Annotated in this window: 57 protein-coding genes (1 of these 57 cut by a window edge); 34 read left to right on the forward strand and 23 right to left on the reverse strand. The window is 70.2% G+C overall.

What is annotated here, in order from left to right:
- Nucleotides 1-1,979 (reverse strand): alpha-1,4-glucan--maltose-1-phosphate maltosyltransferase (locus AQJ27_RS27520; protein WP_067374465.1); only part of this gene is annotated, 1,979 nt, incomplete at its 3' end.
- A gap of 77 nt (nucleotides 1,980-2,056) precedes the next feature.
- Nucleotides 2,057-2,368 carry a DUF5133 domain-containing protein gene (locus tag AQJ27_RS27525; RefSeq protein WP_067374468.1) on the reverse strand — a complete coding sequence of 104 codons (312 nt, stop codon included), beginning with the start codon at nucleotides 2,366-2,368 and terminating at the stop codon, nucleotides 2,057-2,059.
- Between the two features lie 305 nt (nucleotides 2,369-2,673).
- On the opposite strand from AQJ27_RS27525, the gene AQJ27_RS27530 reads away from it, so the two are divergent.
- On the forward strand, nucleotides 2,674-3,189 hold the full coding sequence (locus AQJ27_RS27530; protein ID WP_067374470.1) for a pep a2: 516 nt from the start codon (nucleotides 2,674-2,676) through the stop codon (nucleotides 3,187-3,189).
- Nucleotides 3,190-3,326: 137 nt separating this feature from the next.
- Entirely contained in the window at nucleotides 3,327-4,724 is a 1,398-nt protein-coding gene (locus AQJ27_RS27535) for an FAD-binding oxidoreductase (protein WP_067374472.1), read from the forward strand.
- Here the strand turns inward: AQJ27_RS27535 and AQJ27_RS27540 are convergent, their stop codons facing one another.
- From AQJ27_RS27540 to AQJ27_RS27555, 4 genes are all read right to left on the reverse strand, one after another.
- Nucleotides 4,725-5,534: an SAM-dependent methyltransferase gene (locus AQJ27_RS27540; protein WP_067374473.1), complete on the reverse strand. Its 810-nt coding sequence runs from the start codon at nucleotides 5,532-5,534 to the stop codon at nucleotides 4,725-4,727.
- Between the two features lie 30 nt (nucleotides 5,535-5,564).
- A complete protein-coding gene (locus AQJ27_RS27545; RefSeq protein WP_067374475.1) occupies nucleotides 5,565-6,065 on the reverse strand; it encodes a hypothetical protein in 501 nt (166 codons plus the stop codon).
- Between the two features lie 230 nt (nucleotides 6,066-6,295).
- Nucleotides 6,296-6,541, reverse strand: a complete 246-nt coding sequence (locus AQJ27_RS27550; RefSeq protein WP_054229261.1) for a DUF397 domain-containing protein — start codon at nucleotides 6,539-6,541, stop codon at nucleotides 6,296-6,298.
- A gap of 3 nt (nucleotides 6,542-6,544) precedes the next feature.
- On the reverse strand, nucleotides 6,545-7,366 hold the full coding sequence (locus tag AQJ27_RS27555) for a helix-turn-helix domain-containing protein (protein ID WP_067375054.1): 822 nt from the start codon (nucleotides 7,364-7,366) through the stop codon (nucleotides 6,545-6,547).
- Between the two features lie 295 nt (nucleotides 7,367-7,661).
- Here AQJ27_RS27555 and AQJ27_RS27560 point away from each other — a divergent pair, with 295 nt between their 5' ends.
- Entirely contained in the window at nucleotides 7,662-9,074 is a 1,413-nt protein-coding gene (locus AQJ27_RS27560) for an NsdA family TPR-like regulatory protein (protein ID WP_067374478.1), read from the forward strand.
- A 104-nt stretch (nucleotides 9,075-9,178) separates the two neighbouring features.
- Here the strand turns inward: AQJ27_RS27560 and AQJ27_RS27565 are convergent, their stop codons facing one another.
- Nucleotides 9,179-9,991, reverse strand: a complete 813-nt coding sequence (locus tag AQJ27_RS27565) for an SDR family NAD(P)-dependent oxidoreductase (protein ID WP_235614093.1) — start codon at nucleotides 9,989-9,991, stop codon at nucleotides 9,179-9,181.
- A 153-nt stretch (nucleotides 9,992-10,144) separates the two neighbouring features.
- Here AQJ27_RS27565 and AQJ27_RS27570 point away from each other — a divergent pair, with 153 nt between their 5' ends.
- The 3 genes from AQJ27_RS27570 to AQJ27_RS27580 all read left to right on the forward strand — a co-directional run bounded on the left by AQJ27_RS27570 (nucleotide 10,145) and on the right by AQJ27_RS27580 (nucleotide 11,971).
- Complete coding sequence (locus AQJ27_RS27570; RefSeq protein WP_079065296.1) at nucleotides 10,145-10,627, forward strand: ATP-binding protein; 483 nt, start codon at nucleotides 10,145-10,147, stop codon at nucleotides 10,625-10,627.
- On the forward strand, nucleotides 10,624-11,271 hold the full coding sequence (locus AQJ27_RS27575; protein WP_341866101.1) for a DUF6624 domain-containing protein: 648 nt from the start codon (nucleotides 10,624-10,626) through the stop codon (nucleotides 11,269-11,271). The genes AQJ27_RS27570 and AQJ27_RS27575 overlap by 4 nt, the downstream gene beginning before the upstream one ends.
- 181 nt (nucleotides 11,272-11,452) lie before the next feature.
- A complete protein-coding gene (locus AQJ27_RS27580) occupies nucleotides 11,453-11,971 on the forward strand; it encodes a hypothetical protein (RefSeq protein WP_067375058.1) in 519 nt (172 codons plus the stop codon).
- Between the two features lie 20 nt (nucleotides 11,972-11,991).
- Here the strand turns inward: AQJ27_RS27580 and AQJ27_RS27585 are convergent, their stop codons facing one another.
- From AQJ27_RS27585 to AQJ27_RS27605, 5 genes are all read right to left on the reverse strand, one after another.
- On the reverse strand, nucleotides 11,992-13,143 hold the full coding sequence (locus AQJ27_RS27585; protein ID WP_067375061.1) for an MFS transporter: 1,152 nt from the start codon (nucleotides 13,141-13,143) through the stop codon (nucleotides 11,992-11,994).
- Between the two features lie 247 nt (nucleotides 13,144-13,390).
- Entirely contained in the window at nucleotides 13,391-14,260 is an 870-nt protein-coding gene (locus AQJ27_RS27590; RefSeq protein ID WP_067374488.1) for a LysR family transcriptional regulator, read from the reverse strand.
- A gap of 97 nt (nucleotides 14,261-14,357) precedes the next feature.
- Nucleotides 14,358-15,038 (reverse strand): response regulator transcription factor, encoded by a 681-nt coding sequence (locus AQJ27_RS27595; RefSeq protein WP_067374491.1) that lies wholly within the window; start codon nucleotides 15,036-15,038, stop codon nucleotides 14,358-14,360.
- Nucleotides 15,035-16,249, reverse strand: a complete 1,215-nt coding sequence (locus tag AQJ27_RS27600; protein ID WP_067374494.1) for a sensor histidine kinase — start codon at nucleotides 16,247-16,249, stop codon at nucleotides 15,035-15,037. The genes AQJ27_RS27595 and AQJ27_RS27600 overlap by 4 nt, the downstream gene beginning before the upstream one ends.
- Nucleotides 16,250-16,498: 249 nt before the next feature.
- A complete protein-coding gene (locus tag AQJ27_RS27605; protein WP_067374497.1) occupies nucleotides 16,499-17,098 on the reverse strand; it encodes a TetR/AcrR family transcriptional regulator in 600 nt (199 codons plus the stop codon).
- Nucleotides 17,099-17,337: 239 nt separating this feature from the next.
- Here AQJ27_RS27605 and AQJ27_RS27610 point away from each other — a divergent pair, with 239 nt between their 5' ends.
- The 4 genes from AQJ27_RS27610 (at nucleotide 17,338) to AQJ27_RS27625 (ending at nucleotide 20,522) form a co-directional block, all read left to right on the forward strand.
- Nucleotides 17,338-17,916, forward strand: coding sequence for a MarR family winged helix-turn-helix transcriptional regulator (locus AQJ27_RS27610; protein ID WP_079065297.1), 579 nt, complete (start codon nucleotides 17,338-17,340; stop codon nucleotides 17,914-17,916).
- A gap of 207 nt (nucleotides 17,917-18,123) precedes the next feature.
- Nucleotides 18,124-18,813 (forward strand): response regulator transcription factor, encoded by a 690-nt coding sequence (locus AQJ27_RS27615; RefSeq protein WP_235613876.1) that lies wholly within the window; start codon nucleotides 18,124-18,126, stop codon nucleotides 18,811-18,813.
- 315 nt (nucleotides 18,814-19,128) lie between these two features.
- The gene (locus AQJ27_RS27620) at nucleotides 19,129-19,326 is read left to right on the forward strand and encodes a ferredoxin (protein WP_054235675.1); all 198 of its coding nucleotides are present in this window, start codon (nucleotides 19,129-19,131) and stop codon (nucleotides 19,324-19,326) included.
- Complete coding sequence (locus AQJ27_RS27625; protein WP_201264465.1) at nucleotides 19,323-20,522, forward strand: NAD(P)/FAD-dependent oxidoreductase; 1,200 nt, start codon at nucleotides 19,323-19,325, stop codon at nucleotides 20,520-20,522. The genes AQJ27_RS27620 and AQJ27_RS27625 overlap by 4 nt, the downstream gene beginning before the upstream one ends.
- Nucleotides 20,523-20,582: 60 nt before the next feature.
- Here AQJ27_RS27625 and AQJ27_RS27630 read toward each other — a convergent pair whose 3' ends face one another.
- Complete coding sequence (locus tag AQJ27_RS27630) at nucleotides 20,583-21,635, reverse strand: NAD(P)H-dependent amine dehydrogenase family protein (RefSeq protein ID WP_067375065.1); 1,053 nt, start codon at nucleotides 21,633-21,635, stop codon at nucleotides 20,583-20,585.
- Nucleotides 21,636-21,734: 99 nt separating this feature from the next.
- Nucleotides 21,735-22,415 (reverse strand): TetR/AcrR family transcriptional regulator, encoded by a 681-nt coding sequence (locus AQJ27_RS27635; RefSeq protein WP_067374501.1) that lies wholly within the window; start codon nucleotides 22,413-22,415, stop codon nucleotides 21,735-21,737.
- 113 nt (nucleotides 22,416-22,528) lie between these two features.
- On the opposite strand from AQJ27_RS27635, the gene AQJ27_RS27640 reads away from it, so the two are divergent.
- Genes AQJ27_RS27640 through AQJ27_RS27670 form a run of 7 tightly spaced genes read left to right on the forward strand, consistent with a single transcriptional unit; the run spans nucleotide 22,529 to nucleotide 29,676 of the window.
- On the forward strand, nucleotides 22,529-23,560 hold the full coding sequence (locus AQJ27_RS27640; RefSeq protein WP_067374503.1) for an AMP-binding protein: 1,032 nt from the start codon (nucleotides 22,529-22,531) through the stop codon (nucleotides 23,558-23,560).
- A 1-nt stretch (nucleotide 23,561) separates the two neighbouring features.
- Nucleotides 23,562-24,839 (forward strand): acyl-CoA dehydrogenase family protein, encoded by a 1,278-nt coding sequence (locus tag AQJ27_RS27645; RefSeq protein WP_067374505.1) that lies wholly within the window; start codon nucleotides 23,562-23,564, stop codon nucleotides 24,837-24,839.
- Nucleotides 24,836-25,852 carry a phosphotransferase family protein gene (locus AQJ27_RS27650; protein WP_079065298.1) on the forward strand — a complete coding sequence of 339 codons (1,017 nt, stop codon included), beginning with the start codon at nucleotides 24,836-24,838 and terminating at the stop codon, nucleotides 25,850-25,852. The genes AQJ27_RS27645 and AQJ27_RS27650 overlap by 4 nt, the downstream gene beginning before the upstream one ends.
- Nucleotides 25,849-26,790: an NADPH:quinone oxidoreductase family protein gene (locus tag AQJ27_RS27655; RefSeq protein WP_067374517.1), complete on the forward strand. Its 942-nt coding sequence runs from the start codon at nucleotides 25,849-25,851 to the stop codon at nucleotides 26,788-26,790. Before AQJ27_RS27650 ends, AQJ27_RS27655 begins: the two co-directional genes overlap by 4 nt.
- Nucleotides 26,780-27,724, forward strand: coding sequence for an acyl-CoA dehydrogenase family protein (locus AQJ27_RS27660; protein WP_079065299.1), 945 nt, complete (start codon nucleotides 26,780-26,782; stop codon nucleotides 27,722-27,724). The genes AQJ27_RS27655 and AQJ27_RS27660 overlap by 11 nt, the downstream gene beginning before the upstream one ends.
- A complete protein-coding gene (locus AQJ27_RS27665) occupies nucleotides 27,721-28,869 on the forward strand; it encodes an acyl-CoA dehydrogenase family protein (protein WP_067374519.1) in 1,149 nt (382 codons plus the stop codon). The genes AQJ27_RS27660 and AQJ27_RS27665 overlap by 4 nt, the downstream gene beginning before the upstream one ends.
- A gap of 15 nt (nucleotides 28,870-28,884) precedes the next feature.
- Nucleotides 28,885-29,676, forward strand: coding sequence for an enoyl-CoA hydratase (locus tag AQJ27_RS27670; RefSeq protein ID WP_067374526.1), 792 nt, complete (start codon nucleotides 28,885-28,887; stop codon nucleotides 29,674-29,676).
- An 86-nt stretch (nucleotides 29,677-29,762) separates the two neighbouring features.
- On the opposite strand, the gene AQJ27_RS27675 is transcribed toward AQJ27_RS27670, so the two are convergent.
- From AQJ27_RS27675 to AQJ27_RS27700, 6 genes are read right to left on the reverse strand one after another with little or no spacing between them, the layout of a single operon-like run.
- On the reverse strand, nucleotides 29,763-30,986 hold the full coding sequence (locus tag AQJ27_RS27675) for a metal-dependent hydrolase family protein (protein ID WP_067374529.1): 1,224 nt from the start codon (nucleotides 30,984-30,986) through the stop codon (nucleotides 29,763-29,765).
- Between the two features lies 1 nt (nucleotide 30,987).
- Complete coding sequence (locus AQJ27_RS27680; RefSeq protein WP_067374532.1) at nucleotides 30,988-31,308, reverse strand: hypothetical protein; 321 nt, start codon at nucleotides 31,306-31,308, stop codon at nucleotides 30,988-30,990.
- Complete coding sequence (locus tag AQJ27_RS27685) at nucleotides 31,295-32,557, reverse strand: aromatic ring-hydroxylating oxygenase subunit alpha (RefSeq protein ID WP_067374535.1); 1,263 nt, start codon at nucleotides 32,555-32,557, stop codon at nucleotides 31,295-31,297. Before AQJ27_RS27685 ends, AQJ27_RS27680 begins: the two co-directional genes overlap by 14 nt.
- A 34-nt stretch (nucleotides 32,558-32,591) precedes the next feature.
- A complete protein-coding gene (locus AQJ27_RS27690) occupies nucleotides 32,592-33,122 on the reverse strand; it encodes a carboxymuconolactone decarboxylase family protein (protein ID WP_067374536.1) in 531 nt (176 codons plus the stop codon).
- The gene (locus AQJ27_RS27695) at nucleotides 33,119-33,823 is read right to left on the reverse strand and encodes an SDR family NAD(P)-dependent oxidoreductase (protein WP_067374541.1); all 705 of its coding nucleotides are present in this window, start codon (nucleotides 33,821-33,823) and stop codon (nucleotides 33,119-33,121) included. Before AQJ27_RS27695 ends, AQJ27_RS27690 begins: the two co-directional genes overlap by 4 nt.
- Entirely contained in the window at nucleotides 33,820-34,626 is an 807-nt protein-coding gene (locus AQJ27_RS27700; protein WP_067374543.1) for a TauD/TfdA dioxygenase family protein, read from the reverse strand. Before AQJ27_RS27700 ends, AQJ27_RS27695 begins: the two co-directional genes overlap by 4 nt.
- Before the next feature lie 236 nt (nucleotides 34,627-34,862).
- On the opposite strand from AQJ27_RS27700, the gene AQJ27_RS27705 reads away from it, so the two are divergent.
- The 11 genes from AQJ27_RS27705 to AQJ27_RS27755 all read left to right on the forward strand — a co-directional run bounded on the left by AQJ27_RS27705 (nucleotide 34,863) and on the right by AQJ27_RS27755 (nucleotide 45,854).
- On the forward strand, nucleotides 34,863-35,597 hold the full coding sequence (locus tag AQJ27_RS27705) for an SDR family oxidoreductase (protein WP_067374546.1): 735 nt from the start codon (nucleotides 34,863-34,865) through the stop codon (nucleotides 35,595-35,597).
- Nucleotides 35,594-37,030 (forward strand): aldehyde dehydrogenase family protein, encoded by a 1,437-nt coding sequence (locus AQJ27_RS27710; protein ID WP_096240415.1) that lies wholly within the window; start codon nucleotides 35,594-35,596, stop codon nucleotides 37,028-37,030. Before AQJ27_RS27705 ends, AQJ27_RS27710 begins: the two co-directional genes overlap by 4 nt.
- Nucleotides 37,030-38,232, forward strand: coding sequence for a CaiB/BaiF CoA transferase family protein (locus tag AQJ27_RS27715; RefSeq protein ID WP_067374551.1), 1,203 nt, complete (start codon nucleotides 37,030-37,032; stop codon nucleotides 38,230-38,232). Before AQJ27_RS27710 ends, AQJ27_RS27715 begins: the two co-directional genes overlap by 1 nt.
- A 36-nt stretch (nucleotides 38,233-38,268) precedes the next feature.
- The gene (locus AQJ27_RS27720; protein WP_067374554.1) at nucleotides 38,269-39,630 is read left to right on the forward strand and encodes an ABC transporter substrate-binding protein; all 1,362 of its coding nucleotides are present in this window, start codon (nucleotides 38,269-38,271) and stop codon (nucleotides 39,628-39,630) included.
- A gap of 28 nt (nucleotides 39,631-39,658) precedes the next feature.
- Nucleotides 39,659-39,850: a ferredoxin gene (locus AQJ27_RS27725; protein WP_054235694.1), complete on the forward strand. Its 192-nt coding sequence runs from the start codon at nucleotides 39,659-39,661 to the stop codon at nucleotides 39,848-39,850.
- 15 nt (nucleotides 39,851-39,865) lie between these two features.
- Nucleotides 39,866-41,233, forward strand: coding sequence for a cytochrome P450 (locus AQJ27_RS27730; protein ID WP_067374557.1), 1,368 nt, complete (start codon nucleotides 39,866-39,868; stop codon nucleotides 41,231-41,233).
- A 61-nt stretch (nucleotides 41,234-41,294) separates the two neighbouring features.
- A complete protein-coding gene (locus tag AQJ27_RS27735; RefSeq protein ID WP_067374560.1) occupies nucleotides 41,295-42,956 on the forward strand; it encodes a thiolase C-terminal domain-containing protein in 1,662 nt (553 codons plus the stop codon).
- A complete protein-coding gene (locus tag AQJ27_RS27740) occupies nucleotides 42,953-43,849 on the forward strand; it encodes an alpha/beta hydrolase (protein WP_067374563.1) in 897 nt (298 codons plus the stop codon). The genes AQJ27_RS27735 and AQJ27_RS27740 overlap by 4 nt, the downstream gene beginning before the upstream one ends.
- Nucleotides 43,846-44,376 (forward strand): DoxX family protein, encoded by a 531-nt coding sequence (locus AQJ27_RS27745; protein ID WP_067374567.1) that lies wholly within the window; start codon nucleotides 43,846-43,848, stop codon nucleotides 44,374-44,376. The genes AQJ27_RS27740 and AQJ27_RS27745 overlap by 4 nt, the downstream gene beginning before the upstream one ends.
- Nucleotides 44,358-45,176: an NAD(P)-dependent oxidoreductase gene (locus AQJ27_RS27750; protein WP_067374570.1), complete on the forward strand. Its 819-nt coding sequence runs from the start codon at nucleotides 44,358-44,360 to the stop codon at nucleotides 45,174-45,176. The genes AQJ27_RS27745 and AQJ27_RS27750 overlap by 19 nt, the downstream gene beginning before the upstream one ends.
- Before the next feature lie 111 nt (nucleotides 45,177-45,287).
- A complete protein-coding gene (locus AQJ27_RS27755) occupies nucleotides 45,288-45,854 on the forward strand; it encodes a TetR/AcrR family transcriptional regulator (RefSeq protein WP_067374573.1) in 567 nt (188 codons plus the stop codon).
- On the opposite strand, the gene AQJ27_RS27760 is transcribed toward AQJ27_RS27755, so the two are convergent.
- The 3 genes from AQJ27_RS27760 to AQJ27_RS27770 form a co-directional block, all read right to left on the reverse strand.
- Nucleotides 45,808-46,536 carry an alpha/beta hydrolase fold domain-containing protein gene (locus tag AQJ27_RS27760; RefSeq protein WP_067374577.1) on the reverse strand — a complete coding sequence of 243 codons (729 nt, stop codon included), beginning with the start codon at nucleotides 46,534-46,536 and terminating at the stop codon, nucleotides 45,808-45,810. The genes AQJ27_RS27755 and AQJ27_RS27760 overlap by 47 nt on opposite strands.
- Nucleotides 46,526-47,245, reverse strand: a complete 720-nt coding sequence (locus AQJ27_RS27765; protein WP_067374580.1) for an enoyl-CoA hydratase/isomerase family protein — start codon at nucleotides 47,243-47,245, stop codon at nucleotides 46,526-46,528. The genes AQJ27_RS27760 and AQJ27_RS27765 overlap by 11 nt, the downstream gene beginning before the upstream one ends.
- 109 nt (nucleotides 47,246-47,354) lie before the next feature.
- On the reverse strand, nucleotides 47,355-48,362 hold the full coding sequence (locus tag AQJ27_RS27770; protein ID WP_067374583.1) for a ferredoxin--NADP reductase: 1,008 nt from the start codon (nucleotides 48,360-48,362) through the stop codon (nucleotides 47,355-47,357).
- A 64-nt stretch (nucleotides 48,363-48,426) separates the two neighbouring features.
- Here AQJ27_RS27770 and AQJ27_RS27775 point away from each other — a divergent pair, with 64 nt between their 5' ends.
- From AQJ27_RS27775 to AQJ27_RS27800, 6 genes are all read left to right on the forward strand, one after another.
- Entirely contained in the window at nucleotides 48,427-49,977 is a 1,551-nt protein-coding gene (locus AQJ27_RS27775) for an AMP-binding protein (protein ID WP_201264464.1), read from the forward strand.
- A 35-nt stretch (nucleotides 49,978-50,012) separates the two neighbouring features.
- Nucleotides 50,013-51,191: an amidohydrolase family protein gene (locus AQJ27_RS27780; protein ID WP_067374585.1), complete on the forward strand. Its 1,179-nt coding sequence runs from the start codon at nucleotides 50,013-50,015 to the stop codon at nucleotides 51,189-51,191.
- Nucleotides 51,188-52,615 carry a FadD3 family acyl-CoA ligase gene (locus AQJ27_RS27785; protein WP_067374588.1) on the forward strand — a complete coding sequence of 476 codons (1,428 nt, stop codon included), beginning with the start codon at nucleotides 51,188-51,190 and terminating at the stop codon, nucleotides 52,613-52,615. The genes AQJ27_RS27780 and AQJ27_RS27785 overlap by 4 nt, the downstream gene beginning before the upstream one ends.
- A complete protein-coding gene (locus AQJ27_RS27790; protein WP_235613875.1) occupies nucleotides 52,612-54,240 on the forward strand; it encodes a methylmalonyl-CoA mutase family protein in 1,629 nt (542 codons plus the stop codon). Before AQJ27_RS27785 ends, AQJ27_RS27790 begins: the two co-directional genes overlap by 4 nt.
- Nucleotides 54,240-54,653 (forward strand): cobalamin B12-binding domain-containing protein, encoded by a 414-nt coding sequence (locus tag AQJ27_RS27795; protein WP_067374594.1) that lies wholly within the window; start codon nucleotides 54,240-54,242, stop codon nucleotides 54,651-54,653. The genes AQJ27_RS27790 and AQJ27_RS27795 overlap by 1 nt, the downstream gene beginning before the upstream one ends.
- A gap of 126 nt (nucleotides 54,654-54,779) precedes the next feature.
- A protein-coding gene (locus tag AQJ27_RS27800) for a TIGR03564 family F420-dependent LLM class oxidoreductase (RefSeq protein ID WP_268814624.1) crosses the window boundary here: on the forward strand, nucleotides 54,780-54,979 show its beginning. Its footprint extends 742 nt past the window's final position; the window shows 200 of its 942 coding nt (coding positions 1-200); the start codon lies at nucleotides 54,780-54,782; the stop codon falls past the right edge of the window.

Here is a 54,979-nt window from a genome sequence, read left to right on the forward strand (position 1 = left end):
CGCGGTGAGGTGTCGACGGCGAGCACATGCGCACCGCCCGGCCCCAGTCGCACGAAGTTGGCCCTGCCCCAGCGGTAGGTCTCGCCGGTGAGCTCGTCGTGCACGGGCACGGACTCGTGCCAGTCCAGGCCGAGTCGCGGCATGTCCAACGAGACCGTCGCCTCCTGGGTGTGGTGCGGGTCGAGGTTGGCCACCACCACGACCGTGTCGTCGTCCGAGCGCTTGCTGTAGGCGATCAGGGCCTCGTTGTCGGTCTGGTGGAAGTGCAGGTTCCGTAGCGCGTGCAGAGCCTTGTGGCGCCGTCTGATCCGGTTCAGCTCCGTGATCAGCGGTGCGATCGTGCGGCCCTCGCGCGCGGCCGACTCCCAGTCACGTGGACGCAGTTCGTACTTCTCTGAGTTCCGGTACTCCTCGCTGGCGGGCCCGACCGGAGCGTTCTCGCACAGCTCGTACCCGGCGTAGACCCCCCACGAGGGCGAGAGGGTGGCGGCGAGCACGGCGCGTACTTCGAAGGCGGGCCGGCCGCCCCGCTGGAGATGGCCGGGCAGGATGTCGGGGGTGTTCACGAAGAAGTTGGGCCGCATGAAGGCGGCCGTCCCGCGCGACAGTTCGGTGAGGTAGTCGGTCAGCTCCTGCTTGGTGTTGCGCCAGGTGAAGTACGTGTACGACTGCTGGAAGCCGACCGCCGCGAGCGTGTGCATGATCGCGGGCCGGGTGAACGCCTCGGCCAGGAAGATCACGTCCGGGTCGGTGCGGTTGACGTCCGCGATGACCCGCTCCCAGAAGACGACCGGCTTGGTGTGCGGGTTGTCGACGCGGAAGATCCGCACGCCGTGGTCCATCCAGTGGCGCAGCACCCGCAGCGTCTCCTGGACCAGCCCCGGCATGTCCTGGTCGAAGGCGATCGGATAGATGTCCTGGTACTTCTTCGGCGGATTCTCCGCGTACGCGATCGACCCGTCCGCCCGGTGGTGGAACCACTCGGGATGCTTCTCCACCCACGGATGATCCGGCGAGCACTGGAGCGCGAAGTCGAGCGCGACCTCGAGCCGCAGTTCCGTGGCCCGGCGCACGAACGCGTCGAAGTCGTCGATCGTGCCGAGATCCGGGTGGATCGCGTCGTGGCCGCCCTCGGGAGAGCCGATCGCCCAGGGCACGCCGACATCCCGACGGCTCGCCGACAAGCTGTTGTTGGGGCCCTTGCGGAAGGTGGTGCCGATGGGGTGGACCGGCGGGAGGTACACGACGTCGAAGCCCATCCCGGCGATGGCGGGCAGGCGTTCGGCGGCGCTGCGGAACGTGCCGTGCACCGACGGGTCCAACCGTCCGCTCTCCGAACGCGGAAAGAACTCGTACCAGGCGCCGTACAACGCCCGCTTCCGTTCCACGAGCAGGGGCGTCGGCAGCGAGCGGGAGACCCGTTCGCGCAGGGGGTGTGCGGTGAGTACGGCGGTCGCTTCCGGGGCCAGGGCGGCGGCGAGACGGGCCGTCGGCCGCCAGGAGTCGTCGCGCAGGGCGTGCGCCGCGGCGCGTACGACCGCTTGGCCGGACGGGTCCGGTACCGCGTCCGCGGCCCGCTCGTACAGTGCGGCGCCCTCCTCCAGGACCAGACCGGTGTCGATCCCGGCCGGGACCTTGATCGCGGCGGTGTGGCGCCAGGCGGCCACGGGATCGCTCCAGGCCTCCACCAGATAGGTCCAGTGGCCCACGGATTCCGGCGTGACCTCGGCGCCCCAGCGGTCGCTGCCCGGGGTGAGTTCACGCATGGGGGCGCGTGGGCCGGGGCGGCCGCTCTGATCGCACAGGACGACTTCGGCGCCGAGCACATCCCGGCCCTCGCCGAAGACGGTGGCGGTGACCTCGAAGGTCTCCCCGACGACCGCCTTCGCGGGGCGCCGGCCGCACTCGACGACCGGCTGGACGTCCACGATCGGGATACGGCCGATCGGGTCACGGCCATGGGCCGGATGTGCCTCCATGTTTCGCCTCCGCCGTCCTCGCGCCCTGCCCCCTCGGTTCAGAGCTGCTCCGAATTTTTCCGACACCACGGTCCGTCTCAGGGACGCCTGCCGACCGCTCGACCCGCTCCCCGCCCTTGAGGCCCCTGGGAGAGCTGAGAGCCCCGCGCGCCGTGCGTCACCGTCATCGACGACAGCGCGGCAGCCGGTGTCTCGTCCCGCAGATAGTGCTCGGCGGCGTCCACCGCCTCCCGCGCGCAGCGCTTCCCCATCAGCACGCACAGGGTGTAGCCCGTGTTCTCGAAGTTGCCCCGCACCGTGTGGTCGGCGGGGGCCACGAGCAACAGGCGTTCCCAGGCCCGGTATCGCTCCAGATGCCTGGCGACCTCGGCTTTGGCAGGAAGCAGCATGCGCCGGTCACCTTTCCACTCTCGCCACTGCGCACGGGACACCCGGCTGATGCCGGACGGCTGTGCACGCAAGGGCACCGACCCACTACGGAGGGCGGTGCCCTCACTCATGGTGCCTGCATGGACACTCAGCGTCTTGTTGGCTCTTCAACCACACGGGGTCGGGCCTCTCGTGTTGCACGAACGGAGTAGCACTCGCACTCTGGGACTGACTCAAAAGCGATCAGTGCTCACGCTTCGTGATCGGGGCTCGGTCCGAGAAGGGCGAGGAGAGGCGAGAGCTTCGCCGTGAGGAGCCAACGAAGATGAAACCTGCAGTGCCCTGCTACTACCACCTCGACGTGGAGGTCAGCCCGGAGCGGGTTGGCCAGGTCAAGCGCATATTGGGGGCCCATCTCCGGTACTGGAACCTGGATACGCTCGTCGATTCCGTCTGCCACTGTGCGGAAGCGCTGTTGCATACGATCGACCGGCACGCGACGGACAAGAACACCACCATCGAGATGTGGTGGAACGGTTCCCACCTCATCACCGCGGTCTCCGACAACGACCAGGATCTCCGCCCGCACAACGAGCCCCAGGGCTGTCTGGCGCAGATCGCCGCCCTCAGTGACGGCTGGGGCTGCTGCGCCACCGGCGCCGGCGGCAAGATCATCTGGTTCTCCTGGCGGGCCCGTGCTGCCGAGCATGCTCCGCTGGTCCCGACCACGCCCATGCCCAGCCTGCGGGAGGCGCGCCGGACGCCGCGTCAGGTGGCGTTGCCGGAACCGGCGCTCGCGGTGTCCCGTCATGACGCGGAGGCCGTGATCGCCGTGACGTGATCACGACGACCGAGGGGCGGGGATCACCCGCCCCAGCGGTTGTACAGAACAGGCGCACCGGATCCAACGGAGAGAGACTGGAGCCGAGGCCCCGGATACGGGTGCCCTCGAACCGGCCCCCAGGCGGGGGGAGGCGTATGTCCATCACGACGGCAGAGGCAGCGCGCCAGGAACTGACGGAATTCAAGGGGCAGTTGATCGGACCCGGCGACTCCGGGTACGACGAGGCACGCACCGTCTACAACGCGATGATCGACCGGCGGCCCGCCCTGGTGGCGAGGTGCACCAGCGCCGAGGACGTCTCCCGCGTCATCGGCTTCGCCCGCGACCACGGCCTCCCGCTCGCCGTGCGGGGCGGCGGCCATCACGGCGCGGGCCTGGGGGTCTGCGACGACGGCGTGGTCCTCGACCTCTCACCGCTCAAGGACATCGAGGTCGATCCGGGGGCCCGCACGGTAGGAGTCGGGGGCGGCTGTGTGTGGGGCGAGGTCGACCGCGCCACCCACGAGTACGGCCTGGCCGTACCCGCCGGCATCATCTCCACGACGGGAGTCGCCGGCCTCACCCTGGGCGGCGGCATCGGGCATCTCAGCCGCAAGTACGGGCTGACCGTCGACAACCTCCTGGCGGCCGACCTCGTGCTGGCGAGCGGCGAGCGTGTGCGCGTGAGCGACACGGAGAACACCGACCTGTACTGGGCGATCCGCGGGGGTGGCGGCAACTTCGGAGTCGTCACCTCGTTCCTGTTCCGGCTGCGTGAGGTGAGCACCGTGGTCGCCGGCCCCACCTTCTGGCCCGCCGAACTCGGCGCCGAAGTCCTCACCGCCTACCGCGACTTCATCCCGGAGGCCCCTCGCGACCTGAACGGCTTCTTCCTGTTCGGCTCCGTGCCGCCCGGCCCGCCGTTCCCCGAGGAGATCCATCTGCGCAAGGTCTGCGGGGTCGTCTGGTGCCGCGTCGGGGACGACACCGAGGCGGCGGCCGCCGAGATGGCCCCCCTCCTCGACGCCGTGCCCGAGCCGCTGCTGCACGGAGCGGCGCCGATGCCGTTCCCCGCGCTCCAGTCCGCGTTCGACGGGATCTATCCGCCCGGCGACCAGTGGTACTGGCGCGCCGACTTCGTCGACGAGATCCCCGACGAGGCGGTCACGTCGCACCTCGGGTACGGCGCGAAGCCGCCGACCTGGAAATCGACGATGCACCTGTACCCGATCGACGGCGCCGTCCACGACATCGCACCGGCGGACACCGCCTGGAGCTACCGGAACGCACGCTGGGCGACCGTGTACGCGGGCGTGGACTCCGATCCGGCCGGTGCCGAGCGCGTCAAGCGGTGGAGCGTCGACTACTCCGACGCCCTGCACCCGTACTCCGCGGGCGGGGCCTACGTGAACATGATGATGGACGAGGGCCAGGAGCGCGTACGGGCCAGCTACCGCGACAACTACGCCCGCCTGGCCCGTATCAAGGCCGACCGCGACCCGGACAACCTGTTCCGCCTCAACCAGAACATCCAACCGGCGCCCCGCACCTGATCACGGCTTGAGGGCCACCCCGCCGTGCACGTCCGTGGGCTCCGGTGCGGTGCCGGCCCCGGGACGCCACAGGGGACAGGAGATGATGCCGGGTTCGATCAGCTCCAGGCCCTCGTAGTACGCGGTGATCTGCTCCGGGCTGCGCAGCACGTAGGGGACGGCGCCCGTGTCGTCGTAACCCTGCTGGGCCTGCTTGAGCGCGGCGTCGGTGTCGGTGCTGTCGTAGTGCACGAAGTAGCTTCCGGAGGGCAGGGCGGCCTGGAGGGTGCGGACGATCGACCTGGCCTCCTCGTAGTCCTGGATGTGACCGAGGATGCCCATGAGCATCAGGGCGACGGGCTGGTCGAAGTCCAGGATCCGGCTCGCCGCCTCGACGATCTTCTCGGGCTCGTGCAGATCCGCGTCGATGTAGTTGGTGACGCCCTCGGGGGTGCTCGTCAGCAGCGCCTGGGCGTGACGCAGCACCAGGGGGTCGTTGTCCACGTAGACGATGCGCGACTCGGGCGCCACGCGCTGGGCGACCTGGTGGGTGTTGTCGTACGAGGGCAGGCCGGTGCCGATGTCCAGGAACTGGCGGATGCCGAGCTCACCGGCGACGAAGGTCACGGTCCGGATCAGGTACTCGCGGGAGGCCCGGGCCATCGTCTCGATGTTCGGCGCGACCTCGCGGTAGGCGTCGCCCGCGATCCGGTCGACCTCGTAGTTGTCCTTCCCGCCCATCCAGTAGTTCCAGATGCGGGCCGAGTGCGGCACCGTGGTGTCGATCTTGGACAACGCCTCTTGGTCGGGGTTGGGCCGGCCGTCTGCCATGGATGTCTCCTGCCTCCGTCACGCGGTCTGTCAATAACCTATCGTCAACTGCCTTTCACACGGACCGAGTTGATGGTGTGTGCAGGCGGGGCCGCGGATGGGGTGGCCAAGGTCCTTGGCATCCAGGGTTACCACGGGGACATGCTGGGCGAGGGTGTGCAGCGCCCGCTCGTACGCGTCGACCGCCTCCGTGTCGTCCGTCTCGCCGGTCACGTGGACGAGGGCTCCGTCGCGTTCCGCCACCGCTTCGGCGAAGTCGAGGGCCTGGATCCAGGTCACCCGGGAGCGTCCGCGGCGCAGCGGTCCGTAGACCAGTTCGTGGACGAGACTGCCGTCGACGGCCAACCGGCCCGACGCGGCGAGAAGCTCGCGGTACGGCTGGGTGGGGTCCACGTGATGGAGGGGTCCGCGGCAGAGCCGGACCAGGAAACCGTTGCGGGCCAGCTCGGCGATCAGGGCGCCTCTGCCGATTCCGTCCGGACCGTCGACGACCAGGGTCCGGCACTGGGCGAGGGCCTGGCCGAGGATCATCCCCGCACCTCGCGACAAGGACCGGTGCGCATACCGCTCCCTCCGGGACGACCGATTCCCTCAGTGTGAACGGACGACCCGCACGGCGGGAGTGGGCGTGCGGGTTGTCCGGTTGTGCGGGCGTAGTGGTGGTGCGGGTGTGGTGATCGGTGCGGGCGTGGTGATGGTGCGGCTCCGGCGGTTGCCCGAGGGCGGACGGCTGTCCCCGCCTCAGGCGGTCTGCCGGCGTCTCAGGCGACGAGGAAGTCGGCCTGGCCGGACTTCGCGCCTTCGAGGAACGAGATCATCTCGTCCCGGGTGTACACCAGCGCGGGCCCGTCCGGGTCCGTGGACTGGCGGAAGGCCACACTGCCGTCGGGCAGCCGCTTGGCCTCGACGCAACTTCCGCCGTTCGTACCGCTCCAGGGCTTCTCCCAGCCCTCGGTGCCCAGGTCGACGGCCGGCATGCCACTGTAGATGGGGCCCTTTGATCCCATGGATCACAACTCCTTACGCAATTCAGCCAGGATGTCCCTGGTCCGAGCGACCGGTTCCGCCTGCACGGACATCCGGTCCAGTACTTCGAGATAGGTGACGACGTCGCCCGGCCGGTCGACATAGACCGCGCCGGCGAGGCTTTCCGTGTAGATGACGTCGGGCAGTTCGGAGAAGCCGAAGCGGAAGTGGTGGAACGGGCCGAAGGCGCCGGGGTGTGCCCCCACCCCGAAGCGCATGACCTGGATCCGGACCTTCGGCATGTCCAGGACCTCGTGCAGCCGGTCGATCTGGGCCCGCATCACCTCGGCCCCGCCCACCGGGCGGCGCAGCACCGTCTCGTCGAGGATGGCCCAGATGGCGGGCGCGTCCGGCTTGGCGAGCAGGTCCTGCCGCCTGGTCCGCAGGGCGACACGGCGGGCGACGTCCTCCTTCGACTCGTTGGGGAAGCCCACGCGCATGAGCGCGGTGGCGTAGTCGTTCGTCTGCAACAGGCCCGGAACGTAGTGGGGTTCGTAGAGACGGATGACGCTGGCTTCGCTCTCCAGGCTCACGTAGGCGCTGAACCACTCGGGCAGCACGTCGCGGTACTTGTACCACCAGCCCGGCTGGTTGGCCTCCCGGGCCAGCGCGAGGAAGTCGTCGATCTCCGTCGCCGGCACCCCGTAGGTGCGCAGCAACTCCTTCACATAGGGGATCCGGAGGCCGACCTCGGCCTTCTCGATCCGGCGGACCGTCAGTGGAGTGACCTCGATCGCCCGTGCCGCCTCCTCGAACGACACTCCCGCCTGTTCCCTCAGCTGCTTCAGCCGCTTGCCGAGAACCATCCGCAGGACCGTGGGTGCGCTGCCGCCCGAGCGGTTGTCACTCACGTCCTACCTCCCGGTACGGCTGTATCACAGCGTGCAGTGTGCCACGCGGTCGTTGACAGAGACAGGGTGATGCGGATCGTTCTGAAATTATCAGAACGCCGGTTGCGTGCTGAGCCTGTCGGCGACCATAGTGACCGAGTGACCTGTCGCACAGTCCCTGGCGACATACGTTCAACTGTGCTGTGCCGTAGTGGAATTGATGGGCCGGCAGATACGGGCGCAGCCGTACGGACCGTGATGCGAGACCTGGGTGGCCACCGTGACCGACGGACAATCAAGGAGCGCAGGCAAGGGCCCCGGCGGGGCCAACTCGGCGCTGGCGGCCGCCCTCAAGGAAGCCGGTTGCTCCTACGCCTCCCTCGCCCTCAGGGTCAACGAACTGGGCCGCCGCCAAGGCGTGGACTCCAACTACGACAAGGCGTCGGTCACCCGCTGGCTCCAGGGCCAGCAACCACGGGGCACCACACCGGAGTTGATCGCCGCCGTGCTCTCCGGACGGCTGGGCCGCGCCGTGTCGCCCGCGGACCTCGGCTTCCACTCCGATCAGGGGCGCCCGGTCTCGGGCCGGGCCCTGGTCTATGGCGAGGACGTGGCGGAAACCCTGCACACCCTGGCCGAACTGGGCTCCACCGACATCTCCCGCCGCAGCCTCCTCGGCTCGGTGCCCTTCGTCGCCGCCGCGCTGACGAACCCTCAACGCGAGTGGCTGCTGTTGCTGTTGGAGCAGCAGGAGGCCTTCCGCCCGACGGGGGTGGCGAGCGGCGGGCCCGTCGAGCAGGTGCACGCGATGATCGCCATGTTCGACCAGATGGACAACCACTACGGCGGTGGCGGGGTGCGCACCAGCATCGTGCACTACCTCTCCACCGAGGTCGTCCCCATGCTCCAGCGCCGCGGCACCCCGCCACAGCCGCAACGGCAGTTGTACGCCGCGGCCGCGCGCCTCGCCGCGATGGCCGGCTGGAGCTCGTACGACGCGGGGGAGTACGGGCTCGCGCAGCGGTACATGACCCAGGGGCTGCGCCTGTGCGCCGAAGGGCGCGACCGGGTGCTGGGCGGCCAGATCCTGGCCGGGCTCTCCCATCTGGCCACCAACCTCGGCCGCCCCGACGAGGGGGTGGCGCTGGCCCGGGCCGGAGTCGCCACCGCGAAGGGGGCGGGCAGCCCGCTCGGGCTGATGCGCCTGTACGCCATGGCGGCACGCGGACATGCCGCACAGGGGCACTCGCGCGAGGCCTCGGAGGCGCTGCGCCTGGCGGAAGGGCAACTGGACATGAGCCGCGGTCCCGACCAGGAATCCGTCTGGGTCCGCTATCTCGACCACCACTATCTCCAGGCCGAGGCCGCCCTGTGCTTCCGTGACCTGGGGCTCGCCGCCCAGGCCGAACGTACGGCGAGCGAGTCGCTGAGCGCGAACGCCGACCGGCGCAGACGCCAGGCCATCAGCCGCTCGGTGCTCGCGACCGCGCATCTCCAGCAGGACCGGCTCGACGAGGCCGTCGGCACGGCCACCGAAGCGCTGGACACCCTCGGTACCGTGCACAGTGAACGGTCGATCCAGGCCCTGCGCGACTTCCGTACCCGTCTGGAGCCACGCCGCCACGAGCCGATGGTTCAGGAGTTCGAGCGCAGGTCCCGTGCGGTGCTGGGGGCGGTCGCATGACGGGGAGCGCGGCGGTCGGCCCGGTGGGTGACTTAGCGGGAGCGGTACCTGAGACGGGAGCGGTCGCTGAGGTGGGAAGGGACCCTGGGACAGGAACGGTCGGCTCAGTAGCCTTCCGGCGAGGGGGCGTTCTGGGCGCGGTCGACGGGCAGGTGGGCCCCGGAGATACCGCTCGACCAGTCGGACAGCAGGAACGCCACCACCCGGGCGACCTCCTGCGGAGCGACCGGCGCTCCGCCCGGAAGTTCCGTCGCCACGAATCCCGCGTACGCCTCGGGGTCCTCCCGGCGCATCCGGTCCCAGCGCCTGCCCGGGATGAGCATCGACCCGGGGGAGACGGCGTTCACCCGGATTCCGTCCGGCCCCAGTTCACGGGCGAGCGACGCGGCCAACTGGATCTGGGCGGACTTGGCCACCCCGTACTGGACGGGCGGCCCGGGCTTCCAGCCGGAGATCGACGAGATCACCACGACCGATCCGCCCCCGGCAGCCCGCAGATGCGGCACCGCCGCCCGGACCAGGCGCGCGGCATGGCCGACGTTCACTTCCCAGGTCGCCGCCCAGTCCTCGGCGTCCGTCTCCTCGAAGCGGCCGCCGCGAGAACCGCCCGCACAGGCCACCACCCCGTCGAGCCCGCCGAAACGATTCGCCATGGCCGCGACAAACTCCTCCAGACGCTCCGGCTCGGTGACGTCGAGCGCCTGGGTGAACAGCGGGGAGTCCAGCGATGCCGCCAGTGCCGCCAGGTCGCCAGCGCCGCGCGCGCAGGTCGCCACCCGGGCCCCTTCGGCGGCGAGCAGCCGCACGATCTGCTCGCCGAGACCCCGCGTTCCACCGGTGACCAGGACGCGCTTGCCGCGCACCCCCGACCACCCGGTGGGATCGCCTGGGCGCACCGGCGTCCGGCTCCCGCTCACGTTCCTCACCTGATCGAACATACATCCCATGCCACTACGTGCCTGCAACCGGACAACCCCGATACCCCCTGGTCGGCGGGGGGTCGTGCCCTGTTGGCTGCACGGGCAGCCACCGAGCACATCCCCCACCCGCGCTGCAACGAAGGAGGACCGATGACGGCATCCAGGGCTCATCGCCGCGGGCCGTCGCCCTCACCGCAGCACGACGCCGCCGTGCTGCCCAGGACGCACCCCAGCCTGGTACGGACCACGGTCCCCGCCCAGCCCTCGCGCGCGGCCGGCGTGCGGGACATGGTCGCCGAGCACCTCACCCTTCTGCGCCTGCCCTCCGAGTGTCTCGACAACGCTGTCCTCGCCACGGACGAGTTGTTCGCCAACGCGGTCAGACACGGCAGTCCCGGCCCCCGCGACACGATCACCGTCACTCTCGAACACGTCGGGCACGAGCTGCGTGTGACGGTCGCCGACCGTTCGTCCGCACTGCCGCGAGCGCGCGACACGGGCGGCGCCGAGGAGTCGGGACGCGGACTGGCCATCGTGGCCGCACTGTCCGAGGGCTGGGGCATCGCACCGGCCGACCCCGGCACCACGGGCAAGAAGGTGTGGTTCACCCTGGCGCTCCGGGGCATGCCATGAAGCGATTACCGGGGCATCGCACGGACGGCACGCCGACGGAGCGGGACGGCGCGCGGCCGGAGCCGGACCGTGCGGGGCCGGACCGTGCGGGGCCGGAGCCGGACGGAGCACCGGTGCAGCCGGGGCCCGCGTCCGCGGGGCTCCTCCCGGCATTCGCCGCCGCGCTCGCCCGGGAGCTCTCGCGCCGGGCCGACGAGGAGCGGCACCTGATGCGGCGGGCGCGGACGAACCCCACCCCACAGGTCCGGCGCGGTCTCGTCGAATGCCGCAGGACCAATGCCGACGCCCTCGGGACGATCGTCCGCCGACACGGCTGGCCTGCCGCGGACCTGGTCGGCGCGCCCGCCTCGACCGCGGCTCTGATGATCCTGCTGCACGCTCCGGACCTCGACTTCCAGCTCCGCTGCCGCGACCTGATCGCCCAGGCCACCGCGGACGGCCGCTGCCCCGGCCCGCACCACGCCTACATCGCCGATCACTGCGCGGTCGAACTGGGCCAGCCCCAGTTCTACGGCACCCGGGTCGACCCCGCGACCTTCCGCCCGTATCCGATCCGGCGGCCCGAGACCCTCGAGGAGCGGCGCCGAGACGTCGGCCTCGGCCCCCTCGACGAGCAGATGCGGACGCTGCGCCGCGGCGCCTGAGAACGTGATGTGCAGCACGCACGGAAATGTCCCCGCAATGGCAGGTACACGGGTTCTGGCTGGGCACGGCTTGATCGCCGATCAAGGAGGGCAAAAACGCTGGCCACGGTGCGTTCCGCCCATTTGACACCCCGTTGAGGGCACAGATAGGAAACAGCTCTCTGAGGTGGAGAGGTGGACCGTGCACGAACCGAACGTGGTCGGGGACTGGCAGGAGTACGACGAGCACGCCGGCCTGCGCGTCCGCGTCCATGGGGTGGAGCGGGCGGAGCCGCCGCGCGGACGCGACGACGCCGCCGAAGGGCTCACCTACTTCCGCTGCCGGGTGACCGTCGAGAACCGTGGTGGCGAGCACTTCGGCATCCATCTCGAGGACGGCCAGATGGACATCCGGGTCGGCCCCGACGGCGAGAGCGCCTTCCTGGACTGGCGGAACTCCCAGTTCATCGAGGGCTACGACGTCTACCCCCTGCGCCGGGCCACCGCGGTCCTCTTCGCCGCGGGCCCCGACGCCTCCCTGCCCCGGGTGGACATCCAGATCCAGCTGAAGGTCGACGACGAGTGGACCGACCGGTACCTGTGGGTCGGCGGCATCGACCTCTACGAGGGTTCGGCCGACGCCGCCGCCCGCTCCGACTTGGCGAGGGACAGCCTCGCCTGTCAGGTGAGCAACTTCCTGCGGGGGGAAGCGGGATCGTGACCCGCTCCCCGGGGCACTGATCAGGCCGTACGGCGTTCCGTCGTCCAGTGGAGCAGGCCCAGCACCGGCAGGGCGGCGCCCAGGACGGTGACCGCGGTCCAGCCGGCCGCGTGGTAGGCGATCGAGCCGAGCTGGGAGCCGAGCGCGCCGCCGACGAAGAAGATCGCGATGAACGCGCTGTTGAGGCGGGCGCGGGCGTTCGGGTCGAGCTGGTAGATGGTGTGCTGACCGAGGATCAGGGTGGACTGCACGGCCGTGTCGATCAGGATCGCGGCCAGGGCGATCAGCGTGATGTGGGACTGACCGAAGCCCGCGAGCGCGAAGGCCAGGGCCGCGACGGCGAAGGCGATCCCGGTCATGGGACGGACGAGCCCGCGGTCGGCCCAGTGACCGGCGAACGGGGCGACGGCCGCACCGGCCGCGCCGACGAGCGCGAAGAGGCCGACACCGATGGGGGAGTAGTGGAAGTGGGGGCCGGTCAGTACGTACGACACGGTGGTCCAGAACGCGCTGAACGCACCGAACATCGCCGCCTGGTAGAGCCCCCGACGCAGCAACACCGGGTGGCGGCGCACCAGGTGGAGCGTGGAGCGCAGGACATGGACGTACGGCATGGTCGTGGTCGGCGCGTGCTGCGGCAGGGCCGCGCGCAGGGCCAGGGCCAGCAGGGCCATCAGGACGGCGGAGCCGAGATACACCACCCGCCAGCCCGCCACGTCGGAGACCAGGCTGCTGAGGGTGCGGGAGAGCAGGATGCCGGTGAGCAGGCCGCTCATCACCCGTCCGACGATCCGGCCACGGGCGTGGTCGGGGGCGAGGCTCGCCGCGAAGGGGATCAGTATCTGGGCGACGACCGAGGTGCCTCCGCTGATCAGGGAGGCGATCAGCAGCATGGGGAAGTTGGTGGCGAGACCCGCGGCGACCAGGGCGAGCGTGGTGACCGTCAGGAGCACGCTGATCAGTCCGCGCTTCTCCAGCCGGTCGCCGAGCGGGACGAGGAACAGCATGCCCAGGACATAGCCGATCTGGGTGAGGGTGATGAGTCCGCCGGCGGCCGCCGTGCCGACGTGGAACACGTCGCGCAGCGAGGACAGCAGGGGCTGGGCGTAGTACAGGTTGGCGACCGTCATGCCGGAGGCGACGGCGAAGAGGGCGACCAGCCAGCCCGGCACGCCGTGCGCCGCCTGCGCGGTGGCGGTCTGGCCCGGTGACTTGAGGACGGGGGACTTGGACACGGGCACCTTCTCGGGAAGGGAACCGGTGGAGCGGTTCGGGAAACGCTGGGTGGTGGTCGAACGGCCTCGTTGCCGCTCGCACGGTTTCCTCAGCGCCCGCGGAGCCTTGGTGCTTCCCCTGCCGTGGCGATGATTTCGAATGTCAGTCATCTCCGAACGAGATGAACTGAAGAGAGGGGGCCCGTCAGGCCATGTGCCGCAGCAGTGCCGCGACCGCCGGGGGCGCCTCCCCGCGCGGCTGGACCACCATGACCTTCCAGCTCGGCGCGTGCCGGTCGAACCGGTGCTTGTCCAGGTCGGGGAAGCGGTCGGCGATCGAGATGGGCATGACGCAGACCCCCAGGTCGGCGCGGACGAGTTCGGACGCCGCGACGATGTCGTTCACCTCGAAGGTCGACTCGCGCTCGACGGCGGCGGCACGGAACGCCCGGTCGACGGCGAGGCGGATCGCCCAGCCGGGCGTGAAGTCCACCAGCGGCAGCCGGGCCGCTTCGGCGAGCGTGACCCCTCCACCGGGCCCCGCCCCGGCCAGTACCCGGCCCGGCGCGGACACCAGCACCATCTCCTCCCGGGCGAGCAGCCGGGTCACAAGACCACGCTGCTGCTGACGGTCGAGGGCGACCACCGCCAGATCCACCGTGCCCTCGCGCAACGCCTGGCGGATGTCGGTCACGGCCGCCTGCCGCAGCCGCACCACCACTCCCGGATGCTCCGCGCGCAGCGCGGCCAGCGGGCGGTGCAGGTCGGCCCACACCCCCTGCATCGTGCCGACCGTCACCCGTCCGCGCAGCTGTCCCCGCGCGGCGTCGACCGCCGACCGCGCCTGTTCGGCGGCCCGCAACGTCGCCCGCGCGGCCGGTAGGAACGCCTCGCCCGCCGGGGTCAGCGACACCCGGTGCGTGGTGCGGTCGAACAGCGGGGTCCCGAGCTCCCGCTCCAGTGCGCGCACGGTGCTCGACACGGCTGACTGCACCACGTGCAGTCGCTGCGCCGCGGCGGTGAACCCGCCCTCCTCGGCCACCGCGACGACGACCTCCATCTGCCGCAGATCCATGTCCTCTCCCGATGCCCCGGTCCATCTCTCCCAGAGATGGTGGTCCTCCTGGGTTATCACAGAACGGGGCGGGGCGGCCTCCCGGCGTGGTGTGGGGTCAGGGGGTGGGGGGTGTGGGGGTGACGAGGCCTGTCTGGTAGGCGATGACGACGAGTTGGGCGCGGTCGCGGGCGCCGAGTTTGGTCATGGCGCGGTGGATGTGGGTGCGGACGGTGAGGGGGCTGACGGTGAGTTGGTCGGCGATTTCGTTGTTGGAGTGGCCTTCGGCGGCGAGGGCCATGACTTCGCGTTCGCGGGCGGTGAGGGTGGTGAGGGCTTCGGGGGGTGCGAGGGGGGCGTTGGGGGTGGGGGTGGTGAGGAAGCGGGTGATGAGGGTGCGGGTGGCTTGCGGGGAGAGGAGGGTGTCGCCCGCGGCGACGGTGCGGATGGCGTCGAGGAGTGCGTCGGCGCCGACGTCTTTGCCGAGGAAGCCGCTGGCTCCGGCGCGGAGGGCCTGGGCGACGTATTCGTCGATTTCGAAGGTGGTGAGGATGAGGACGCGGGTGGTGTCGAGGTGGGGGTCGGCGCAGATGGCGGCGGTGGCGGCGAGGCCGTCGGTGTGGGGCATGCGGATGTCCATGAGGACGACGTCGGGTTGGTGGATGCGGGCGAGGTCGACGGCTTCTTTGCCGTTGGTGGCTTCGTCGACGACTTCGAGGTCGGGGCAGGAGTCGATCAGGATCCGGAAGGTCGCCCGGAGCAGGGCCTGGTCGTCGGCGAGCAGCACGCTGATGGTCATGGGGTGCGGTCCTCTTCCGGGGCGGGGGTGTACAGCGGCAGATCCGTGGAGACCTCGAAGCCGCCCTCGGCCCGGTGATCGGCCCTGAGCCGGCCGCCCACGGACAGGGCGCGCTCACGCATGCCGATGAGACCGAAACCGTGGCCCGGGGCCGGAGCGGCGGTCACCGTGGTCGCTCCCTCGTCGGTGACCGTGATGGTCAGCCGGTTGTGGGCGTAGACGAGCCGTACGTGTGCGGTGTCCGAGGCGGCGTGTTTGGTGACGTTGGTGAGCGCCTCCTGAATGATGCGGAAGGCGGTCAGGTCCACTCCTGGTGACAGTGGGCGCGCCGCGCCCTCGGTGGTGACGTCGACCTTGAGCCCGGCGGTCGCGAAAGCGGCCGTGAGTTCCGAGAGCTGGTCCAGGCCCGGGGAGGGTTCCAGCGGCGCGTCGGGGTCGTTGGTCTGGCGCAGCAGTCCGACGGTGGCCTTGAGTTCGCGCAGCGCCGATGCGGTGGTGCCGGCGAGGTCGTCGAGGATGTTCTGCACCTGCTGGGGATGGGTGCGCTGGAGATGGGCGGCGGTCCCGGCCTGCGCGTTGGCCAGCGCGAGATGGTGGGCGACGACGTCGTGCAGTTCACGGGCGATGCGCATGCGCTCCTCGGCCACCCGGTGCCGCGCCTCCTCCTCACGGGTGCGCTCGGCGATCTCCGCGCGAGCGTGCACGGCTTCCAGGTAGTCGGCCCGCAGCCGGGTCGCCGTGCCCCAGGTGACGGGCACCAGCACCCAGAAGATGGGGCCGACCGTCGCGAGGACGAGGGATAGCGGATGGTGATGGGAGTCGACGAGCAGCGCGGTGGTGACCAGCAGCGCGGCGGTGCCGATCAGGCCGATGCGCGCGGTCCTGCGGTCGGTGTGGACGGCCAGCCAGTACAGCGCGGCCATGAGCGGTGCCAGCAGCAGGGGAGTGATCAGATAGCCCAGGGCGTTGGCGGCGTTGGCGGCGGCCGCGGTCACCGCTACCACCGTGAGCGGATACCTGCGGTGCCACATCAGGGCCAGGGCACCGATGCCGCCCAGGAGAATGCCGGGCCACGGGGCGAGGTGCGCGCCGGTGGGTCCCTCGCTGGTCCAGGTGCTGCCGAGCGCGGCGGCGGCGAACAGCAGCAGAACGACCGTCACCCGCAGGACGCGGGGATGGTCCTTGGCGAACCGCTGCCAGCTGGTGTTCATCGGGAGGGTTTCCTGTCGGGTGCTGTGACCATGGTGTACCTGTTCAGCCTCCCTGAGCAGGGGCGCCCCGTCGTCATGTGTCGGCCGACTCTCCCGGCTACTGAGAACGCAGTACTGGACGACCGGTATGTCCTACCTGAGCATGACGAGCGGCCAGGCGTGCACGTCTGGCCGCTCGCGGGGGACACCGGTGCCTAACGGGGACACCGGTGCCGAACGCGGGCGTCGGTGCCGAACGGGGGCGTCGGTCTAGTCGTCGGTCACCAGGATGAGGTCGAGGAAACGGTTCAGCGGTTCGATGATGTCGAGGTGCTGGTTGAGCAGCCACTGCGCCTGCAGGCCGTTGAGTACCGCCTGGAAAAGGGTCGCCGCACTGTCCGGACCGAGGCCCTCCCGCAGCTTCCCCTGCGCCTCCAGCTCCCTCAGGCGTCGCGTGACATGGGTGCGGCTGCGCTCGTACCGCTCGACGAAGTAGCCGTGCGCGGGGTGCTCCGGCCGCGAGGCGGCCGCCGCCAGCTCCAGCCACAGACGCATCAGCTCGGGGGTCTTCTGGTGGCGCGCCAGCAGAGTGCCGAGGTAGGGCGCGAGCGCTTCCAGGCTGTCGACCTCGGCCACGCCCTCCTCCCACTCCTCGGTGTCGCGCTGGGCGAGTACCTCGGCGAGCAGTTCGTCCTTGCTGCGGAAGTGGTGCAGGAGACCGGCGTGGGTGATGCCGGCCCGCTCGGCGATGTCGCGGAGCGAGGCCCTGGCGTATCCGCGCTCGGCGAAGCTGTCGCGCGCCGCGCGCACGATCTCCGCTCGCCGGGCCGGTGTCTTCGCGTACGGGCCACGTGACTTCCCCTGATCCACCCGCGCATCGTAGCGCTGTGTGAGCGCTTGCTATGCGGACGGCATCCGCCCGGTCCGCGCGGCAAGGCTTCGGTCACGAACGCCGGACGCGCGTCTTCGGCGCTCGCTTCGGCGCCTGCTTCGGCGTCGGTGTCGGCGCCGGCCGACATGTGGTCCATGATCCCGGCGTTGTTCACCGGGGCGGTGGGCAAGCGCATTGGAACTTACTTGAGTCAGGCAAGTAGTGGTACCTTGAGGATATGCCAGCACCGGTGCCGCAAGCGCGCGCCTCGTCCGATGTGATCGGGATCGAGCGAGCCCTCAATCGCGTCTCCTACCTGAACAGCCGGGTCCGGCAGCACGATCGCCTGATGGCCATGGCCGGACTGCGGATGGACCGTGCCGCGGTGGCGCTGCTGCGGCAGATGGCCGACTCCGATCCCCTGCGTCCCGGTGAGCTGGCGGCCCGGTTGGAGGTGGAGGCGTCCCACATCACCCGGCAGGTGCGGAAACTGCACAAGGCGGGCTATGTGAGCCGCTCGCCGGACCCCGACGACCGGCGGGCCCAGCGCATCGAGCTGACCCCGGCGGGCCGGGACGCGATCGACCGGATCCGTGCGACGAGCTCGCGGGGCATGCAGACGGCGTTGGCGGAGTGGACACCGGCGGAGCTGCAGCGCCTTGCGACGCTGTTCCACGGGATGGTCGACGACTTCCTCACGCATGCCACCGAGGACGAGGAGGGCGATGGCCGGGCCGGGGTGGTCGAGCCCTGGGGCCGTGTGGGCGAGGTTCGGGATGGGGTGGCCGGGGGTGGAGGGGCGACGTGGTCGGAGTGATGGTGCGGAGGTATCGCCTTTAGGGGCGCCTGGTCGTCCGTCCGCGCGCCCCGGCCGGTATGTCGGCGGCCGACATTCGGGCGTTCTGACGCCCCGACCGGCGAGGTCGACCGTGTGAGGTTGTGAGGTTGTGAGGTTGTGAGGTCGTGAAGTCGTGAAGTCGTGATGCTCCAGCTCTGCGCGAACGGTCGTTCCAGGGACGGAAACATGAGTGAGAAGCGGTCGCCGGCTCGCGGCGACGGACAACACGTCCTGGTCGTCGTCGAGGACGCCGAGACCACCGAACTGCTCGCGACGACCATGGAGTTGGCGGGCTATCGGGTCAGCGCGGTGAGCACCGGGGCCGAGGCCATGGTGCGACTCGTCGAGCACCGCTTCGACCTGGTCGTCCTCGACGTGACCCTGCCCGATCTGCAGGGCCTCTCCCGCGGGAGCCGCTTCACGCCCGCCGATCGCCCCCCGGTGCTCTTTCTGACGGCCTATCAGAACCTGGGTCGGCTCGTCCCCGAACTCGGCGCCGGCAGGGAGGACTACGTCACCAAGCCGTTCCGGATCGCCGAGGTCCTCGCGCGGGCCGAGGTGCTGCTGCGCGACCACGGTCCCGTACGGGAAGGACCGTCCTACGGAGACCTGATCCTCGACGACGACACCTGTCAGGCGTGGCGTGGCCAACGGGAGATCGACCTCACCCCCGCGGAATACCGACTGCTGCGGCATCTGCTGGTCAACGCAGAGCGGGTGCTGTCCAAGGAGCAGATCTGCCGTCATGTGTGGGGCGAGGGTCGTGCCGACAACGCGATCGAGAAGCTCGTCTCCCGTCTGCGGCACAAGGTGGACCGGGAAGGTCCCGCGCTGATCCACACCCGCAGGGGCTTCGGGTACTGGCTCGGCCACTGACCCCGTCCGAGGTGGTGATCTGCGTCACGTCAGCTTGTGGTCAGGAAACTGACCGGAGCGTGTCAGTCCGGTCCGATTGCCTATGCGTACTGGCCGTTCCGCCGTTCTTGGTTCTCCGTCCCGACGGAGCCCCCACCGAGGAGTGACATGGCTGCGCTCCCGGCAGGCGCCGTACGCGACGCCGGGAGCGGATTGCGGAGATCACTCCGACGCGAGTTCCTCCCTTGCGACTGCGACCGCGACCGCGACCGCGCACCGACCTGTACGGACCTATACGGACCTGTACCGACCTGCACCGACCGAAAGGAAAAGATCATGCGTGTGGAACTGGACGAACCGAAGTGCGTCGCGTCGGGGCAGTGCGTGATGGCCTCGCCCGAGGTGTTCGACCAGCGCGAGGACGACGGCGTCGCGATCCTGCTGGCGGAGGAGCCCGGCGCCGAGCTGCTCGACGGCGTGCGCGAGGCCGTCGCGATCTGCCCGGCCGCGGCGATCCGGCTGGTCGAGAAGTGAGGCGGATCCTGGTCGTCGGCGCCTCGGCCGCCGGGCTCGCGGCGGCCGAGACGCTGCGCCGGGAGGGGTACGACGGCACGCTCACCCTCGTCGGTGAGGAGGCCTACCTGCCCTACGACCGTCCGCCGCTGTCCAAGCAGATCCTCTCCGGCGAGTGGAACCCGGAGCGGTTGCCGCTGCGCGCCCGTGCCGATCTCGACGCCCTCGATCTCGACCTGCGTCTGGGGCACGCCGCGACCGGCCTCGACCTCGCCGGGCGCACGGTACTGCTGGCCGACGGGGCGCGATTGCCGTACGACGGCCTGATCGTGGCGACCGGCGTACGGCCGCGCAGGCTGCCCGGTGAGGGGGACGCGCATGTGCTGCGCACCCTGGACGACGCGCTGGCCCTCAGGGACCGGCTGGGGCCCGGCCGGCGACTCGTGGTCGTCGGTGCGGGGTTCCTCGGCGCGGAGGCCGCCGCGGTGGCGCGGGGACTGGGCACGGAGGTCACGCTCCTCGAGCCGGCGCCGGTTCCGCTGGCCCACGCGGTCGGTGAGCAGGTGGGACGGGTCCTGTCGAGGGCTCATCTGGACCACGGTGTGGACCTGCGCAGCGGGGTCGGTGTGGCCGAGGTGTCCGACACCGGCGTACGGCTCACGGACGGGGAACTGGTCGCGGCCGACGAGGTGTTGGTGGCGATCGGTTCGCTGCCGAACACCGAGTGGCTGGAGGGCAGCGGTCTGAAGGTGGCCGACGGGCTCGTGTGCGACGAGTACAGTGCTGCCGCGCCGGGTGTGTACGGGGCCGGGGACGTGGCCCGCTGGCACAATCCGCTGTTCGGCACGTCGATGCGGATCGAGCACCGGACCAACGCCGCCGAGCAGGGCGTGGCCGCCGCCCGCAATCTGCTCCGCCCGGACGCGCGCAAGCCGTTCGCGCCGGTGCCGTACTTCTGGTCGGACCAGTACGACATGAAGGTGCAGGCGTTCGGTCATCTGCGCGGACACGACGAAGTCGCCGTGGTGGAAGGCGAGTTGGCCGCACGGCGGTTCGTGGTCGCCTACCGTACCGGTGACCGTCTGGTGGGGGCCCTGGCGATCGGTATGCCGCCCAAGGCGATCCGCGGCTGGCGCCAGGCCGTGGCCACCGGCGCGTCATGGCACGAGGCCGTCGACGCGCCGCCGCCCTCCGGGGCCTCGCCCCGCCGGACGTAGGCCCGGGTGCCGAAGAACCCGTAACGGCCGGTGTCCGGTGTGTCGTTGTCGCTCAGCGGCTCACCCGAGCCGCGCCACGATGTGCGGCAGGTCGGCCGTCGAGCGGATCCCGGGGGACGCCTCGCACAGGACCGGTACGGCGTTGACCGCGCGGTTCGCCGTGTACGAGGGCGACATGGCCGCCATCCGGTCGAGGGGTACCGGGAAGCGCAGGTCGATGTCGAGCGGGGCGTCGCCGTCGACCGTGACGTGCCAGCCGGTGGCGCGGACGTCCCAGGCGCGGTCGAGGTCGGTGGTGCAGTACCAGGTGGCCCGGAAGCGCAGCAACGGCCGCCCGCCGCGCAGGCCCGAGACCGTGATCCGCTGGGCGGCCACGGTGCCAGGCCGCAGGGTGCCCGCCGCGATGTGGACCGGGCGGGGCGCGGTCGCCACCTCCCCCTCGGCCTCCACCGAGTCGAGCGGGATCGAGAGCGTGTCGGCGACCATGTGCAGCGACGGGCCGAAGCTGTCGCGCACCACGGACAGCCGGCGCTCGTCGTACTCGGCGGGGGGTTTGCCGAACCCCATCACGTCGAAGAGGAGTCCGGGCGAGTCGCGCTGGGAGAGATCGGCGAACTCCTCGATCGTCAGGCCGTCGAGCCGCCGTTGGATCGAGCTCAGGGCGAGGGGAAGCGCCTCCGTGATGAACCCCGGGCTGCTGCCGGTGCTGTGGATCGAGGACTTGCCGCTCTCGCACGCGGCCTCGACCCGCTCGCGCACCGCGGGGTCGAGGCTGGCCGCGCGGTGGAACTCGCCGCGCGTCGTCACGATGTTCGCACCCGAGGCCAGCAACCGGCACACCTCGTCCATGTCACAGGCGCGCGGCATGTAGAGGACGCAGTCGGCGCCGAGCGCCACGATCTCGTCGATGTCGTGGGTCGCGATCACACCCGTCGGGCCCAGGCCGCACAGCTCGCCCGCGTCACGTCCCGCCTTGTCCGGCGTGTGCGCGTACAGCCCGGCCAGCGTCAGGTCCGGATGTTCGAGGACCGCCCGCAGCGCGCGGGAGCCGATGTTGCCACTGGCCCATTGGACGACCCGGAGTTGAGGCCTGGTGTCCGTCCGTACGGTCATGGGAACCCCCTGATCCTCCGGCACGATGGTGAGAACCATACTCTCCGAATTAGAGAATGGAACTCCCGGTGCGGGTGAACCAGGGGATGGGGGCCCGTGTTACGCGGAGGCGGACCTGCCCGCCGTGGCCGGAACGCCCGAGATGCCGCCCAGGCAGAACTGCCAGACCTCCTCGGAGGTCACCGGGTGGGCGTGGCTGTCGGCGGGGACGCCGTGGGCCTGCGAGGCGAACATGACGGTCTGCATGACAAGGGCGGCCTGGCGGCGGGGCTTCCCGCCGGCGACGAGACCGGCCTCGGCGGCCTGCTCGATGATCTCGGTGAAGACCGTGAGCAGCGGGATGTGGGCCGTCGCCACCTGCTCGGGGTGCTTGACCAGCAGTTGCAGCGCGAAATCGTTGAACAGTGGGCGCTGGACGCCGGGGCTGGGGTGCGACTGCTCGTAGAGCGTCTCGACGGCGATCCGCAGGCGCTGCAGCGGGTCGCTCTCGGTGGCGGCCGCCTCGCGGACCTTGGCGGCGCCCATCGAGAGGGCGTCCTCGAACAGGGCGAGGAGCAGCTCGTGCTTGCCGTCGAAGTGCTGGTAGAAGCTGCGCAGGGACTGCTTCGAGCGGTCGACGACCTCCTGGACGGTGAAGTCGGTCGTGCCCTTCTCGACGATCAACTCCTGTGCCGAGTCCAGGAAGCGCTGCACGCGTTGCTCGGCGCGAAGCTTCGCGGCACGGGTCGATCGCTCTACGGCGCGCTGGCGCCACGCTGGTTCTTCGGGGACTGCGGTCACATTGCAGAACGATACTCCACTTCAACGGGAATAAGTTGCGGCGCCCTACCGAATCACGCAGCGCAGGTTACGAGACTCTTACTTGCATTCACTGAGAATGATATTCTCACCGCATGCATCTGGGATGGCAGGCGAAGCAGCGCCCCGACGCGATCGCGGTCATCGAGAGCGGCGGCAGGACCGTCACGTACCTCCCCGCCGAGGTCGAGGAGATGGCGGAGGGCAAGCAGCTCACCGCGGGCCCGATGGGCGCCCCCGCCGCCGAGTGCGTACAAGTGGCCCAGGGGCTGGCCCAGTACGGCTTCGGCCCCGAGGCCGTGTATCTCTCGACGGCACCGTTCCACCACGCCTCGCCGCTCGTCCACTGCATGTCGCTGCTGCGGATGGGCGCGACCCTCGTGGTCATGGACCGCTTCGACGCGGCCGGGTGTCTGGAGCTGATCGAGCGTCACCGGGTCACGCACGCACAGTTCGTCCCCACCATGTTCGTCCGCAGGCTGAAGCTGCCCGCCGCGCGGCGCGCCCGTGACCTCAGCAGCCTGCGCGTGGTCCTGCACGGCGCCGCGCCCTGCCCGGTGGAGGTCAAGCGGCGGATGCTCGACCGGTTCGGCCCGATCATCCACGAGTTCTACTCCGGGACCGAGGCGTACGGCTTCACGGTCATCGGTCCGCAGGAGTGGCTGGCCCGCCCGGGATCGGTGGGCCGGGCGGGCCACGACGTCCGCATCGTCGACGGCGTCGTCCACTTCGGCGAGAACACCCTGGGCGACATCGGATATCTCGACGAGGACGGCTATCTGTATCTGACCGACCGGGTCGCGCACACGATCGTGTCCGGTGGGGTCAACATTCACCCGCAGGAGGCCGAGGACGTCCTGGTCATGCACCCGGGGGTGGCCGACGTCGCGGTGATCGGGGTCCCGGACCCCGAGATGGGCGAACGGGTCCTCGCGGTGGTCCAGCCGGCCGCCGCGGACGTGACCGCCGACGAGCTGCTCGCGTACTGCCGGGAGCGTCTCGCCCCGTACAAGTGCCCGCGCGCCGTCGACTTCGTCCTCGGTCTGCCCAGGGACCCCAGCGGCAAGTTGCGCAAGGGCCTGCTCCGGGAGACGTACTGGCGGAACCACGAAACGAGGATCGTCTGACATGGCATGGGACTTTTCCACCGAGCCGGAGTTCGAGAAGAAACTGGAGTGGATCAGGTGGTTCCGCGCCGAGCGTGTGGACCCGCTGGACCTGGTCTACCCGGACCGGGCCTTCCACCCTCTCGACGAGGAGACCGGCCCGGTCGTCCGGGCCCTCAAGCAGCAGGTGCGCGACCAGGGCCTGTGGGCGCCCCATCTCGGCCCGGAGCTCGGCGGACGCGGCTTCGGACAGCTCAAGCTGGCCCTCATCAACGAGATCCTGGGCGAGTCCAGTTGGGCCCCCGTCATCTTCGGCACGGCCGCGCCGGACACCGGCAACGCAGAGATCATCGCCCGCTACGGCACCGAGGAGCAGAAGGAGCGCTATCTCAAGCCGCTGCTCGAAGGCGAGTGCTTCTCCTGTTTCTCCATGACCGAGCCGCAGGCCGGCGCCGACCCGAAGATGTTCACCACACGCGCCGTACGGGATGGCGACAACTGGGTCATCACGGGCCGCAAGTTCTTCTCCTCCAACGCGCGCACCTCCAAGTTCGTCATCGTGATGGCCGTGACCGACCCGGACGTCAGCGCGTACCGGGGCATGTCGATGTTCCTGGTGCCCAGCGACACCCCCGGCATCCGGATGGAGCGCCACCTCGGCCTGATGAGCGAGGCCCCGGACGAGGGCATGCACGCGCTCATCGAGTACGACGGCGTCCGCGTCCCCGGTGACGCACTGCTCGGCGGCGAGGGCCAGGCCTTCGCCATCGCGCAGACCCGGCTCGGCGGCGGACGGGTCCACCACGCGATGCGGGTCGTCGGACAGTGCCAGAAGGCGCTGGACATGATGGCCGAGCGCGCCCTGTCCCGGGAGACCCAGGGCAGCAGGCTGGCCGACAAGCAGCTCGTCCAGGCCGACCTGGCCGACTCCTACGCGCAGTTGCAGCAGTTCCGGCTGTTCGTGCTGCACACGGCCTGGCAGATCGACCGGTACCAGGACTACAAGCGGGTCCGCAAGGACATCTCCGCCATCAAGTTCCTGACGCCGAAGGTGCTGCACGACATCGTGTACCGCTCCATGCACCTGCACGGCGCCCTGGGCGTGTCCAACGAGATGCCCTTCGCCGACATGTGGACCGGCGCGGCCGTCATGGCGGTCGTCGACGGGCCCTCGGAGATCCACAAGGTCACGGTGGCCAAGGACCTCCTGCGCGGCTACGAGGCCGCGTCCGGGCCCTGGCCCTCACAGCATCTGCCCGCTCGCCGGGAGTGGGCCCGCAAGCAGCTGGAGAACATGTGAACATCGAGTCGCTCGCCCGCTGGCTGGACGGTCAGGACATCGCTCCGGGTGAACCGGTCGAGGTGTCCCTCATATCCGGGGGCACCTCCAACGACATCTTCGACATCCGGCGCGGCGAGCGGCGGATGGTGCTGCGCAAGCCCCCGGAGAAGGTGCCGCCGGGCCGCAACGAGACGATGCTGCGGGAGTTCCGGGTGCTGAACGCGCTGGGCGGGACGGAGGTGCCACATCCGGAGGCCATCGCGGTCTGCGACGACACCGACGTGATCGGCTCGTGCTTCTACCTCATGGGTCATGTGAACGGCTGGTCGCCGATGAACACCGACGGCTGGCCCGAGCCCTTCAAGAGCGATCTGTCCCTGCGCCCCGGTCTCGCCTACGAGCTGGTGGAGGGCATCGCCAAGCTCGGCAACGTCGACTGGCGGGCCCAGGGACTCGAGGGGTTCGGCCGGCCCGAAGGCTTCCACGACCGCCAGGTGGACCGCTGGCAGGCGCACCTGGCGAAGTTCAGGTTCCGCGAGATACCGGGGCTGGACGCGGCGGCCGCCTGGCTGCGCACCCACCGGCCCCGGCACTGGGAGCCAGGCATCATCCACGGCGACTACCAGTTCGCCAACGTGATGTTCAAGCACGGGGCGCCCGCCGAGCTCGCCGCCCTGGTCGACTTCGAGATGGCCACCGTGGGCGACCCGCTGCTCGACCTCGGATGGGTCGTCATGGGCTGGCCGAACGCCGACGAGGACCGGGACGCGGCGGGCAGGTACGCCGACTACACGGGCATGCCGGACCGGGCCGACATCATCGAGCACTACGCCAAGGTCAGCGGCCGGGACGTCGCCGACATCGACTATTACGTGATCCTCGCCCGGTTCAAGATGGCGATCGTGCTGGAGGGCGGCTACGCCCGCCATGTGAAGGGCGACGGCGGCAACCCGAAGATGGCCTACTACGGGGACGCGGTCCTGCAGATGGCGGCCCAGGCGGCCGAACTGGCCGCGACGACACGGCTATGAGGGCGGCCCGGTGTCATGCCGTCGGCGGCCCGGTGGTCGTGGAGGAGGTCCCCGACCCGGACGGTGAGGTACCCGTCGACGTGCACTACGCGGCGGTGAACTTCGCCGACGTCCTGGTGATCCGGGGTACCTACCAGGTGAAGGCGGACCTGCCGTTCACTCCGGGCAGTGAGTTCGCCGGGGTGGTCGCCGAGTCGGGGCACGGGTTCGAGAAGGGCCAGCGGGTCTTCGGGTCCGTCTTCGTCGGTGCCTTCGCCGAGCGGGTCGCCGTCCGGGCGGCCGGCCTGTACCGGATCCCCGACACGATCCCGACCCGGCGCGCGGCGGCCTTCGGGGTCTCGCACGCCACCGCGTACAACGCGCTGACGCTGATCGGCCGCCTCCAGGAGGGGGAGCGGGTGGCGGTGCTCGGCGCGGCCGGCGGGGTCGGTCTCGCGGCCGTCGAACTCGCCGCGCTGCTCGGCGCGGAGGTGGTCGCCGTGGCCTCCACCGAGGAGAAGCGGGCGGCCTGCCTCGAACAGGGCGCCCATGAAGCGCTCCCGTACGACGACCTCAAGCGGCGGCTGCGGGACTCGGGCGGCGCCGACCTCGTGATCGACCCGGTCGGCGGACCGCACTCCGAACAGGCGCTGCGGGCCATGCGCTGGGGCGGCCGGTTCGTGAACGTCGGCTTCGCCTACGGCGAGGTGCCCCGGCTCCCGCTGAATCTGGCGATGCTCAAGGGCGTCACGATCCACGGCTTCGACTTCGGCGGCTGGGCGCGGCACGGCCGGGAGCAGCTGGCCGTCACCCGCGGCGAGCTGAACCGCATGTTCGCCGAGGACCTGATCCACCCCCGGGTCCACGCCGTCCACCCGCTCGACGAGGTGGCGACGGCCCTGGACCTGGACCGCCGTGCCATCGGCAAGACCCTTCTGGAGGTGGGCCGTGGAGTTTGAGTTCGACGAGGACCAACGGCTGCTGCAACGGCTGGTACGGGAGACGGTCGCCAAGTCGCGCTCGCAGCCCGCGGACCAGCTGTGGGCGACCTATCTGGAACTGGGGTGGCTGGAGGCCCCTCCGGTGGAACTCGCCATCGTCCTGGAGGAGTTGGGGTACGCCGCCGATCCGACCCCCTTCCTGGCCACGGCCACCTGGTTCGCTCCGCTCGCCGGGCGGCTGCCGAGCGGCTCGGGGACCGGAGTGTTCGACGGCACCGGCCGGTTCGTCCTCGACGCGGACCGGGCGGACGAGATCGCCGTGCTCACCCGCGACGGCGTGCGGATCGTGACGGGCCCGGAGCTCGGCGCGGCGCGCGCCGACATCTTCGACCCGACCCTCCACGTGGCTCATGTGGAGGTGGGCGACCTGGTCCCCGGGATCCCGGACCTCGCCCTGATGGGCCTGGCGATCTCCACGGTCGGCAGCTGCCGGCGCATCCTGGATCTGGCCGTGGCCCATGTGAAGGAACGCGTCCAGTTCGACGTGCCCATCGGCTCCTTCCAGGCCGTCAAGCACAAGGCGGCGGACATGTACGTCGCCATCGAACGGGCCCGCGCCCTCGCCTACTTCTCCGCGCTGACCATCGCCGAGGACGACCCACGGCGCGGCCGGGCGGCCTCGATGGCCAAGGCCGCCGCCGGGGAGTGCCAGCGGATCGTCTTCCGTAACGGCTTCCAGCTCTTCGGAGCGATGGGCTTCACCTGGGAGAACGAACTGCAGATCCACCTCAAGCGGGCCAAGGCCGGCGATCTGCTGCTGGGGACGGCGGCCGTACACCGCAGGGCGTTGCTGGAGAAGACACGGCAGGAACGGGAGAGGTCCGGGCCGCAGGGGGAGAGGTCCGGGCCGTATCGGGAGACGAGCGGGCAGGAAGGGGTGGTGACGGGATGAAGCTGGACTCCGGCTCCGAAGTGGAGGAGTTCCGTGCCGAGTTCGCCGCCTTCCTCGACGCCCACCTGCCCACCCCGGACGAGGCCGGCCCCGCGTCGCGGTCGAGCGCCGACGTCCCCGCGTGGGCGCGCCGCTGGCAGCGCACACTGTTCGACGCGGGCTGGCTGCTGCCCGGCAAACCCCCCGAGTACGGCGGCCGGAACGCCACCCTGCCGCAGCAACTCGCCCACCTGGAGGAGCTGTCGAGGCGGCGGATCTACCACAGCTTCAACCCCCAGGGCATCGGCATCGTCGCGGCCTCGATCCTCACCTTCGGGACCGAGGAGCAGAAGAAGCGGTGGGCGGTTCCCCTCCTGCGCAGCGAGATCACGGCGGCGCTCGGCATGAGCGAGCCGGGCGCCGGATCCGACCTCGCCGGGCTGCGCACCCGCGCGGTCCTGGACGGCGACCAGTTCGTCGTCAACGGGCAGAAGGTGTGGACGTCGGGCGCGCACGACGCGGACGTCCTGCTGACGTTCGTCCGCTCCGACCCGGCCGCGCCCAAGCACAAGGGCATCAGCGTGCTGCTCATCCCCACCGACACCGAGGGCGTGGTGCGCAGACCGTTCGCGTCCATGGCCGCGCAGGACGACCTCGACTTCAACGAGGTGTTCTTCACCGACGTCCGGGTCCCGCGCGAGAACCTCGTCGGGCCTCTGAACAAGGGCTGGTCGGTGGCGCACGGCTCGCTCGGGCACGAGCGGACCATGCTGTGGCTGAGCTTCGCCGAGCGCCTCGACGACCTGATCCGGGACGCGCCCAGCGACGAGGAGTGGTACGCGACGCTCCTCATGGACGCCCAGGCGCTCAGGCTGCTCGGCTACCGCCAGCTGGGCGGCGACCGTGACCCGGCGGAGCTGTCGGTGCTCAAGCTGCTCGGCTCCGAGGCGATCCAGGTCGCGAGCCTCAACGCACTGGAGGACCGCGGGCCGGAGGGCCTGGTCCATCCCGAAGTGACCGGCCCGCCGAACCACATGAGCATCGACCACTTCATCTCCAGCTGGTTCGAGCGGTACGCGCGCAGCTTCGCCGGGACGATCGCGGGCGGCACCTCGGAGATCCAGCGCAACATCATCGCCGAGCGCGTCCTCGGCCTGCCGAGATAACCCAGGAGGACGTGGATGGACCAGATTCTGTACGAGGTCGAGGACCGGGTCGCGGTCATCAGCCTCAACCGGCCCGAGGTCGCCAACGCCCAGACCATGGGACTCCTCGACGACCTGGACGCGGCCTGGACCCGCGCCGCGGCCGACGAGGACGTACGGGTGATCGTGCTGCGGGGCAACGGACGGCACTTCTCGGCCGGCCACGACCTGAAGGACCGCTGGCCGAGCCCCGACAAGATCACCCTGGAGTGGATCTACACCGCCGAGGCGCGCAGGTACCTGGAGTACACCCTGCGCTGGCGCAACGTGCCCAAGCCGTCGATCGCCGCGGTCCAGGGCAAGTGCATCGCGGGCGGCCTGATGCTGTGCTGGCCCTGCGATCTGATCGTGGCCGCCGAGAACGCCGAGTTCTCCGATCCCGTGGTGCACATGGGCATCGGGGGAGTGGAGTACCACGGTCACACCTGGGAGCTCGGACCGCGCAAGGCGAAGGAGATCCTCTTCACCGGCCGGGCCGTCACCGCCGAGGAGGCGGAGAAGGTCGGCATGGTCAACCGTGTCGTCCCGCTCGGCGAACTCGACGCGGCCACCATGGAGTTGGCCGGGCAGATCGCGCGGATGCACCCTTTCGCGCTCCGCCAGGCCAAGCGGGCCGTCAACCAGACCCTGGACGTGCAGGGCTTCTACGCGGCCGTCCAGTCGGTGTTCGACATCCACGAGACCGGGCACGGGAACGCACTGAGCGTGGGCGGCTACCCGATCCTCACGCGGTTGGAGGAGATGAAGGACCACATCAAGGCGCAGTGAACGCGGTCGGCTTGAGGATGACGTTCTGAGGGGCGGGGCGCGAAACGCGCCCCGCCCCTCAGAACGACCCCGCGGGCAGGCCTTGTTCAGCCGCGCTCGTGACGGAAGACCTTCCCTCCCTTCATCACGAAGCGGACGTCGGCCGTCACCGAGATGTCCTCCAGCGGATTGCCGGGTACGGCGATCAGGTCCGCGAGGAGTCCCTCGGCGATCCGTCCGCGGTCCTCGGTGTCGATCAGCTCGGCCGCGTTGACCGTCGCCGCCCGGAGCACCTCCAGCGGAGTCATCCCGCGCTCGACGAGGGCGATGAGCTCCTGGGCGCCGCGGCCGTGCGGAATCGCCGGCGCGTCGGTGCCGACCGCGATCTTCACGCCCGCCTTGAGGGCCCGGGCGACGACCGTCCTGGCGTGCGGGAAGATCTCGCCGGCCTTGGCCTTCAGTTCGGGCGGGGCCTTGGAGATGTCCATGCCGTCGATCAGGGCGGTCGTGGCGACGAGGAAGGTGCCGCGCTCGGCCATCAGCTCGATGGTCTCGTCGTCCAGCAGGAAGCCGTGCTCGATGCAGTCGATGCCGGCCTCCACGGCCGACCGGACGGCGGCGGCGCCGTGGGTGTGCGCCGCCACCTTGAGTCCGCGCCGGTGGGCCTCGTCCACGATGGCCCGCAACTCCTCGTCGGAGTAGTGCTGGGCGCCCGCGGTGCCGGTGTGGGACATGACCCCGCCCGACGCACAGACCTTGATGAGCTGGGCGCCGTACTTGATCTGGTGGCGGACGGCCTTGCGTACCTCGTCGACGCCGTTGGCGATGCCCTCCTCCAGGGAGAGGGGCATGATGCCGGGGGCGTACGCGGCGAACATCGTGGGGTCCAGATGCCCTCCGGTCGGGGTGATCGCGTGCCCCGCGGGGACGATGCGGGGGCCGTCGATCCAGCCGGCGTCGATGGCCTTGGCCAGGGCGACGTCCAGCAGATAGCCGCCGGTCTTCACGAACAGGCCGAGGTTCCTGACGGTGGTGAACCCCGAGCGCAGTGTCCGGCGTGCGTTGGCGACCCCGCGGAGCATGCGCAGCGGCGGGTCGTCCTGGACGGGGGAGAGGCCCGGGACCTCGCCCCGGCCTCCCATGAGGAGGTTGACCTCCATGTCCATCAGGCCGGGCAGCACAGTGACGTCGCCCAGATCCAGGACGTCACCCTCGCCTCCTCCTGCGCGGCCGCCGCTCGTGATGCGGTCGCCGTCGACGGTGACCAGGCCCGGTTCCTCGATCTGCCCCGTCTCGACGTGCAGGACGCGGGCGGCCTTGAGCGTGACCATCTCAGACCTGCGGCTCGGCGATGACGTCGAGGTAGGCGGCGCCCGAGTCGGGGACGCGGGGCTGCTTCCAGACCTCGATGGGGAACGACACCATGACGAGGGAGAACATGAGCAGCATCAGGTTGCGTTCGGGCTCGGGCAGGTCGTCGAGCGGGAACGTGTCGAGATGTGTCGTCGCGCGGTCCAGCAGGGGGAACGCCGCGTCGTAGAACGCCTGCATGTCCGCCATGCCGCTGGCGAGGCGCTTGGCGTAGCGTTCGCGTTCGCTGCCGAGGATCCAGTCGCTGTAGGGCTCGAGTTCGGCGAAGTCACTCGGCAGCATCGGCGTGCTCCTTCACGTAGTCCCTCACGACCTTGTGGAGGTGGCGCAGGAGGATCTCCTGGTCGTTGAGGGGGAAGTCGGTGACATAGCGGCCCTTGAGCATCGTCTGGGTGGCCTCGAGGGTGTTGCCGTCCTGGAGGGCGTACTCCTTGAAGGTGACGGCGGTGAGTTCCTGGGCGAGGCGCTCGCGGGCCGTCTTCGCGGGGACGAAGTAGAGGTTCGCCTCGAACAGGTGCTTGTCCACGGCCGTCGGCCAGTAGTGGTACGTCAGATACCAGCCCGGCGCCCACAGGAGCAGCATGAAGTTCGGGAACAGCACGAAGGAGTCGGTGCCCCAGGAGCGGTGGCGGGCCGGGTTGACACCGGCCGGCAGGGGGTCGAGGCCCGCGATGTCGGGCCGGTCCCAGGGGCCGAACAGACCGCTGCGCAGCTCCCGTTCGATCGGCTTGACCATCGAGGGGTCCTTCGGCGGCGCCATACCGCCCCAGGACGAGATCATCGAGTGGGGGCTGTGCAGCTCGTAGTGGAGCGCCTCGAAGCCGTAGCCCAGGAGCTTCTCCGCCTCCTCCTTGGTGGCCTGCTTCTGGTGCAGGACGGGAGCGTGGTAGAACTCCGCGAAGGCGTCGATGAACAGCTTCCAGTTGCTGCCGACCTCGGCCTTGTAGGTGAAGACGTCGGTCATCTCGTGGAAGGGGTAACCCTCCAGGCCCTTGGCCATGTCCCCGAGGTACTCCCGCAGGCCCTGCTGGGGGTCGAGGTTGACGAAGACGAAGCCTTCCCAGATGTCGCAGGCGACTTCCTTGAGGCCGTAGTCGTCCTTGTCGAGGTCGAAGAACTCGCCCTCCTGCTGGACGAAGGTGAGCTTGCCGGTGAGGTCGTAGCGCCAGGCGTGGTACTTGCAGGTGAACTGGCGGCAGGTGCCCTTGACCTCCTCGCCAGGGAAGTCGTTCCACACGAGCTTGTTGCCGCGGTGGCGGCAGACGTTGTGGAAGGCGCGGACCTGCTGGTCGCGGCCGCGGACGATGATCAGTGAGGTGCCGGCCGCGGCGAGTTCCTTGGTGAAGTAGTGGCCGGGCTTGGGGACCTGCTCGACGCGGCCGACGTTGAGCCAGGTCCGCTTGAAGATGGCCTCCCGCTCGGCCTCGTAGTAGGCGGGATCGATCGAGTCCTCGTAGTTCACGGGACTCGTGCCCAGTTCGGGGTACTGCTCGGTCCAGCTCCCGGCCTCAGGCTTGCTGAAGTGTGGCATGGCTGCTCCCCTTTCCGGAGTGAGAATAGCATTCTCACTCAGTGATAGTGAAGTTCTCCGCAGGTAGGCCGGGATCGAGCTCCACCTCGAAGGTGTTGAGGACCATGGCCAGCAGGCCGTACGTGCCGATGGTGAAGACCAGATCCATGAGCTGCCGGTCGTTCAGGTCGGCGGCTAGCGCCTGGTAGGTGTCGTCGGACAGGCCCGAGTCCGTCTCCAGTTCGTCCACCGCCCGCGTGATCGGGGTCGGCTTGCCGACGCGGATCGCGTCGATCTCCTCGTCGGTGACGCCGGCCTTCCGGGCGATCAGTACGTGCTGGGACCACTCGTACTGGCAGCGCCTGCGCCAGGCCACCCGCAGGATGGCCAGTTCGCGGGTGCGCGGCGGCAGTGTCGAACGGCGGCTCAGTAGATATCGGCTGTAGCCCAGGAAGGCCGTGGCCAGTTCCGGGTGCTGCGCGAAGAGACCCAGGGCGTTGGACGGCAGCAGTTTGCGCCCCGGTGCGAAGGACGCCATCGCCTCGGTGTCCCACTCGTCGTAGGGGAGCGGCGGGATGCGGTTCATGTGTTGCGGCCCCCGTTCACGCCCAGGATCTGGCCCGTGATGTATCCGGCCTCCTCCGACACGAGGAACGCGCAGGCCGCGGCGATGTCCTCCGGGCGGCCAACCCGTCGTACCGGCGTGCGCTGGATGTGCTCCTCGACTGTCCCGCCGAGCAGTTCGCGCGCTTCCGCCTTGCGCAGCATCGGGGTGTCGATGAAACCGGGCGGTACCGCGTTGACGGTCACGCCGAACGGGCCCAGCTCCAGGGCCAGCGCCTTCGTCAGTCCGTTGACCGCCGACTTGGATGCCACGTAGTGCGTCATGAACGGCTGGCCCGACTGGGCGCTCGAGGAGGAGATGTTGACGATCCGTCCCCAGCCCGCCTCCATCATGTCCGGAAGCGCGGCCTGCACACAGTGGAAGACGCCGTTCAGATTGACGTTGATCACCCGGTGCCAGGCCTCGAAGGTGAGGTCGGAGAAGCGCTTGAAGCCGTCCGTTCCGGCCGCGTTGACCAGGATCGTGACCGGTCCCAGCCGTTCCCTGACCGCGGCAAGCGCCGCATCCACCTGGGCCCGGTCGGCGACGTCGGTGGCGGGGACGACACTCGTGTCCGAGGGATCGAGGTCGAGCGCGGCGACCTGGTAGCCGTCCTTGGCCAGCCGCTCCGCGATGGCCAGACCGATACCGGAAGCGCCGCCGGTGACGACCGCCGTCCTCATGACAGCTCCTCGTCGCCGACGATGGTGGTGCGCTGGAGCGTCCGCTGCGAGTCGGCGCTGTACGGCAGCGCCCGGTGCAGCATCCCGGTGTTGTCCCACACCACCAGGTCGCCGACCCGCCAGTCGTGGGTGTAGCGAAACCTCTCCTGGGTGGTCCACTCCAGCAACTGGTCCAGCAGGGCCCGGCTTTCGGCGGCCGCCATGCCGACGATGTGGTCCGCCGTCGCCCCGATCACCAGCGAGCGGCGGCCGTCCCGGCGCTTCCACACCAACGGCGTCTCACGGGTGGGGACCTTGCGCCAGCCCGCGAGCACCTCGGGACCTGGATCGGGCGTCACCAGCCGCTGGGCCGCCTCGAAGCTGTGCACCACGCGCAGGTCGTCGTACTGCTTGCGGTCCGCCTCCGGAAGGTTCTCGTACGCCGCGTAGGTACTGGCGAACTCGGTCCCGCCGCCGGTCATGGCCACATGCCGGGCGGTCAGTGTGGTCGTCCTGGTCGGTACGGGGTCGGTGGTGCCGTCGATGTGCCAGTGGAACGTCCCCTTGAGGTACTCGGCCGTCGGGTTCCTGGCCGGGTCGAGCGAGACGGTGAAGATCTCCTTGCCCCGCACCGCGAAGACCTTGCCCAGCCTGCGGCTGAAGGCCAGCTGGCCTTCGTCGTCGAGGTGCAGACCGCGGACGAGAAGGATGCCGCGCCACTGGAGCGCCTCCGCGCACCGGCTGATCAGTTGATCGTCGAGCGGATTGCCGACCCCGGTGACCTCTACGCCCAGGCTCGGGCTGAGGGCCTTCGTTGCGATCATGAAAATCTCCCTTCCAGATGCGAGAATAGTATTCTCGCCAGTTGGTCCACCGGAAGGCCTGGGACGGCGGGCCTCTCGCCTCCCGCTGTCCGTCGGGATGAGCCTCCGATCCTGAATGATGGTCAGGTTTGGCCGGTCCTCGCCTTCTCCCGCCTGCCATGACGTTCTCGTTTCCGGAATATTGATTTGCGTAGGCTGAGAATATAGTTTCCACCACATCCGAGCAAGGAGGCAGGATGCGGTTCCAGGACAAGGTTGCGATCGTCACCGGCGCGGGCCAGGGCATCGGCGAGGGCTACGCCCGGGCACTGGCGGCCGAAGGCGCACGCGTGGTGGTCGCCGAACTCAACGAGGAACAGGGCGAGCGGGTCGCCAAGGAGATCGGCGACGCGGCTCTGTTCGTCAAGGTGGACGTCGCCGACCCCGCGTCCGCGGAGGCGATGGCGGCCGCCGTGATGGCGGAGTTCGGACGCATCGACTACCTGGTCAACAACGCCGCCATCTTCCACAGCATGAGGCGCGACGGCCTCACCACGGTCCCCCTCGACTACCTCAACCGCTTCCTCCAGGTGAACCTGATGGGCGCGCTGCACTGCACCCGCGCCGTCGTCCCGCACATGCCCGAGGGCGGCGCCATCGTCAACCAGTCGTCCACCGCCGCCTGGCTCGGCGGGGGTTACTACGGACTGGCCAAGGCCGGGATCAACAGCCTGACCGCCTCGCTCGCCGCCGAACTCGGCGGCAAGAACATCCGGGTCAACGGGATCGCGCCCGGACCCACGGACACCGAAGCCACCCGGAGCGTCGTGCCCAGGGAGTTCCAGGAGCAGATGACGAACAACCTGGCCATCAAGCGGATGGGCACGCCCGAAGACCTGGCGCCCGCCGTCCTGTTCCTGCTGTCCGATGAGGCGCGCTGGCTGACCGGTCAGGTCGTCAGCGTCGACGGCGGACAGGTGGTCCGGCTGTGAAGCGCCTGCTCATCGACGGCCGGCTCGTCGAGACCGAGAAGACCTTCCCCTCGCTCAACCCCGCGACCGGCGAAGTGCTCGACCACGCCCCCGACGCCACGGCCGCCGACGCCGAAGCCGCCGTCGCCGCCGCCCGCCGCGCCTTCGACACCACGAGCTGGGCGACCGACACCGCCCGGCGCCTGCGCTGCCTCCGCCAGCTGCACCGGGCGCTGACCGACCATCAGGAAGAGCTGCGCGACCTGACGATCGCCGAGGTCGGCGCGCCCCGCATGCTCACCCACGGCCCCCAGCTGGACGAGCCGATCAAGCTGGTCCCGTACTACACCGACCTGCTGGAGAAGTACCCCCTGACCGAGGAGCTCGGCGAGAGCGAGATCCGCGGGCAGCGCCACCGCCGCTGGGTGGAGAAGGAGGCGGCCGGGGTCGTCGCCGCGATCATCCCGTACAACTACCCGAACCAGCTCGCGCTCGCCAAGCTGGTCCCCGCGCTCGCGGCCGGCTGCACGGTCGTCCTCAAAGGCGCCCCGGACACCCCGCTGACCACCCTGTACCTGGGCGAACTGATCGCGGAACACACGGACATCCCGCCCGGCGTGGTCAACGTCATCGTCTCCTCCGGGGTCGAGGCCGGCGAGGTGCTCACCAAGCACCCCGACGTCGACATGATCACCTTCACCGGCTCCACCGCGACCGGCCGCCGGATCATGGAGGCCGCGAGCGCCACCGTGAAGAAGGTCTTCCTGGAACTCGGCGGCAAGTCCGCCATGATCGTGCTCGACGACGCCGACTTCCGCGCCGCCTCCATGTTCGCGGCCTTCACCATCTGCTCCCACTCGGGACAGGGCTGTGCGCTCACCTCCCGGCTGCTCGTGCCGAGGGAGCACCACGACGAGATCGTCGCCATGGTCGCGGCCGGCCTCGAACGCGTGTCGTACGGCGATCCGACCGACCCCAAGACCTTCATGGGGCCGCTCATCAGCGAACGCCAGCGCGACAAGGTCGACGCCATGGTGCAACGGGCCGTCGCGGCCGGCGCCACGCTGGTCACCGGCGGCAAGCGCGTCGACCCGGGCTTCTTCTACACGCCCACCCTGCTCGCCGACGTCGACCCGGCCGGCGAGATCGCGCAGGACGAGGTCTTCGGACCGGTGCTCGCGGTCATTCCCTACGACGGCGAGGACGACGCCGTACGCATCGCCAACGACTCGATCTTCGGCCTGTCCGGCGCGGTGCACAGCGCCGACGCCCAGCGGGCCATCGCCGTGGCGCGCCGGATCCGTACCGGCACCTTCAGCATCAACGGCGGCAACTACTTCTCCCAGGAAGTCCCCTTCGGCGGCTACAAGCAGTCGGGCGTCGGCCGGGAGAGCGGGGTCGCCGGCCTGGAGGAGTTCCTGGAGATCAAGTCCTTCGCGGTGGTGGTCCCGTAATGCGTCCGCTCGAAGGCATCCGCGTCCTCGAAGTCGCCATGTACGGCTTCGTCCCCTCGGCCGGAGCCGTGCTCGCCGACTGGGGCGCCGACGTCATCAAGGTCGAACACGCCGTCACGGGCGATCCGCAGCGCGGTCTGCGGCAGACCGGCACGCTGCGCGTCGAGGGCGACCCGAACCCCAACATCGAGCACGCCAACCGGGGCAAGCGCAGCCTCGGCCTCGACATGACCCGGCCCGAGGGCAGGGAAGTCCTCCACGACCTGGCCCGCCGCTCCGACGTGTTCCTCACCAGCTTCCTGCCCGGACACCGGCGGCGGTTCGGCATCGACGTCGACGACATCCGCGCGGTCAACCCCCGCATCATCTACGCCCGTGGCAGCGCGCTCGGGCCGCGCGGACCGGAATCCGAGAAGGGCGGGTACGACATGACCGCCTTCTGGGCCCGGGGCGGCACCGCCGCCAGCATCACCCCGCCCGGCGTCGAGGGCATGATCAGCCCCACGCCCGCCTACGGGGACACCATCTCCGGCACGAACCTCGCCGGAGGCATCGCGGCGGCACTGCTGCGGCGCGAGCGCACCGGCGAGCCGTCGGTCGTGGACGTCTCCCTGCTCGGCAGTGGCGTATGGGCCAACGGCCAGGCCACCGCGGTCTCGCTGCACCTCGACAAGTCCTGGGTGGCACCGGTGCCCGGTGCCCACGGCTCGCCGATCAACCCGCTGTCCGGCATCTACGCCACGGCCGACGACCGCTATCTGGCCTTCGTCATGCTCCAGCCCGGAAAGTTCTGGGCCGACGTGTGCCACCACATCGACCACCCGGAGCTGGCCGACGACCCCCGCTTCGCCACGGCCGAGCTGCTCGCCGCGAACACCGAAGAGGCCGTCAAGATCCTGCGGACGGTGCTGGCCGGCCGCACCCTCGCCGAGTGGACCGAGCGTTTCGCCACCCTTGCCGGGCCGTGGGCCCCGGTGCAGGACACCCTGCAGGTGGGCGCCGACGCGCAGATCCGGGCGAACGAGTACCTGCTCCGGGTCGGTGAGATCGATCTGGCCGCCAGCCCCGTGCAGTTCGACACCACCGCTCCCTCACTCGGGCCGGCGCCCGAGTTCGCTGCCCAGACCGAGGAAATCCTCAGGGAACTGGGACTGGACTGGCCCCGCATCATCGAGCTGAAAGAAGCGGGCGCGGTCACCTGACCACCCTTTTTCGGGGAACGAAATCGAGGAGAACCGATGAGACGCTTGCTCATCGCTGTGGCCGCCGTCCTGGCCCTGGCCGGGTGTTCCGCCCGCTCCACCACGTCGCCGAGCGGCGACAAGCCCTCCGCGTCCGCGTCCGACTCCGCCGCGGCGGCCGACTTCGGCACGCTCAGACACGTCTGCCACTCCGGCACGGTCAAGGCCTCCACCGCCCAGGGAGTCACCAACTCCGAGATCAAGGTCGGTGTCTTCAGCGACGTCGGCTTCACCAAGAACCCGGAGTTCGTCGACGCGGCCAAGGTGTTCATCTCCTGGTGCAACGACGCGGGCGGCATCAACGGACGCAAGCTCGTTCCCGTCACCCACGACTCCAAGCTCGTCGAGGTCCGCCAGCGGATGATCGAGGCCTGTCGCTCGGACTTCGCGCTCGTCGGCGGCGGCGCCGCGCTCGACGGCATGGGCGTCAAGGACAGGCTGAACTGCCTGCTCCCCGACTTCCCCGCGCAGACCAGCCAGGCCATCGGAGCGGACCTCCAGGTGACCGTCCAGGGCGCCGCGACCGGTTACTCGCCCTACGGTGGCTACTTCTCCTGGCTGCTCAAGGAGGCGTACCCGGCGTCGGCGAGCAGCGTCGGGATCATCGCCGGTGACTCCCCGGTCGTCAAGCCCATCACCGCGCAGGACAAGGAGACGCTGATCGCGGCGGGCGGCAGGATCACCTACTCGGACCTGTATCCGGCCCAGGGTGTCTCCGACTGGACACCGTACGCGCAGTCCATCAAGAACAAGAAGGTCAAGGGACTGGTCTTCCTCGGCGACTTCGCCAGTCTGGCCAAGCTGGAGCAGGTACTCACCAACATCGGCTACGCGCCCGACTGGATCGACGCCAACAGCAACGCCTACGGCCCCGCCTTCATCCAGCTGGCCGGTACCGCGCTGGCGAAGCAGGCCAACTTCGCCGACCTCGGCGGCTTCGCCCCGCTGGAGGACTCCTCCAACCCGGCGACCAAGGCGGTCGAGGACCTCTACAAGAAGTACGCCCCCGACGCCCAGGTCACCCTGCCGGCGCTGAAGGCCTTCTCCAGCTGGCTGTTGTTCGCCACGGCCGCCGGCGACTGCGCCGAACTCACCCGCACGTGCGTGTACGACAACGCGCTCAAGCAGACCGCCTGGACCGGCGGTGGCCTGCAGGCCCCGATGGACCTGTCGTCCCCCACCGTGGCTCCCAAGTGCTTCGACCCGGTCAAGGCGACCGCCAAGGGCTGGGTGGCCGCCGACTTCAAGCCCGACACCGGCGCCTACCGCTGCAACGTGACCCCCTACAAGTTCAAGGGCACCTACGCCAAGCCCATGACCCTGGCCGATGTCGGCAAGTCCTTGGCCGACCTCAAGTAGCCACCCCGCGCGGCAGGAAGGAAGCGACGTGAAGGTACGGGTAGACCCGGAGCGCTGCCAGGGTCACACGCTCTGCGCCATGCGTGCTCCGGACATCTTCGAGCTCAGCGAGATCGACGGTCACTCATCGGTGATCAAGGAAGAGGTCTCGGACGACCAGCAGGACGAGGCCGTCGAGGCCGTCAGGTCCTGCCCCGAGCGAGCGATCTTCATCTCCTGAGGGGAGAGCAATCCGATGACCACGGACGACACCGTCAACGACGACCCCAAGAGGAACCCGGTGCACTTCGACCGGCACACTCCCGAGTACCGCCACGAATTCCAGGCGGTCACCCAGGAGTTGCAGTCCAAGTGCCCCATCGCCTGGTCGGAGACCTACGGCGGTCACTGGGTCGCCAGTGGCAACCGGGAGGTCTTCGAGCTGGCCCGGTCCGCCGAGTTCCTCTCCAACGACCATGACGTCAAGGGTGAGCGGCGCGGGTACCAGGGCATCACCATCCCGCCGCCGCCCCGGGCGAAGGCCGTCAGGGGCGGGTTCCTGGAGATGGATCCGCCCGAGCAGCGCTACTACCGCCAGACGCTCAACCCCTATCTGTCGCCCGCCGCCATCAGCCGCTGGATTCCGCTGATCGACGAGGTGGCGCGCGCCTGCATCGACGAGAACATCGAGTCGGGGCGGATCGACTTCGTCGACGACCTCGCCAACGTCGTACCGGCCGTGCTCACGCTCGCCATGATGGGCATCCCGGTCAGGAAGTGGACCATCTACAACGAGGCGGCCCACGCCTCGGTCTACACACCGCCGAACTCGCCCGACCAGGCCCGCGTCGTCGAGCTGCAGAAGGCGATGGGCGCGGACCTGGCCATGACCATCGCGGAGATCCGGCAGGCACCGCGCCCGGGCCTGGTCGACGCCCTGGTCCGCGCGGAGATCAACGGCCAGTCCCCGCCCGACGACGAACTCCTCGGCGTGCTCGCCCTGTTGATCGGCGGCGGCTTCGACACCACCACGGCGCTCACCGCGCACGCGCTGGAGTGGCTCTCGGAGCACCCGGCCGAACGGGACCGCCTCAGCCGGGACCGCAAGGCGCTGCTGGACTCCGCGACCGAGGAGTTCCTGCGCTTCTACGCCCCCGCGCCCGGTGACGGACGGACCTTCTCCGCGGACTGCGAGATCGCCGGCACCCGGTTCAAGGAGGGCGAACGGCTCTGGCTGTCCTGGGCGATGGCGAACCGGGACCCGCAGGTGTTCCCGGAGCCCGACTCCATCGACATGGAACGCAAGGGCAACCGGCACAGCAGCTTCGGCCTCGGCATCCACCGCTGCATCGGCTCCAACGTGGCACGCACGGTGTTCAAGCGGATGGTCACCCAGGTCCTCGACCGGATGCCCGACTTCCGCTGCGACCCCGAGGGCGCGGAGCACTACGAGACCATCGGCGTCATCCAGGGCATGCGGCACCTTCCGGGGACCTTCACGCCGGGCCCCCGGACCGGTGCCGGGCTCGACGAGACCCTGGAGACCCTCCAGAGGGTCGTCGACGAACAAAGGCTCGCCGAGCCGGTCACGGTACGCAAGGGGCCCGCGAGGATCGACCGCTGATCTTCGGCGGCCCGTCAGGAGTACGTGTGCCACCCGAGCGGTGGCACGGTGAGGAGACGATGTGGCCGGACCCACGGGACGTCCGCTGCCGGTGATCACAGAGGAGAACGAGTTCTTCTGGACCTCCGGAGCGGACGGCCGGTTGCGCCTGACGGAGTGTGAGTCGTGCTCGGCCCTGCTGCATCCGCCCCAGCCCGTCTGCCGCTACTGCCGGGGCCACGAGACCGGGGTGCGGGCCGTCTCCGGGTACGCGACGCTGATCGGCTTCACCGTCAACCACCGGTTCAGCGCGCCCGGCATGCCTGCGCCCTACGTGGTGGCGCAGGTCGCCGTCGAGGAGGACACCCGGGTCCGGCTCACCACCAACCTCGTCGAATGCGACCCGGACGAACTCGAACTGGGCATGCGGCTGGAGGTCGTCTTCGCACAGGTCGAGGACGTATGGCTGCCGCTCTTCCGCCCCGCGGCCGAGCAGGGCCCCCCGGCTCCGCCGCCCTCGGACGAGGTGGAACCCGAGCACATGCGGCGCCACGTACGCCCCATGGCCACGCCCGAGAAGTTCGAGGACAAGGTCGCGATCAGCGGCATCGGGATGTCGGAGATCGGGCGCCGGCTGATGGTCCCTCCGCTGTCGCTGACCGTGCGGGCCTGCGAACGCGCCGTCGCGGACGCGGGTCTGACCCTCGACGACATCGACGGCCTGGCCACCTACCCGGGCGCCGGCGCCTACGGCGGCTTCGCCGAGGGCGGCGTCACCGCGCTGGAGGACGCCCTCGGCATCAGGCCCACCTGGTACAACGGCGGCGCCGAGACCTTCGGTCCCGGCGGCTCGCTCATCGCCGCGATGCTGGCCGTCGCGGGGGGACTCGCCCGGCATGTGCTGTGCTTCCGTACGGTCTGGGAGGCCTCCTACGGCGAGCTGATCCGGCGCGGCCGGATCACCCAGGAGGCCGGTCGCAGGGTCACGGGCTGGCAGAAGCCCTTCGGGGCGGTCTCGGCGGCCCACACCCTGGCCCAGAACGCCCAGCGGCACTTCCACCGTTACGGCACCTCGCGCGAGACGCTCGGCTGGATCGCGCTCAACCAGCGCGCGAACGCCGCGCTCAACCCGACCGCGATCTACCGCGATCCGATGACCATGGACGACTACCTGTCGGCCAGGACGGTCACCACCCCCTTCGGGCTGTACGACTGCGACGTGCCCTGCGACGGATCGGTGGCCGTCATCGTGTCGGCCGTGGACGCCGCTCGCGACCTCGCCAGGCCACCCGTCCTGGTGGAGGCCGTCGGCACCCAGATCATGGAGCGGCTCGAATGGGACCAGAGTTCCCTCACCCATGAACCGCAGGTGCTCGGCCAGTCCGCCCACCTGTGGACGCGCACGTCACTGCGTCCCTCGGACGTCGACGTGGCCCAGCTCTACGACGGCTTCACCTTCAACTGCCTCTCCTGGATCGAGGGGCTCGGCTTCTGCGGCATCGGTGAGGCCAAGGACTTCCTCGACGGAGGCAAGAACATCGCCAGGGACGGACTGCTCCCGCTGAACACCCACGGCGGCCAGCTCTCGCACGGCCGCACCCACGGCCTGGGGCTCGTCCACGAGGCCGTCACACAGGTGCGCGGCGAGGCCGGAGCGCGCCAGGTGGACGGTGCGCGGGTCGCCGTGACGAGCACCGGCGGTCTCACCCCGAGCGGGGTCATCCTGCTGCGGGCGGACACATGACGGGCGTCTCCCGTGTCGTCGACGTCGACGGCATCCCCGTATCGGCGCTGCTGCAGGAGGCGCGCCGGCCCCGGGCCGTCGTCCTGGCGCTGCACGGCGGGGCGGCGCACTCGGGGTACTTCGACTACCCGGGCAGGCCGCACCTGTCGCTGCTGCGCACCGGTTCGGCGCTCGGGTTCACCGTCCTCGCGCTCGACCGGCCGGGATACGGCAGTTCCGCCCCGCACGGTGGGGAGCTGGCCCCGGTGGAGCGGCGGGTCGATCTCGCCTACACGGCGGTGGACCGGCTGCTCGCCTCGCGTCCGCGCGGGGCGGGCGTCTTCGTGCTGGCGCACTCGATCGGCTGCGAGCTGGCGCTGCGCATGGCGGCCGACGACCGGGGGAGCGACCTGCTGGGCGTGGAGATCGCCGGCACAGGGCGCCACCACCACGACGACGCGGTGGACATCCTGGGCGTACGGCACAACGAGTCGTGGCCGAGGCCGGCGGCCGGCAGCGTCCGGGACCTGCTGTGGAATCCCTCGCACCTCTACGAGGACGATGTCGTCGGCGGCGCCCGGTTCGCCTCGCCCTCGCCCTCCTACGAGGGGGTCGTGGCCAGGAGCTGGCCGCTGGTCCTTCCCGAACTCGCCCCCCTGGTGCGCGTCCCCGTGCACTACAGCCTCGGCGAGCACGAGCGGGTGTGGCGGTCCGGGCCCGCGGCGCTGGCCGACATCGCGTCCCTGTTCACCGCCTCGCCGCGCGTCGTCGTCGACGAACAGGCGGACGGCGGCCACAACCTGAGCATCGGGCTGACGGCGATGGCGTACCACCTCAAGATCCTTTCGTTCGTCGAGGAGTGTGTGCTGGCTCGCGCGAGCGCGGCACGAGAGCGGCCCGGGAGGGCGAGTTGAGCGACGCGGACGTGGCAGCGCTGCTGCTGGTACGGGTGGTCCTGGGGACCGTGATGATCGCGCACGGACTCAACCACTGGCGGGGCGGCGGCCGGATCGAGGGCACGGCCCGCTGGTTCTCCGGGCTCGGGCTACGGCGGGGCAAGCTTCAGGCGTGGATGAGCGTGGTCACCGAAGTCGGCGCGGGCGCCCTGCTGATCGCCGGGCTGCTCACCCCGCTGGCCTGCGCGGCGGTCATCTCCGTGATGCTGGTCGCGGGCGTCCTCGCGCACCGGCCCAACGGATTCTTCGTCTTCAAGGAGGGCTACGAGTACGTCCTCGTCCTCGCGGTGGTCTCGCTGGCCCTGGCGGTACTGGGACCCGGCAGGCTCTCCGTGGACCATGCCGGGGACATCGAGGTGACCGGCTGGGCCGGCGGCGGCATCGCCCTCGGGGTGGCCGTGGCGGCGACGGCCGGTCTGCTCGGCGTGTTCTGGCGCCCGGCACCCAGGACTCAGGAGGCCCGCCGATGCGCGTCGGATTCATAGGTCTGGGCAGTCAGGGCGCCCCCATGGCGCGCCGGATCGTCGACGCGGGCTTCGGGACGACCCTGTGGGCACGCCGTCCCGCCTCGCTCGCCCCCTTCGACGACACGCCCGCGAAGCGTGCCGTGTCCCCCGCCGAACTGGCCGCCGCCAGCGACCTCGTGTGCGTCTGTGTCGTCGACGACGCCGATGTGGAGGAGGTCGTCGCGGGGGATCGCGGGGTGCTGGCGGGGCTTCGGCAGGGAGGGGTGATCGCCGTGCACAGCACCGTCCACCCCGACACCTGTCACCGTCTCGCCGACCGGGCCCGCGCCCACGGGGTCACGCTGATCGACGCGCCGGTGAGCGGCGGTGGCCCGGCGGCGGCCGAGGGCCGTCTGCTGGTGATGGTCGGGGGCGAGTCCGGCACCGTCCGGTTCTGCCGCAAGGTGTTCGAGACGTACGGCGATCCCGTGGTCCACATGGGCCCGTTGGGCTCCGGGCAGCTCACCAAACTCCTCAACAACGTGCTGTTCACGGCGAATCTCGCCACCGCGGCGGGCACCCTCGCCCTCGGCCGGGAGTTCGACGTCGATCCCGCCGCACTCGCCGAGGTGATGGCCCACGGCAGTGGATCGAGCTTCGCACTGGGCCGGATCGCGGCGGCCGGCGGGACCCTCGACCGCATCGCGGCCCAGGCCGGACCGCTGCTGCGCAAGGACGTCCGGCTGGTGGCCGATCTGGCCGGCGCGGCCAAGGCCTCGACCGGCATCGTGCTGGACGCGGCTGACACCACCCTCGCCCTGATCGAGCACGAGCGCTGAGCCCCGGCCGTAAGGCGCCGGGCGCCAAACGGTGCGTGTTCGAGGGGTCCCCTGACTGCGACGGCAAACGTAGTGTTGCGTCGGCACGGTCCGTCGCGGGAGGGGTACCGGATGAAAGAGACCCGGCGCGAGGAGATCCTTGAGGCGGCCCTGCGGGTGTTCGCGGAGCGGGGCTACCGGGGGACCTCGATCGACGCGGTCGCCGAGCGGGCGGGACTGACCCGGCAGGGCGTGCTGCACTACTTCCCGAGCAAGAAGAAGCTCTTCATGGCGCTTTTGCGCTTCAGGGAGGACCTCAACCGCGAGCACCTCCTCGGCCATGACGACAAGGACGACTGGCCGGGGCTGTTCGCCGAAGTGGTCGCCTACGACCACACCCACCCCTGTCTGGCCCAGGTCCACAGCGTGATGCTGGCCGAGGGCGTCACGGGAGGAGACCCGGCGCAGCAGTACCTGCACGACCACTACGAGACCATGCAGGCGCTGATGATGGCCCGGCTCACCGAGCGGTACGGCGAGCGCCTGCCGAGCGGTCTGGCCCCGCGGGCCGCGGCCCGGGCCATGCTGGCGATGCTCGACGGCATGCAGCAGCAGTGGCTCCTGGACGGCGAGCAGGACGACTACCCCGAGATCATGCGGGATGTGCTGTCCGTGCTGCTGGGGTCCACGCCCGTATGAAGTCGCCCATGGCGGTGACGGTCTCCGGGTGCAGGCTGGGCGCGTCGGGCCGGATCCGCAGGTCCACCGTGACCCCGGAGCGCGCCGCGCGGGTGGCGAACCCCAGGGAGTCGTCCAGCAGGGGATCGGTGCCCGCCGCGAGCAGTTGGACGGGGGGCAGCCCGTGGAGGTTGGCGTGCAGCGGGCTCAGCAGCGGATCGGTCGGCGAGGTGCCCGCGGCGTAGTGCGCGCAGCGGCGCCGCAGTTCGGGGACGTCGAAGGTCGGATCGGCCGCCGCGTTGAGCAACAGGCTCGGGGAGTCCAGGGTCAGGTCGAGCAGCGCCGAGTTGAGCACCCCGCACAGGGGCGGCGGGGCTCCGAGGTCCCGCAGCCGCACCAGCAGGGCGGCCGCGAGCCCGGCCCCCAGCCGCTCGCCGGCCACCGCCACCGGTCCCCTGGACTCGCAGTGGTCGTACGCGGCGTGCACGTCGTCCAGCGCGTCGGGGAAGGTGCCCCCGTAGCGGGCGCAGACCACGACGGCGTCCGTCCACAGGGCGAGGCGGCTAGCCAGGTCGAGCGCGGCCTCCGGGGTGCACGAGAGGTGCCGGTCGCCGTGCAGATAGAGCACGACCAGTTCGGTGCCGCCGGGCGGCCGTACGACCGGACCGACGGGGCTCGTCTCCACCTGGACCTCACTTGCCACGGGACATCACCTTCTCCGCTGCTCGCCAGTGTTCGTCGGCCACCCACAGGCGGGCGAAGGCGCGCGCCGCCTCGGTCGCCGGTACGGCGCCGCTCATGACGTGCTTGATCTCCCGCGCCGGGACGGAGGCGAGGGAGCGGGCCAGGGCGCGCCAGCCCTCGTCGAAGTCGGCCCGCGGCAGCACCCGGTCGATCAGCCCGAGCCGCTGGGCCTCCTCGGCGCCGAGCACGGTTCCGGAGCCGGCGAGCATCAACGCCCGCCCCCTGCCGATCAGTTCCGCGAGCCGCTCGGCACCGCCCCACGCGGGCATGATCGCGAGGTTCACCTGGGTGAAGCCGATCCTGATGTCGTCGGCGGCCACCCGGATGTCGGCGGCCATGGCGAACTCGGCGCCGCCGCCCAGGGCATGGCCGTTCAGGGCGGCGATCACCGGGCCGGGGAAGCGCGCGAGCCGGTCGCAGATCCCGCGCATCCGCAGGGCCATGGCCGTCGCCTCGTCCTCGGTGCGGATCGCGGCCAGTTCCTTCAGGTCGCCGCCCGAGACGAAGGCCCGGTCGCCCGCGCCCCTGACCACCAGGGCCAGGGCGTCCGCGGCCGCGTCGAGGGCCTTGTCCAACTGGTCCATGGTGGTCGGCGCGATGGCGTTGCGGGCGTGCGGACGGTCGATGGTGATGACCGCGAGCCCTTGGTCCAACTCAAGATCAACCATGCAGGCTTCTCCATGGGTGAGAGTGTTATTCTCGTTAAGTGAATATCGTATTCTTGCGAGAGATGGCGGTCCAGACCGACGCTGCCCCCTTCTGGCCGCGCGGCGCGCGTCAGTCCTCGTAGACGACGGTGATGTCCGGGGTCACCGGCTCGCCCTGACAGGTCAGCACCCAGCCCTCGGTGACCTCGTCGTCGTCGAGCGCGTTGTTGACCCGCATCTTGGCCTCGCCCTCGGTGACCTGGGCGATGCAGGTGCCGCAGTTGCCCGACTCGCAGGAGAAGGGCGGCATGAGACCGGCCCGGCGCGCGCTCTCCAGCAGGGTCTCGCCGGAGTGCCGCGGCACCGAGCGCCGCTTGCCGGCGAGGACGATGCTGACCGTGCCCTCCTTCTCCGCCGGGGCCGCGCTCCCGCTTCCCGGGTTGCCGGGAGTCTCCTCGGCCGCCGGGGTGAAGCGTTCGGCGAAGATCTGATCGGCCTCGACGCCGTGCACGAGCAGGGCGCGCTCCGCCAGGTCCATGAAGGGCGCGGGGCCGCAGAGATAGAAGTCCGCGTCCACATCGACGCCGGCGAACTCGCGCACCAGGAGATCGGTGATGAAACCCCCCTGGTCGTCCAGGTGGTGGCGGATCTCGAACCGGTCCGGGTGCCGCTCGGCCAGTTCGGCCAGCGCGGACCCGAAGATGATCGAGTCGGCGTCCCGGTTGGCCGACAGGACGCGGACGTGCCGGTTCGTCGTCGCCAGCGCGGTCTTGACGAGCGACAGGACCGGCGTGATGCCGCTGCCCCCGCAGTAGGCCACCAGGGGCTCGTCGGTCTCCCGCAGACAGAACACCCCGGCGGGTGCCGTGGTCTCTATGACGTCGCCGGGTGCGAGATGTTCGTGCATCCAGTTCGACACCAGGCCTCCCGGCACGCGCTTCACCGTCGTCATCAACTCGTCGTCGGTCTCCGGGGAACTCGACATCGAGTAACTGCGCAGGGCGCCACAGGCCCTGACCGTCAGGAACTGTCCGGCCCGGTAGGGGAACGGGGCGTCGAGCACGTATGTGCGCGTGTCGGCTGTCTCCTGGACGATCCGCTTGATCCGGACCGGGTGGAAGCCGTGGTCTCGTACCATGTGTGGAATTTAGCTTCTCCCTCTGCGAGAGTGCAATTCTCGCGCCGAGGAGGGAGCTCTCGCCATGCGGACCGCCATGCGAACGATGCCCGCCGAGCTGATCGAACGGTATGAAGCGGAGGGCTGGTGGACTCGGGAGACGATCGGGGACCTGCTGGCGTACGGCCTCGACGCCGCCCCCGATGTCGAGTTCCGCGTGCACTCGGCCGTCCGGCCCTGGGAAGGGACCTTCGCCGACGTCGAACGGACGGCCCGCAGGCTCGCCGCGGGGCTGCGCGCCCGGGGGGTCGGCCCCGGTGACGTCATCGCCTTCCAACTGCCCAACTGGATGGAAGCCGCCGCGGTGTTCTGGGCCTCGGCCTTCCTCGGGGCGGTCGTGGTGCCCATCGTCCACTTCTACGGGCGCAAGGAGGTCGGCTACATCCTCGACGCCGTCGCGCCGCGCGTCTTCGTCACGGCCGAGCGCTTCGGCCGGATGGAACACCAGCCGGACCTGAGCGCCGCGGTGCCCGTGGTCGGCGTCGTGGGGCGGGACTTCGACGACCTGCTCGCCGACGAGCCGCTGCCCGGTGTCCTCGCGACGGACCCGGCCGCGCCCGCGCTGGTCGCGTTCACCTCCGGGACCACCCGTGATCCCAAGGGTGTCGTCCACTCCCATCAGACACTGGGCTTCGAGACGCGCCAGCTCGCCGGGCTCTACCCGCCCGACCGCGGCCGCCAGCTCACCGCGGCTCCTGTCGGGCACTTCATCGGGATGGTGAACTCCTTCCTGATCCCCGTCCTCGACGGCTCACCGGTGAACCTCGCCGACGTGTGGGATCCCGGGCGGGTGCTGGAGTTGATGGAGAGCGACGGGCTCACCGTGGGTGGCGGGGCGGCGTACTTCATGACGAGCCTGCTCGACCATCCCGACTTCACCCCCCGGCATCTGGCCGCCATGAAGTACGCGGGTCTCGGCGGGGCTGCCGTCCCGGTCGCGGTCACCACCCGGCTCACGGAACTCGGCATGACCGTCTTCCGCTCGTACGGCAGCACGGAACACCCCTCGATCACCGGCTCCCGGTACACCGCTCCCGAGGCCAAGCGACTCCATACGGACGGCGACGCCCTGCCCGGCACGGAGATCCGGTTGGCGCAGGACGGTGAAATCCTTAGCCGCGGACCCGATCTGTGCCTCGGGTACACCGATCCGGCCCTGACCGAGCGCGCCTTCGACCGTGAGGGCTGGTACCGCACCGGTGACATCGGGGTGATCGACGAGGACGGCTACCTCACCATCACCGACCGCAAGGCGGACATCATCATCCGCGGCGGCGAGAACATCGGCGCCCTGGAGGTCGAGGAGGCGCTGCTCGCCCTGCCGGCCGTGGCCGAGGCCGCCGTGGTGGCCGCCCCCGACGCCCGCCTCGGCGAGCACGCGGCGGCGGTCCTGCGGCTGAGGCCCGGTCACCCCGCGCCCACGCTCGACGACTTGCGCGCCCACCTCGAAGGGGCGGGCCTGGCCCGGCAGAAGTGGCCGGAGGAACTGCACGTCGTGCCGGAGTTCCCGCGGACGGCGAGCGGCAAGGTGCAGAAGTTCGTTCTCCGTCGGGACATTGCCGCCCGAGCAAGTTGAGAATAGGATTCTCGTAATCAGCGAAGGAGGATCTCATGCCGTCGCGCGTGTTGCCCTATCCGTTGTTCGACGCCGACAACCACCTGTACGAGACGGAGGACGCCCTCACCCGGTACCTGCCGAAGCAGTACGAGGGCGCCATCCAGTACGTGCAGGTGAAGGGTCGTACGAAGATCGCGATCCGCGGTCAGATCAGCGACTACATCCCCAACCCCACGTTCTCGGTGGTCGCCCGGCCGGGGGCGTGGGAGCAGTACTTCCGGGAGGGCAATCCGGAGGGCAAGTCGCACCGCGAGCTGTTCGGCGAGCCGATGAAGTCCATTCCCGCGTTCCGTGAGCCGGGTCCGCGTCTGGAGCTCATGGACGAGATGGGGATCCAGCAGGCGCTGAACTTCCCGACTCTGGCCAGCCTGATCGAGGAGCGGATGCGGGACGACCCGGAGCTCATCCACGCGGTCGTCCACTCGCTCAACGAGTGGCTGTACGACACCTGGAAGTTCAACTACAAGGACCGGATCTTCACCACGCCGGTGATCAGCCTGCCGATCCTGGACAAGGCGATCGCCGAGCTGGAGTGGTGCCTGGAGCGCGGAGCGCGCTCGATCCTCGTCCGGCCCGCCCCGGTCCCCGGGTTCGGCGGCTCGCGGTCCTTCGCGCTGCCGGAGTTCGACCCCTTCTGGAAGCGGGTCGAGGAGGCGGGGGTACTGGTGTCGATGCACTCCTCCGACAGCGGCTACTCCCGGTACTCCAGCGACTGGGAGGGCAAGAGCCAGGAGATGACGCCGTTCCAGGCGCAGACCTTCCGGATGCTGGGCGAATGGCGGCCGGTCACCGACTCCGTGGCCTCCTGGGTCTGCCACGGGGCGCTGTTCCGCTTCCCCGAGCTCAAGGTCTCGGTCATCGAGAACGGATCCTCCTGGCTGGTGCCGCTCCTCGACCAACTGGCCGACGTCTACAAGAAGCAGCCGCAGGGCTTCCTGGGCGACCCGGTCGAAGAGGTCAAGAACCGGATCCACATCAGCCCGTTCTGGGAGGAGGACATGGCCGAGCTGGCCGGGATCATCGGCGTCGAGCGGGTGCTGTTCGGCTCCGACTACCCCCACCCCGAGGGCCTGGCCGACCCGGTCACCTACGTCGACGCGATCCAGGGCATGAAGGAGGCCGACCAGGCCAAGATCATGGGCGGCAACCTGGCCCGGTTGATCGGCGTATGAACGGGGAGACCATCCCGCGGATGGTGCTGAGCGCGGCCGACCGCTTCGGTGACGCCGAAGCGGTCGTGGACGGTCGACTCCGGCTCACCTTCAGGGAGTTGGCCGATCGCGTGCGCAGGGCCGCGGGGGCGTTCGCGGCGGCCGGTGTCGGCAGGGGCGACCGGGCGGCCGTCTGGGCGCCCAACTCCGCCGAGTGGATCATCGCGGCCTTCGGGCTGCTGACCGCCGGCGGCGTCCTGGTCCCGGTCAACACCCGGTTCAAGGCGGACGAGGCGGGCGACATCATCCGCCGCAGCGGAGCCAAGGTCGTCCTCGTCGAGAAGGGCTTCCTCGGTCTGGACTTCGAGGTGCCGTCCGGCGTGCCCGTGATCGACATCAAGTCGGACTTCCTCGCGAGCGGTTCGCCCTACGAGGCCGAGGTGAGCGGCGACGACGTGTGCGACATCGTGTTCACCTCGGGGACCACCGGGCGGCCCAAGGGCGTGCTGATGACACACGCCCAGACACTCCGGCTGTACGCGGAGTGGTGCGACCTGGCGGACCTCAGGGAGGGCGACCGCTATCTGATCGTCAACCCCTTCTTCCACATCTTCGGCTACAAGGCGGGCTGCATCACGTCCCTGATCCGGGGCGCGACCATCCTCCCGGTGCCGGTCTTCGACGTGGACCGGGTCCTCGAACTGGTCGAGCGCGAGAAGGTGACGGTCCTGCCGGGCCCGCCCACCCTCTACCACTCGTTGCTGGCCGCACAGGGCGGCCACGACCTGTCCTCGCTGCGGGTGGCCGTCACGGGAGCCGCCGACATCCCGGTCGACCTCGTCCGCAGGATCGTCAGCGACCTGCCCTTCCGCACCGTCATGACGGGCTACGGCCTGACCGAGGCGGGCACGGCCACGGCCTCGCGGCCCGGCGACTCCTTCGAGGACATCGCGACGACCGTCGGAACCCCCTGCGACGGCGTCGAGATCAGGATCGCGGACGACGGAGAGGTCCTGGTGCGCGGGTACAGCGTCATGCGCGGTTACCTCGACGACCCGGCCGCGACCGCCGAGGCGATCGACCCGGACGGCTGGCTGCACACCGGGGACCTCGGGACGCTCGACGACCGGGGCCGGCTGCGGATCGTCGGCCGCAAGAAGGACATGTTCATCGTGGGCGGCTTCAACGCCTACCCGGCCGAGATCGAGGGCTTCCTGATGGAGCATCCGGCCGTCGCCCAGGCCGCCGTGATCGGCGTACCGGACGAGCGGCTCGGCCAGGTGGGCAAGGCCTTCGTGGTCCCTCGCGGGGCCCTCGCGGCAGGCGAGCTGATCGCCTGGAGCCGGGAGCGGATGGCCGGGTTCAAGGTGCCCAGGTATGTGGAGTTTCTCGAAGAGCTGCCGCTGAACGCCACCGGCAAGGTGATGAAGGACCAATTGCGATGACGTCTGAAGCGAAGCCGCCGGAGAAGAGTCCCGTGAAGCCGCCGGAGGAGGACGACTTCTCCCACACGGCCTCCGGGATTCCCCTCAAGGCGGTCTACGGGCCCGCGGACCGGCCCGTCGAGCCGCCCGCGCCGGGACGCTTCCCCTTCACCCGCGGCAACTACTCCTCCGGCTACCGGGGGCGGCTGTGGACGCTGCGTCAGTACTCCGGCTTCGGCACCGCCGAGGAGTCCAACCGGCGCTACCGCTACCTCCTCGAACAGGGCGGCACCGGACTGTCCGTGGCGCTCGACCTGCCCACCCAGTGCGGCTACGACTCCGACGATCCGGAGGTGAGCGAGGAGGTGGGCCGGGTCGGCGTCGCCCTCGACACGCTCGCCGACGCCGAGGTGCTCTTCGAGGACATCCCCCTCGACCGGATCAGCACCAGCTTCACCATCAACGGCACGGCGGCGATCCTGCTGGCGTTCTACGTGGCCGCCGCCGAGCGCCGCGGAGTACCCCGGGCGAAGCTCACCGGGACGATCCAGAACGACATCCTCAAGGAGTACGCCTCCCGGGGCACCTGGATCTGGCCGCCCGAGCCGTCGCTGCGGCTGATCGCCGACACCATCGAGTTCTGCGCGGCCGAGGTGCCGCGGTTCAACGCGATCTCGGTGGCCGGCGCGCACTTCCGCGACGCCGGCGCCAACGCCGTGCAGGAGATGGCGTTCACGCTCGCCGACGGCGTCACCTACTGCGACACGGTGCTGGCGCGCGGCCGGATGACGATCGACCGGTTCGCCCCGCAGATCTCCTTCTTCTTCTACACCCACGGCGACTTCTTCGAGGAGATCGCCAAGTACCGTGCGGGCCGCAGACGTTGGGCGACGATCGTCCGCGAGCGGTACGGCGCGAGCACCGACAAGGCGTCGATGTTCCGCTTCGGCTGTGTGGCCGGCGGGGCCTCCCTGTACGCGCCACAGGCCCAGAACAACACGGTCCGGGTGGCGTACGAGGCGATGGCCTCGGTGCTGGGCGGCGTGCAGTCGATGTTCACGGCAGCCTGGGACGAGCCGTTCGCGCTGCCCAGCGAGGAGTCGGCGACGCTCGCCCTGCGCACCCAGCAGATCCTCGCCCACGAGACCGGCGTCGCCCGGGTCGCGGACCCGCTCGGCGGCTCGTACTTCGTGGAAGCCCTCACGGACGCCACCGAGGAACGCATCGCCGAGATCATGGCGGACCTGGAACACCACGGGGGCATGGTCCGGGCGATCGAGGACGGCTACCTCCAGGGCCTCATCGCCGACGAGGCCTACCGCCTCCACCAGGACGTCGAGGCGGGTACCCGGCCGGTCGTCGGCGTCAACCGCTTCGCCACGCCCGAGCCGCCGCCCCGGCTGGAGACGTACGAGCTCGACGGGGAAGGCCGCGACCGGCAGTTGAAGCGGCTCGCCGACGTCAAGGCCACCCGCGACGCCGCGGCCGTACGGGACCGCCTCGCCGCCCTCGCCCGCGGCGCCGAGGGCACCGACAACCTCATGCCCCTGCTCATCGACTGCGCCAAGGCCTACTGCACGGTCGGCGAGATGGTCGCCGCCCTCAAGGCGGTCTGGGGCGAGTTCCGGCAACCGGTGGTGTTCTGATGTCGTTCCGTGTGCTCATCGCCAAACCCGGTCTGGACGGCCACGACCGCGGGGCCAAGATCGTCGCGCGGACACTGCGCGACGCCGGGTTCGAGGTGGTCTTCACCGGCATCCGCCAGCGTGTCGACACCATCGTGGCGACCGCGCTCCAGGAGGACGTGGCCGTGGTCGGCCTCAGCATCCTCTCCGGCGCGCATCTGGCGCTGACGGCACGGGTCGTGGAGGGGCTGCGGGCCGCCGGGGCCGAGGACATCGCCGTCGTCGTGGGCGGCACCATCCCCCAGGCCGACGTGCCCCGCATGAAGGCGGCGGGTGCGGCGGCGGTCTTCCCCACCGGAACACCCCTCGACGCCATCGTGGCGCAGATGCGCGCCCTGACGGCGGTCGTCCCCGCCTCGCCCGCGACCCCCTGACCTGCCGCTGCCGGATGACGGGGGAGGGCCGGCCACTCGAGACATCGGCACTTCGAGACAACGGAACCTCAAAACAACGGAACCCCGAAACCCCGAAAACTGGGAGGCACTGTGCGGGTCGGTGTGATGATCGGGCCGGAGCGTGGGGACTCCGCGCGCAAGGTCGCGCGGATGATCGACGACGTGACCTGGGCGGAGCGGGCGGGCCTCGACACCGCCTGGGTGCCCCAGATCCCCACGGACTTCGACGCGTTGACGGCCGTGGCCCTGATGGGCGCGCGGACCGAGCGGATCGAGATCGGGACCGCGGTCGTACCGCTCCAGAC

The organism is Streptomyces olivochromogenes (assembly GCF_001514115.1).
Lineage (GTDB): Bacteria > Actinomycetota > Actinomycetes > Streptomycetales > Streptomycetaceae > Streptomyces > Streptomyces olivochromogenes.

Bases quoted from the DNA above. Each gene is read 5' to 3' on its own strand.
- AQJ27_RS27770 (WP_067374583.1), bottom strand. From the start codon at position 48,362: ATGGTACGAGACCACGGCTTCCACCCGGTCCGGATCAAGCGGATCGTC.
- AQJ27_RS27785 (WP_067374588.1), top strand. From the start codon at position 51,188: ATGAACGGGGAGACCATCCCGCGGATGGTGCTGAGCGCGGCCGACCGC.
- AQJ27_RS27685 (WP_067374535.1), bottom strand. From the start codon at position 32,557: ATGCCACACTTCAGCAAGCCTGAGGCCGGGAGCTGGACCGAGCAGTAC.
- AQJ27_RS27525 (WP_067374468.1), bottom strand. From the start codon at position 2,368: ATGCTGCTTCCTGCCAAAGCCGAGGTCGCCAGGCATCTGGAGCGATAC.
- AQJ27_RS27765 (WP_067374580.1), bottom strand. From the start codon at position 47,245: ATGGTTGATCTTGAGTTGGACCAAGGGCTCGCGGTCATCACCATCGAC.
- AQJ27_RS27780 (WP_067374585.1), top strand. From the start codon at position 50,013: ATGCCGTCGCGCGTGTTGCCCTATCCGTTGTTCGACGCCGACAACCAC.
- AQJ27_RS27540 (WP_067374473.1), bottom strand. From the start codon at position 5,534: ATGGCAGACGGCCGGCCCAACCCCGACCAAGAGGCGTTGTCCAAGATC.
- AQJ27_RS27570 (WP_079065296.1), top strand. From the start codon at position 10,145: ATGACGGCATCCAGGGCTCATCGCCGCGGGCCGTCGCCCTCACCGCAG.
- AQJ27_RS27790 (WP_235613875.1), top strand. From the start codon at position 52,612: ATGACGTCTGAAGCGAAGCCGCCGGAGAAGAGTCCCGTGAAGCCGCCG.
- AQJ27_RS27680 (WP_067374532.1), bottom strand. From the start codon at position 31,308: ATGCTGCCGAGTGACTTCGCCGAACTCGAGCCCTACAGCGACTGGATC.
- AQJ27_RS27640 (WP_067374503.1), top strand. From the start codon at position 22,529: ATGCATCTGGGATGGCAGGCGAAGCAGCGCCCCGACGCGATCGCGGTC.
- AQJ27_RS27530 (WP_067374470.1), top strand. From the start codon at position 2,674: ATGAAACCTGCAGTGCCCTGCTACTACCACCTCGACGTGGAGGTCAGC.
- AQJ27_RS27715 (WP_067374551.1), top strand. From the start codon at position 37,030: ATGCGTCCGCTCGAAGGCATCCGCGTCCTCGAAGTCGCCATGTACGGC.
- AQJ27_RS27730 (WP_067374557.1), top strand. From the start codon at position 39,866: ATGACCACGGACGACACCGTCAACGACGACCCCAAGAGGAACCCGGTG.
- AQJ27_RS27590 (WP_067374488.1), bottom strand. From the start codon at position 14,260: ATGGATCTGCGGCAGATGGAGGTCGTCGTCGCGGTGGCCGAGGAGGGC.
- AQJ27_RS27550 (WP_054229261.1), bottom strand. From the start codon at position 6,541: ATGGGATCAAAGGGCCCCATCTACAGTGGCATGCCGGCCGTCGACCTG.
- AQJ27_RS27600 (WP_067374494.1), bottom strand. From the start codon at position 16,249: ATGAACACCAGCTGGCAGCGGTTCGCCAAGGACCATCCCCGCGTCCTG.
- AQJ27_RS27665 (WP_067374519.1), top strand. From the start codon at position 27,721: ATGAAGCTGGACTCCGGCTCCGAAGTGGAGGAGTTCCGTGCCGAGTTC.
- AQJ27_RS27615 (WP_235613876.1), top strand. From the start codon at position 18,124: ATGAGTGAGAAGCGGTCGCCGGCTCGCGGCGACGGACAACACGTCCTG.
- AQJ27_RS27705 (WP_067374546.1), top strand. From the start codon at position 34,863: ATGCGGTTCCAGGACAAGGTTGCGATCGTCACCGGCGCGGGCCAGGGC.
- AQJ27_RS27645 (WP_067374505.1), top strand. From the start codon at position 23,562: ATGGCATGGGACTTTTCCACCGAGCCGGAGTTCGAGAAGAAACTGGAG.
- AQJ27_RS27670 (WP_067374526.1), top strand. From the start codon at position 28,885: ATGGACCAGATTCTGTACGAGGTCGAGGACCGGGTCGCGGTCATCAGC.
- AQJ27_RS27740 (WP_067374563.1), top strand. From the start codon at position 42,953: ATGACGGGCGTCTCCCGTGTCGTCGACGTCGACGGCATCCCCGTATCG.
- AQJ27_RS27775 (WP_201264464.1), top strand. From the start codon at position 48,427: ATGCGGACCGCCATGCGAACGATGCCCGCCGAGCTGATCGAACGGTAT.
- AQJ27_RS27795 (WP_067374594.1), top strand. From the start codon at position 54,240: ATGTCGTTCCGTGTGCTCATCGCCAAACCCGGTCTGGACGGCCACGAC.
- AQJ27_RS27755 (WP_067374573.1), top strand. From the start codon at position 45,288: ATGAAAGAGACCCGGCGCGAGGAGATCCTTGAGGCGGCCCTGCGGGTG.
- AQJ27_RS27675 (WP_067374529.1), bottom strand. From the start codon at position 30,986: ATGGTCACGCTCAAGGCCGCCCGCGTCCTGCACGTCGAGACGGGGCAG.
- AQJ27_RS27555 (WP_067375054.1), bottom strand. From the start codon at position 7,366: ATGGTTCTCGGCAAGCGGCTGAAGCAGCTGAGGGAACAGGCGGGAGTG.
- AQJ27_RS27695 (WP_067374541.1), bottom strand. From the start codon at position 33,823: ATGAGGACGGCGGTCGTCACCGGCGGCGCTTCCGGTATCGGTCTGGCC.
- AQJ27_RS27720 (WP_067374554.1), top strand. From the start codon at position 38,269: ATGAGACGCTTGCTCATCGCTGTGGCCGCCGTCCTGGCCCTGGCCGGG.
- AQJ27_RS27700 (WP_067374543.1), bottom strand. From the start codon at position 34,626: ATGATCGCAACGAAGGCCCTCAGCCCGAGCCTGGGCGTAGAGGTCACC.
- AQJ27_RS27630 (WP_067375065.1), bottom strand. From the start codon at position 21,635: ATGACCGTACGGACGGACACCAGGCCTCAACTCCGGGTCGTCCAATGG.
- AQJ27_RS27535 (WP_067374472.1), top strand. From the start codon at position 3,327: ATGTCCATCACGACGGCAGAGGCAGCGCGCCAGGAACTGACGGAATTC.
- AQJ27_RS27690 (WP_067374536.1), bottom strand. From the start codon at position 33,122: ATGAACCGCATCCCGCCGCTCCCCTACGACGAGTGGGACACCGAGGCG.
- AQJ27_RS27545 (WP_067374475.1), bottom strand. From the start codon at position 6,065: ATGATCCTCGGCCAGGCCCTCGCCCAGTGCCGGACCCTGGTCGTCGAC.
- AQJ27_RS27655 (WP_067374517.1), top strand. From the start codon at position 25,849: ATGAGGGCGGCCCGGTGTCATGCCGTCGGCGGCCCGGTGGTCGTGGAG.
- AQJ27_RS27595 (WP_067374491.1), bottom strand. From the start codon at position 15,038: ATGACCATCAGCGTGCTGCTCGCCGACGACCAGGCCCTGCTCCGGGCG.
- AQJ27_RS27610 (WP_079065297.1), top strand. From the start codon at position 17,338: ATGCCAGCACCGGTGCCGCAAGCGCGCGCCTCGTCCGATGTGATCGGG.
- AQJ27_RS27750 (WP_067374570.1), top strand. From the start codon at position 44,358: ATGCGCGTCGGATTCATAGGTCTGGGCAGTCAGGGCGCCCCCATGGCG.
- AQJ27_RS27620 (WP_054235675.1), top strand. From the start codon at position 19,129: ATGCGTGTGGAACTGGACGAACCGAAGTGCGTCGCGTCGGGGCAGTGC.
- AQJ27_RS27575 (WP_341866101.1), top strand. From the start codon at position 10,624: ATGAAGCGATTACCGGGGCATCGCACGGACGGCACGCCGACGGAGCGG.